Below are 57671 nucleotides of genomic sequence, written 5' to 3'. Positions count from 1 at the left end.
GCCCCTGCTGGCACATGTCATTGAGCAGCAGGTCGATAAACTGGCGGGCCTGCGTTCCCCCCATATCAAAGCCAAATACCGACACGGAAATCAGCCGCAGCGGCACTTCGCCATTTTGCATCGCCTCTTCAAAAGTACGCTCAAAGCGAACCCGGGTACTGTTCAGGCGCGTATCGGCCCCGCTGACCATGCTGTAGGCCATAAACTCGCTATCGCGCAGCCAGGGGGTGGCCTCGATACCCGCATGGATCACGCCCTTCAGGGTAGCTTCCCTTAACAGCTTAAGCTGGCCTTTGGGGGTCAGCAGCTTTTGCCTTAGTTCGTTGCCGGCCTGCTGGTTGCTGGCGCCGCCGATTTTCGCTTTAATAATATCCTTCAGCCGTTCCGCAGGCTGATTTTTCAGGCTCTCCTGCACCGAACGGCTGGTACCGTCCATAAACTGCTGAAGCTTTTCTCCCTCCACTTCCAGGAAGGGGGTGCCCAAACCCGAGATATAGTATTTTCTATATGCAGCAACATCTGTTGTATTTTCTTTATCAGGGTAAGCCCTATATAGACGTGCAATATTGCTGAGGCGGTTTTCCGGCGCATCCTGCTCGATATTGCGCCCCACGCCGTCAAAAAAGAAGCCGATATGCAGTATCCGCGAGCAATTTCCCAGCCGGTACTCACAGGCCTGCGACGCCCGGTTCGCCGCCGCAATACAGGAATCCAGATCGAATGCCATAGTTATTTTCCTTCCAGAAGCGGAGACGGCGTATAGTGCGGGCTGCGCGGGTCATAGGGGGAAAAAGCGTTATCGCTCCAGCCCAGCAGCACTTTGTCGCCTGGCAAAAAGTAAACGTGCAGATCGTTCTCGCCCCGCTTGCGCTCCGGCAACGGCACCACTACCCGGCGCCGCTCCAGGCGCATTCCTGCATCATACTGTGGCCCGGTGACATCCAGCGTCCAGATCACCTCCGCCGTTTTTCCTTTAATCGCACCGCAGCAGGTTGCTGCCCCTCCGCTTTCACTTACATATTTGTGATTGGGGTCATGCGCACTGGCATTACCTCCCGCCACACCATTCACACTAAAACCCAGAATAGGGCGATCCAGCTTGCTGTGAATGATCAGGGTTACCCCCCCCATCGGCGGCGCCCAGAACATTACCCAGAGTACCCAGCCCAGTACAAATAACACCGGTAACGCCACCGCGCTCCACAGCCAGACCTTTTTTCTGGCGTAAAAATGGCTGACCGCGCCATCTACTTTTTCCAGTTTGGTAAAAAATCCCATCAGATATCGCCACCTTTTAAAATAAAATCCCTGTAGACCAATAACCCTGAGCATTTATCGCCGCCACAATACTCAGGGTTATTTATCTTCAAGCAGCGGAGACGGCGTATAGTGCGGACTGCGGGGATCGTAGGGGGAAAAGGCGTTATCGCTCCAGCCCCCCTGCGGCATACCCTTTACTTATGGCTTCATCTATTTACCCAAAGCATTAAAAAAGTCATTTTCGGACTCATTCATCTCAATAAAAAATATTAACGCGTAAATATTTTCTTAACTCTTTTTGATTTCTCCAGATAAGGAATACATACGCATATCAGAAAAACAGGATGAACGAAAGCCACCATGACTTTTTTGAGCAAGATATCCCCCCCATAGCATCCGTAGCTGGAATAATAACCCAGGGCGTTAAGCCACAACAAACTTGCACAATCCACAACCGAGATCAATACAATAGAATAGATAAACAACCTGTAACGATTCACAAAAACAGATTCTTTCTTAAATAATGCAGCAAGAGCTAAAATTATTGTCACAACTGAAATCACCCCAACGACACAGGACAGTATAAAAAACAATTTTTCTGATGTGTTCTGGAACCGAAAATATATCTCAGGGTGGAAAAAGAGAGCCAATAGTGGAATACCATAAACTATAGCCATGACAACCAAATGAAATGCTATAAGCACCAGCCACCCACTTAGCCCCGCAGGTATACTCTCGTTATTGATTTCAATTTCCTTGTCAGACATTGTTTGCTTCTGTTCGTTATCCATGCTTTCCATTCCTTATTTTACATTTCCTGAACAGATCTTTATCGCTAAGCCCGAGAGTGATTGCTTTCCCTGGACAATATCAGGTAACTGTTCACGTAACTCCCACCAATTGTTACCTTTGAAAAGTTCAATGCCATCATCCTTCGCCATTTCTTTTGGTTGATCCTTGAGATCAGCCAGTACAGAACTCTGTGCACCATCCATAATAGTATAAATTTTATCTACCAAACCCTCATTAAATGGCGTCCCGAGACCTGATAAATAAAATTTATTATGAGTATTTTGCTTCTGCTCTGGAAATGCTCTAAACAAACGCGCCACATTACTAAGGCGTTGCTCCGGTGCATCCTGATCAATATTACGATGAATACCGTCAAAAAAGAAACCGACATGCCAAATACGTGAACAGTTTCCCAGTCCGGCCTCTTCTGCCTGCTGCGCGCGACTGGCGGCAGTGATGATATTTTCGATATCCATCAGTGTTTCTCCTGCTTTGCAGACTTACCTGGAGTATCCGGATGTTTTTCATAAGGCGACCAGGCATTATCACTCCAGCCTAATAGCACTTTATCTCCAGGTAAAAAGTGGACATGTAGATCATTTTCTCCCCACTTTCTTTCTGGCAGCGGCATCACAACACGGCGAGTTTCTTTGCGAAGTCCTGCATCGTACTGAGCACGTGTGGTGCTCAATGTCCATATTACTTCCGCCGTTTTCCCGCTGATGCTGCCGCAGCAAGTAGCTGCCCCACCACCACTTGAATAAGGATTTTCTTTATATGCAGACGCATTTGGTCCCGCCACACCATTAACGCTAAATCCCAAAATAGGTCTGTCAATTTCACTGTGGATTATTAATGTTACCCCTCCGGTCGGCGGCCCCCAGATGGATGCCCAGATTAACCATCCGCCGTATGCAAGTACGAGCGCCAGTAAACTCCCCCAAATCCATTTTCCCCAGCGGGCATAACCACGATTCACGGTATTATCAACTTTGTCGTAAGTCTTAAAAAATCCCATTATTCATTTCCTGATTGAACCAAAAACCATGGACTGTTCAGATTTTCGGTACTGTGTATCCACAAGGTTAACCAAGACGTCTGCCAGCGACAGTGTTCCATTTACCACGTTCGGTAATGCAACCCTCAGTGAATCCGACTCCAACTGTCGCCTCCCGCCAGTGAGGTAATAGAGCGCGAAGACTTTCTGATCCGCAGCGGATAACAACCCCACCTCTTTACTTTTATTCAATGCTTTTATCACCATCAGTCGCTGTGCACAGGGTGGAAACGCTCTGCTGGCCGGCATCTTCTGCCATTCATTTAAAGTGCTGGTCACTTCCGGCTTATCCGCAATCTGCTGCCAGGTGGCGTTATCCAGTCGAATTATGTGATTTGTGGGGTTTTCAACTTCTGAGGGTGTAATGCTGAGTGGCTGCCACTGCCTTTCTCCCGGGAACCACCACTGCGTGATGCCGTTGAACAGAAAAGCGTGCCAGTCACAGTCAGCAGACTGCGCCAGCACGTTGATGACATGGCTGGCATAGAAGCGCGCCAACTCGGTGGAGCCATCCGGCTGCACAATGGTGCAACCACGGGATAACTGCACTGCCAGTAACGATGGATAGCGCGTGGAAACAATGGCTGCGGCACATCCCGGCACTGACGCCAGATAGTCAGGTAGCTGTCCGGCATTATCCACTTCCAGCAGCCAGGGGCCGTAGTTCTGAAATTCCGTCAGCTGTGGGTGGATATACAGCGAATGCAGCTGATGTTCATGCTGCTCTTTAAATGCCAGAAAATCGGTTTCCGGCTGTGCACCGCCCTCAAACAGCAGACAGATATTTTCGTCTGAACGGCAGGATAACGCTGTAATCAGTTCTGTGCTGTCCATTGCTATGCTCCCTGCACTATCGCATCGTTCGCCTGAATCGCTTTCAGCAGGCATGGAATGCAAATTTTATTTTCAATCGGCGGGAACAGAGCAGGCATTTCAACGGGCTGACTGACGGGTCTCAGCTTCTGTGTGCGTTTGATATTACGGATGTACGTATGCGGCGTGCCGTACTCAATCCCCCCCGCCTCTATCTTCACATAGCTGCCACCGCCTATCAGCGTCACTTTCTTCTTACCGGCAAACAGCATGTCGCTCATACTGCTGATGCTCAGTTTCTGCGCCGCACTCATATTCAGGGCGCCGTTCTGCGCCTGCACCTGTACCGGCCCCTGGTCGGAAATCAGGCTCAGTTTGCCACTCTGTGCAAACAGCCCGAGGCTCAGCCCTGCCAGCAGGGCCGTATTCCCCAGCGAGCCGGTACTGATGTCTCCGCCGGCATTGATGGCGATATTGTCCGTCGCCGCCATCTGCAGGTGTTCATCGCTGGTAAACGCCATGCCTTCAGGCGCGGTGAAGTGAACCACCTCGTTCAGCGGCTTCAGGCGCTCACTGAACATCGCTGTCTGACTGGCCACATCCGCTTCCAGCGCCAGCGCCTGGCGCTCTGCATCCGCCAGCAGGGCCAGCCGCTGATGCCCCGCCTCAATTTCTCTCAGGGCTTCATCCATGCTCAGCACGTCGCCTTCAGCCTTCGCCTGACCATCTGCTGTAATGAGCAGCCCTTTTGCCACGCGGATAACCCCGAACTCGTCGGTGCGCAGCTCAAACCCGGTGCCGCGCGCTTCATTTTGTGCATCCACGATATGCCCCTGATTCAGGGCCGTGGCGCCGAACGGCGTACTCAGCGCAATATGCTCTGCCTGACGCCGGTCTTCCATCCGCAGTTCATTGCGCCCTGCCGTGCGCAGAACGTTCTGGCTGCGGTTGTCCCGGGTCACCACGTCCTGATGCTCTGAATCGTGAAAGGCACGGGCGATATACGGCCGGTCCGGGTCGCCACCGTCAAAAGCAATACCCACTTCGGTGCCGTCGATGAGCGGCGTGTGCCAGCCGTACGTTTCACCGGCATACGGCTTCGCCTGACGTATCCACAGATAGCTGTAGCCCGGCTCCGCATCCTCGCGGCTGAAGTCCAGCTTCACCCGGTAGCGACCGGTGTCGTCCAGATGCGCATAAGGGTCATTCTTCTCTTCGCTTTCCACCCGCGCCATCAGCGTCCCGGCAATGGCCGGGCGCGGCGTCGTTTTCGGCCGGAAGCAGAATTGTTCGCTGTAGGGCATCCCCCACACCGACACATGCAGGCGGGTATCGCGAGCCGCGCGGAAGGTGGCAAGGGTGATGACCATCCCCTCTTTCAGCTCCGGCACCTCACGGCCACCGGTCTCCAGCACCATGCCCGGCGTCAGGTGACTGGCGTTACTGAACAGATGCAGACGGATGGCATTGTTCAGCTCGCGCTCGTGATGGATACGGGCATAAAACGCCCCGCTTTCCGTTTCCGGTTCGGAGGGGGTGTCGTCGCCCGCTTCACGGTAAGGCGTCAGGTAGCGGTAGTGCTCGCCGGTGGTCGCCGTCTCGTTTCTGACGCGACCGCGCGCATCCATCGGTGTGCTGGCGGTGCGGTAATTGTAATCCCGGGTGGTCACGCTGCCGGTGACGGTGTTATGCCAGACCCGCGCATCCCACGCGGCCTCGACCGCGCCGTCATACAGTGCGGAAGGCTCCCGGTACGGAAGCCGTACGTCAAACTGATACTGCAACTGACTGTCGGCGAAAGTCACCGTATCCAGCCCGGTAGTGGTGTTCACCCCGGTCCGGAACCAGATGCCCACTTCAGAAAGAATGCGCTGAATAAACTGCAGGTCGGTTTCGGACTGTTCATTCAGCGCTTACAACCGTGGAAAAGAAGACGAATTTTGCAACATCGTTACCTCTCTTCATCCGGAGCCATTGCAAACACACTATTGCCATCATCACGTTTGAGTAATGACCAGCGGGCGCGGTGCTGTTTGCCATCTTTATCCTCAAATGCAGGCATTTTCTGCCCCTGCTGCGTCTGAATATATTGCGTTGTGCCGTTAACGATGCTTGCCCACTCACCCGCATGAGGGGCAATTTCATCCGTCCAGCGGGTGATTCGAACCGGTTCACAGGATTTCCCGGCGTCTTCTTCATCCAGAAGAGCACTCGCCTCGTCAAAGCGCCTGTACCACTGTAAGCTGGACTCATCATCGAACTGAAAATTTTCGTGTTCGGAGTAGAAATGCAACGAACGTGTCCCATTAAACCTAATGGGTTTAATGATCTGGTTTACTTTCACCAGTAATGGCGGCAGTTCTTCGGTTTTCGTCTCACCCAGCGCTGGCGGTAGTGCTCCAGCCTTCAGGATAAGGCCACCGTTATAAGGTAGCAGTTCAATCTCTGGTGTATTATTCAAACGATGAGCAAGCTTCTCAGCACCGCCGAGTGTTTCAAGCCAGGAATTGCCCAAGACTGTATACCAGCAAACGCTTTTCAGGTTGTTCACCACAAATCTTCCATCTAGCGTTCCGATAGAATCCACCATTACGCCCGGAAAGCGTTGCGCCAGTTTGTATTCGTAAGGGAACATGCGTTCGCGATCATAGGGAAGTATAAAAGACAGCCCCGCGTAGCCGCTCTCCACGTGAAAAGTTTCACACAGCCACATCAACCAGGACTGATAACAATCCTTCCCATTCGACTCTTTCAACAGAGACAGCGGAAAGGTGAGTTTAATAACCGAGCGATCATTGTCATTATGGTATATCCGTTTACCCATAATCAGAATGTTGTAATCAGGAGCCAAGTAAGTTTCGGTTCCTGAACTCAGTACCCAACTAAATATTTCTTCCGGGGAAGAGCCCAGTATCTCCTGTCGCATTTTTGCGTAGTTTTTTTCCGTTATAGCTGTCCATTTCTTTACGGGCAGTGTTTTTTTCAGATACGGTTTAAATTCATTATAGTAACGATCAACACACTCCACCATTTTACGGCGCACTTCGGGTGTATGACCATCTTTAAAAAATACGGTAATAATCAGCCCGAGATTCACTGCCGGGCTACCGTCCTTGTACTTAACCGACACCTCAGGCAACCACTTCTCAATATAATTCAGGTCTAAATCATTCAGTTCCATTATCATTCCTTATTGGGTTGCCAGCACACCTGCGGTTCCGGCACCCAGGACGGCTGCCAGCGCTTCCCACGCGGTGATTGCCAGACGAATTATCAGTAAAAACGCCGCAAGCAGCGCTTCCGGTATACCCAGCGTCACCACCAGAGCCCCCACACCGACCACAACAAGCACCACGCCGACGGTAACCGCCACATCCGTCAGTACCTGCACCCAGTCAACCTGCTTCAGCATCTCCAGCGTCATATCGGTTGCTTTCTGGATGGCAGACCAGGCTGACCTTAGCTGCTCATTTGTCCACGACGCTGCGCTGCGCCCCGTGTTGCTGACCCATTGCCACGCCTGATGCCCCTGAGAGTAGACCCATTCACCGCTGTCATTCAGCCAGCCCGCAACCCGGTCAAGCTCCTGCTGCATCGCTTCTGACAGCGCATGCCAGCCAGCCGCCACATTGTTAATTACCCCTTCACTGAGGTCAGCCACGGCCTTCCCGGCATACGTCCAGGGTTCAACTTTCGCAGGCTCCGGGGTTGCCGGTGGACCTGGGGTGAAAATGGGCGGATAAAGGAACAATGGCCAGTATTTCGCCCCGCTGGTTTTCCAGGCTTTCATCGTCACGTTCACCACCTGATCAACCCACTGCTGCTCTTCAGGGCGGCAGTCATGGACCTCCAGAATGGTCATACGATTAGGACGTTCCCCGACAATAAACATATATTCATCGTATTGATCTTCTTTCAGTGTATCTCCCGGAAACTTCACCTCCACAAGGCGCTCCAGATTATCAGCGTGCATCTGACCTTCTGCATCCGGCCCCGCCAGGCCCGGCCAGCGATCCTCTTTGTTCCTGACGATGATGATATCCGGGCGGCGGTAAATCCCCTTTCCTGGTACCGGGAAGGGATTAGTGGTATGTCGTCTGCCAGCGCCTTCACCCAGCAACGAGCTACTGAGAAACGGACGCGGTGGTGTGGTTCGCATATCAAACGGGACTTCAGCTTTGTACCACCACCGGTAATCACGGGCAATTTCATCCACCCGGATAAGCCCGCTCAGCATCAGTTGCTTGAGGCTCATCTGATAGCTTTTCCCGCCACGACGTATCTCTGCCGACAGCCGGGGAAATCGCATCGCGTATTCCACCTTGATATGCAGGTATTGTCGGTTATCGCTCGTTGGCAGACGCGACTGTTTTTCCACCATTTCAACACCGGTTGTTGTGCAGTCCCACAGCTGATTGTTGGTCCCGGTGGGAATATCCGCGCCCGGCGTATCGGGTAAATCTGGCAGCGCCATTACACGCTCTCCCTGAATTCAGTTATCAGTTGCTGTTGATCTTCACTACCAATGAACCACAGTGTTTCTTCTGGCTGAGGTTTATCCTGTACAATGTGCAGATCCACGGCTTCCTGCTCACGGGTATAAACCGCAACGGTCCGGCCTTTGGTATCACTGAATCCGGTAACCTCCTGACCGGACGGCGTTGTCAGGCGATAAGGCATTCCGGCAAGCAGTCTTCCCTGTTCATCCTGGAGTTGATAAACAGCAGAATAGATATGTGATGTCCCCATGAGGGGAAATGCCATCGCCTGATCGGCCGCACGAAGCTTGAGCGTACGCTTGACATTACGGATGTACGTATGCGGCGTGCCGTACTCAATCCCCCCCGCCTCTATCTTCACATAGCTGCCACCGCCTATCAGCGTCACTTTCTTCTTACCGGCAAACAGCATGTCGCTCATACTGCTGATGCTCAGTTTCTGCGCCGCACTCATATTCAGGGCGCCGTTCTGCGCCTGCACCTGTACCGGCCCCTGGTCGGAAATCAGGCTCAGTTTGCCACTCTGTGCAAACAGCCCGAGGCTCAGCCCTGCCAGCAGGGCCGTATTCCCCAGCGAGCCGGTACTGATGTCTCCGCCGGCATTGATGGCGATATTGTCCGTCGCCGCCATCTGCAGGTGTTCATCGCTGGTAAACGCCATGCCTTCAGGCGCGGTGAAGTGAACCACCTCGTTCAGCGGCTTCAGGCGCTCACTGAACATCGCTGTCTGACTGGCCACATCCGCTTCCAGCGCCAGCGCCTGGCGCTCTGCATCCGCCAGCAGGGCCAGCCGCTGATGCCCCGCCTCAATTTCTCTCAGGGCTTCATCCATGCTCAGCACGTCGCCTTCAGCCTTCGCCTGACCATCTGCTGTAATGAGCAGCCCTTTTGCCACGCGGATAACCCCGAACTCGTCGGTGCGCAGCTCAAACCCGGTGCCGCGCGCTTCATTTTGTGCATCCACGATATGCCCCTGATTCAGGGCCGTGGCGCCGAACGGCGTACTCAGCGCAATATGCTCTGCCTGACGCCGGTCTTCCATCCGCAGTTCATTGCGCCCTGCCGTGCGCAGAACGTTCTGGCTGCGGTTGTCCCGGGTCACCACGTCCTGATGCTCTGAATCGTGAAAGGCACGGGCGATATACGGCCGGTCCGGGTCGCCACCGTCAAAAGCAATACCCACTTCGGTGCCGTCGATGAGCGGCGTGTGCCAGCCGTACGTTTCACCGGCATACGGCTTCGCCTGACGTATCCACAGATAGCTGTAGCCCGGCTCCGCATCCTCGCGGCTGAAGTCCAGCTTCACCCGGTAGCGACCGGTGTCGTCCAGATGCGCATAAGGGTCATTCTTCTCTTCGCTTTCCACCCGCGCCATCAGCGTCCCGGCAATGGCCGGGCGCGGCGTCGTTTTCGGCCGGAAGCAGAATTGTTCGCTGTAGGGCATCCCCCACACCGACACATGCAGGCGGGTATCGCGAGCCGCGCGGAAGGTGGCAAGGGTGATGACCATCCCCTCTTTCAGCTCCGGCACCTCACGGCCACCGGTCTCCAGCACCATGCCCGGCGTCAGGTGACTGGCGTTACTGAACAGATGCAGACGGATGGCATTGTTCAGCTCGCGCTCGTGATGGATACGGGCATAAAACGCCCCGCTTTCCGTTTCCGGTTCGGAGGGGGTGTCGTCGCCCGCTTCACGGTAAGGCGTCAGGTAGCGGTAGTGCTCGCCGGTGGTCGCCGTCTCGTTTCTGACGCGACCGCGCGCATCCATCGGTGTGCTGGCGGTGCGGTAATTGTAATCCCGGGTGGTCACGCTGCCGGTGACGGTGTTATGCCAGACCCGCGCATCCCACGCGGCCTCGACCGCGCCGTCATACAGTGCGGAAGGCTCCCGGTACGGAAGCCGTACGTCAAACTGATACTGCAACTGACTGTCGGCGAAAGTCACCGTATCCAGCCCGGTAGTGGTGTTCACCCCGGTCCGGAACCAGATGCCCACTTCAGAAAGAATGCGCTGAATAAACTGCAGGTCGGTTTCCCGCCACTGGGTAATCAGTTCACGCTGCGGATAGTGCCTCTCCAGCCGGAACTCAAAATCCGCCCCCTCCAGCCCATGACTGCGCAGAACCCGCTCCACCAGCTCCGGTACGGAAACATTCTGCCAGACCGCACAGCGGCGGGTGTGGGCGAGCAGCGCCAGACGCGAGGAGAGCGTCACCGCGTAGTGGGTCTGGTCCGCCGTCTCCTTCAGCCAGGTAAAACCGGTGATGACGCCCTGCACCACACGTCCGGAGCGCATCGACAGGGTGGCATACCTGAGCATCGCATCCTGGCGGGTGATACCCTGCTGCGCCGTGGTGAACGCAATGTTCCATTCGAACGGTTCATTCAGCGCTTCCCGTCCGTGAAAATTGAGCACATCCGGCTTCAGCGGGCTGTCATTAATTTCAAGCGTGTAGCGGGTCTGTCCGTCAAACAGGGCCAGCCAGTTGTCCTGCAGGCTATCCATAGCGTTACTCCTTCACAGGGACCAGGGTTAGTCCGGTGCTGTTCAGCTGGATGGTGCGCGGCTTATCCGGATCGAGATCATCCCGGCTCAGCACCAGGCGCCAGGTGTTGTCACGGATGTCCGGGCGATTGAACAGCCCCACCACCGCAACATATTTTGCGTCCTCGTCCATTGGCATATTGAGGGTTACGCTGCCTTTGGGCATCACCAGCAGCGACTTGCTGGCCACCATGTCTTCTTTCAGGGTCGTGTCCGCATCGCGCAGCAGTTTCTGGTAGTCGGCGGCGTCCACCTTCTGGCGGTCTTTAAGCTGGTACACCTGCACCATGGTGGCAAGCGGAACCTGGCCCTCATCGGCATTAGCGGCGGCACGTGGTTCAAAGTCCAGATGTAGCACCTTTATTTTTTTGTAGAAAATGGCTCTGGTCATGCTGACCGCGCCGTCTGACACGGACTGGGTCAGGCCACAGCCGGTCAGCAGAGCAGTAAACAGCATCAGGGATGTGCAACGTTGCAGGAAAGCGAATGTCATTCGGAGATCCTTTTCAGACTTCACAACAAAATGGTTTGGGGTCAGTAGGGGAGCATCAGTCAAAGCGGTAGCCACCGGGCTGTGCCGGAGGTTTTGCGCTACAGGAGAGCCCTTCATACGCGCCCAGGCTGACCGTCAGGTGGGTGCGTTTCGCGGGCTTATCGCGTTTCAGGCCGAGCACCCCGGTGCGTCCGAGCTGAACCCGACGGGCCTTACCCAGACGCGGCTCTGGCAGGCAGGTCACGGGTACCGTGAGACGCACCCTGATATCGGAGCGGTAACCCATATACACCCGCAGCAGCACCATCAGGTCGGTATGTATCTGGCCGCCCGGCAGCCAGCCTTCGGCTTCCGCAGGGCTGTCCGTTGCGAGCATCAGCAGGATACGGCTGCAGGCCTCTTTTCCGGTTCTGCCGAGCGTGGCCCGCTGTGACAGCGATACACGATTACCCTTGCCGAGCCCGCTGCGACTGGTTACCGGCACCGTGACCGGGTCCGGACTGATGATGGTGGCCCGGGTCTCCGGCGCCAGCAGGCTGACCAGTTGACGGAGCCCTTCTGCATTACGGGTCGGCATCCTCAGGGTGCCGAGCAGCGCCAGAAAACGGGAGGACGGCGTGGCCACCTGCTCTGCCGTGCCCGGAATACCGAGCCCCACCAGGCCCAGCAGGCACTGTGAGATATCATCCGTACCACCGGCTTCAAAGGTCACCGGATAAGCGTACTTGCGCCAGATACGATAATACTGGGTCAGAATGCGGTGGCTGAAGATGTCGAGGAATGCGGAGGTCGCCTCATACCCCTCCCGCTGCTGGGCAATATCATCCAACAGCGCCGTCGGCAGCGGGGAATCCACACCGTACATCCCGAGGAACGTGGTGCGCACTGTCGGCGCCAGGTCCGGATAATCCTCATCGGTTTCAACAACCTTCAGTTCGCTGGCCGGGAATCCCATCCCCGGCCACGGACGAAAGCGTACCGGATCATTGCTGAGTTTATCGGTACTGCCAAGCGGTGGCGCATCCGGGGTTTCCTGTTCAAGTAACTGGCAGAAGCGATAGAAATTCACCCGCCAGATATCATCACGAAGCGCCTCGGTCAGCCCGGAATGTGCTGGCTGTGATTCTCTTTCCATCGCAGTCGTTTCCCTGTCGGTTGCAGTACCAGCGTCAGCTGGTTGAAAAGGTGCACATCGGCATAGAGTGCAAAGAAGCGGTGCAGCATTTCACCGAACAGGGTGACATCCCCTTCCCCGGCAAAGTTGTCGGCGTTCAGCGTGACTTCGATATCCACCCCACGCAGCATAAAGCCTCGTTCAAAGCGGCGGATAAGCGTATGTTTCACCGCCACAATCGCCTCCAGACGACGACGGTTCATCTCGTCATCGGTCCAGTCATACAGCGCCAGCGTCCCGCGCAGCACCTCCGGATTGTCCATCATGCTGAGGAAATTAGACCCCAGATGGCTCATCACCCGCCAGTGGAAGCGGTCACTGGCTGGCGGATAGAGTGGCAGCGTCGGCGCCTTCAGGTTCATCACCTTCACCGGTACCTTGCCCGCCTTTACCACCCGATCCAGCAGCGTGCTTTCCAGCGACCGACGCGGCAGTTGACCGTTAGTGCCGGTGATACGGATAGAGAGCGACTCCGGGGTTTGTGACAACTGTTCCTGTTCGAAGGATTTACCGCCGAGGATTAGCCAGGTGTCATACAGCCCGGAGGGACCACGCTTCACCCGGGTATGGAAGTAACGCTCCGGCGCATCATGGCGCATCATGCCGCCGCGATGGCGGAAACTGGTAAAGGGCACGTACGGATGTTTGCCGTTTTTTACTGCCCCGTGGATATCGTCCACGCTGTAGATTTCGGTATGACCATCCTGAACGCGCATCGGACGCAACAGGTATTCGTTTTGCAGCGGGTCCGGCGTCAGCGGGTCGGCTTCCAGCGGGAACAGATTTATCACCGGGGCGCAGTGCAAACGGAAGTTTTCCGTCTCAAACGGCAGGTCCGACGGCCAGCCACCGTCCAGTACGATATCGGTTTCAAACCAGGTGTTTCTGACACTGAGACCGGTCAGCTCCAGGCCCCGGAGCTCCACAAACATGAACTTCTGGCGGAAGCTGAAATATTCCAGCAGCAGCTGATAGCCACTGAACGCGGAATCCCCTTTTGGCCACAGACGGTCAGTATCGTCAAAGCCCATCGGCTTACACCAGCCGTCAAAGCGTACCCGTTCGGTGCGGGTTTCGCTATGGCGGGCGTACATGGCGTGAACCCGTCGGGTCAGCGCCAGATGCAGGGCCGAAGCCACCGGGCTGTCAGCGTCGAGGTAGATGGCCACCTTATCAATACCGGCTTTAGACCAGTCCACTTTATCCGGGCATTCAAAACGCAGGCGGATCGCAGCACGACCATCCGGCTCGGTCTGCAGACGAGCGTCCGCCAGATTCAGGGGCTGCAGCGGAACCTCGCGAGTGGTACGGTACTGACACACGGTATTCTCCGGCCCAACCGGGCGGGACAGCACAGAGAAGCCCTCTTCCAGCACCTCCATTTTACGCAACTGACGCCAGTCAGGTGTGAAAGCCACCACGGAGAGCGACGGAATGGTACGCATATAGTGCGGCCACAGCAGGCTGACCAGCCCTTCGGTCAGTTCCGGCAGGTCGTCGTCGAGCTTTTCACGCAGACGCCCCATCAGGAAGGCAAAGCCCTCAAACAGGCGCTCGACGTACGGATCGCGGGCACCGGATTTATCCAGATTAAGCATGGCAGCGCGGTCGGGATGAGCGCGGGCGAATTCTTTACCTGCTTCGCGCAGGTAGCGCATCTCTGCTTCATAATAGCGCAGGGTTAAATCATCCATGCACGGGTTTCCTGAATGTCGTGGTAGTCAAAAAAGAAAAAATCATATGCGGCATTTTCAGCCACATAACACCATCGCCCGGGCGGGATCGATGGCAATCAGGCCAGCCAGCAGCTCATCCATTTCAGGGGCGAGGCGATTTTTATCGCTTTCGCTGCGGCCAGCTTTAAGGCGTAACAGCTTCAGTCTCCGGGCCTGCGCTTCAAACAACAGCGCGGGTTCCCAGTCATTGAGCGTCAACCGTGGCGCGCTGTTTGTGAGTTCCCCCAGCAGGTGGAGCGCCATTTCATTACGCCCAAACTGTTCAGCGACTCTGGCCATCAACAGACGCTGCAGCCAGCGACTACGGGGAGAATCCATACCCGGGCGAGTCTGAAGCCAGGCCAGCGCGGCTTCCGGACCGTCGTTGTCCCCCTTTTCCATCGCTTCGGCTTCCAGCGCAAGAATGTCATCCGTTTGTCCTCCTGCGGCAACCACGGCGGGTTCATTGCCAAATTCCGATATATCGTCGTTCACCTTTTCGGCAATCCAGTTCTGCGTCACCTCATCGGCAAATGGCGTGCCGTCGCTCCAGGAGAGCTGCTCAAGACCATGCAGACGGGCCAGCAGCAGCTTCAGATCGCTGAGGATGTAGTCAGCCCAGCCATCCCAGGGTTGTCCGGCGCGGCTCAGTCCCTGCCAGAGATACCACTGCAGGTCGAGCCAGAAGCGGTTGCCGCCTTCGCAGAACATGGCGCTGGCCTGCTCCACCAGCTCCGTCCAGTTCTGCTGCAGATACAAGCGTTTAAGCTGAGCGCGATAATCCGGTTTGGGAGGGGAAAGGCGGGTGCGGCCGCTGGCATCCAGCGCCGGAATTTGCCCCACCGTATCCCAGCGAACGGCTTTCATCAGCCGGTGCGACGCCAGCCAGCCATCGGGCTGATCGGCCAGCCAGCGGGAGAGCACTTTCGACTGACTTAAAAATTCACTCTCGGACTTAACAACGATGTCCGGGACGGACTGCCTGACCGTTGAAACAGGCGTACTTTCGGCGGTACTCACGCTTTGCGGCGTTAAGCCATCCAACCCACCGGAGCCTGCCAGACGGATTTCCAGCGCGCGGGATAGACCGTCAAGAGAAGGCCGTTCCCCTTCCGGCCAGCTTTCCAGTTGGGTATCCAGCAAACTCAGCATGGCTGCCGTCTGTGAGGTCTGATCGCGGCTGGCATCCGGCCACAGTGAAAGCGCGTCCTGCATCTTTGTGCTGTTCAGCCACTCAAGCGCGGACTTGCGTGCATTCGGACGGCGCGGATGACATTGCTCACCGTAGCGGCTTAGCATGGCGGCCAGCAGTTGCAGGCCCTCATACAGCCCGGTTTCTCCCTGCAGTTGCAGACGGGCAAAAATATACCAGGTAGCCACCCTTAAATCCCGGGCGGTATGACAGAAGATATTTTCAGCCAGCTGGCAAAGCTTTTCTGGGTCAGTGCCAGAAAGTTTATTGATTTCCTCGCGCATCAACTGGAAGTCATCGTCATAAGCCGGATCTTCTCCCGCCCCGTCACCATCCGCTAAAGGTTTGAGCCAGTTATCCCATTGTGACAGGCTGTTCTGCTGACGAGCGAGCAGCGCTGACTGCTGCTCATCATCAGGTACACACAGTTCCAGCAGCGCTTGTGCAGTCGCCATCTTATTGCCCCTCCGTGGCTGTCAGCGTGTTATTCACGGCATCAGCACTTACCTGGAAGATGGATTCCGGTAAGCGGAAACCCTGCAGTTTCAGCAGCGCCAGCGGGCCATCACCCAGCTCGCTGCGTAGGATAAATTTCAGCGGATTGCCGTCCGGGGTGATCCACACTAACTGAGTGCGGCTGCTGTCGAGCGGCGTGAGCAGTGCTTTATCGAGCAGACGAATGAACCCCCAGTTCCCCTGATTGTGCGCATAGAGGCGCATTTCCGCCGTGTTGCTACGCCAGCTCAGGTCCACACCCGGATAGTAAGTATTCCCCGGCCAGGTAAAGCTCTGCCAGCTTTCCATCTGGTTAAAGTAATCGAGTTTCTGACCATCCATCGTCAGTTGCATGCGCGCCACATCACGCGACGGGCGCGCCATCAGTTCAAAGTGCACGCCGGCATCGCCCTGGGCAAAGATGATATCCGATATATCAGCCAGCTTATTGATAGCGGCAAGAAACGCAGGACTGATGCTCATTCCCTGGCTGGCCGCAGGATCCACCACCCAGCGACTGCCTTCCTGATGCAGCATCCCACCGAGGTTGGTTTTAATAAACGCGGCAATGCGACCGGAGTCGTTGCGCAGGAACTGCGCCAGTAGCGGCAGTGAGGCATCGCTGCCGGTCGCCTTAAACGGATACCGTCCGGCAAAGGCGGTATTCCACTGCGAGACGATGGTACTCTGCCAGCGGGCGTTGAGGCTACCCGCCGCCGGGGCCAGCACCTGTCGCCAGGCCAGGTCAAGCGGCTGCACAAACAGCGCCTGACCAAAACCGTTCCACTCCTGCCCAAGGCTTGCTGCCACCAGACTGCCGTAGTCACGGGTATCGGTCAGATCAATGGCTTTGCCCTGGAAGACGGTCTGGGCCAGCAGCTGCGCCATCGCCTGCGGATCCGGTGCGCTGGTCACCTGCTGGAGTTTGAGGCGCACCTGGGTCACACGGGCCAGCCAGGACTGAAAGCTGAGGTTACCGTTGCTACCAGTGCCGTCCTTACCGGCCATCAGACTGGTGAGCGGCCCGAACACGCCATCCAGCGGCCCTTTTGGTCCCTGTGCCTGCTCGATGAACTGTTTCGCGTTCTTCTTGCGCCCCACCAGTTTTTTGGCTGAATCCACCAGAGAATCGGCAAGCGCCTCCCCTTTGGCACCGGTCTGCCCCTGCCAGGCCAGCGTGTTCATCAGCGCCACCAGCGGCGACTGGCGCACATCCGCCAGCAGGTTCAACTGGGCAATCGCTTCCGAAAGCGAAGCTGCTTCGTGCCACTGAATACTGTTAGCCATGTTCAGCCAGGCGTTACCAAAATCGGTGAAGTAACGCTCTGTCAGACGCTGCTTCAGCGCTTCCGGTGAGATATCACTTGCCGGCTGATGGGTCTTGTCGGTCAGCACCCAGTCAATTTCATCACGGCGGGTCTTCACCACCTCATCAATGGCATCCTGCACCTGCTCTTCCCAGGCCTGACGGGTGAACATCCCCGGCACCACTTCTTCGGATGAAAACAGCGACGAAGCATCCGTATCGCCGGTCATGTCCGCCAGTGTCAGATCGGGCCAGTTGCGGGCAATACGTCCCAGCATCTCCTGATACAGCCCGGATTCAGCATTACGCTGACCAATCTGCTTGAGCAGGATCTGACGTACCGTACCGACCAGTTGCGCATCAGGTTTGATCTTCCATTCCGGGTGTGCAGGCAGGTTCTGAGCCCAGAAGCCCAGCAGTTTCGGCGCAGTGGTTTGCCATGCACTGGCCGCCACGCCTGCGCGTGCTGGCCAGGCTTTCAGCATGTTATCAGCAAACCATGGCGCATCCGCTTTATCCGGACGGGCCAGCATCAGGTAGCCCTTGAGCAGATTGTAAGTGCGTTGCGTGGCGCTCGCTCTGGCCGCACTGTCCGGCGGAAGCTGCACAAAGGCGTTCAACTGACGCTGAAGTTCATTGGTCAGCGGATCGCGCATCAGTTGCTGGTAATTGCGGGCATACAGGGGCCAGAGCATCCGCAGCGTATCGCCATCCTGGTTAAGACCAAAGCGGGTGTACCAGGGCGCGCCATGCGCTTCCCGCTCCTGTAGCCGGGCAATGGTCTGCTGCAGGGCCAGCTGGTTACGCAGGCGTTCAGGTAGCGGCTGCCGGGTATCAGCGGCAATGCGCGCCGTATCCCGGGCAAGCCAGATTTGAGTGTGGTTAACGCAGAGCGACAGCAGTGTGCCGGCGCCCCACAGTAGTGCGATACCCAGCAGCGCCAGGCGTAAGATCTTCTGCCAGTGGATGCCGATTCTACGGGCCTGCACCTGCAGGCTGTCCGTTTCCAGCGCCTGCCAGACCGGCGGTGACAGCCGTGCATGCGGGACCGTCGCCGCGCCCGACAACGCCGGGCTGAACATCACACCACGCAGGCGATAAGGCGCCGGACCCGACATCAGCGTATTGAGTAACGGGAGCAGAGACTGTCGAAGACGGCCACGCAGCGCATCTGAAAGGCTTAACAGCCAGTGGTGCTGCGAATCCTCAAGCAGTGCGGCCACACCGGCCTCCTGCAATTCTGACGACAGCGCCGCAAGCGTTGTGCGGGCCTCTTCGGATGTAACGCCCGGGCCAAACAGAGCCCCCGTTGGTGGAGCCCCTTTACCATCATGCGCCCATGCGCCTTCCCGAACGATCCACAGCCAGACCGGCAGTTGCCAGCCCAGCAGGGCATCGGTTTTCTGGCGAACACGGACCAGGGTGTCCTGTTTTGCTGGATCCGGGAGAACGCCTGCATTCATCACCTGGACCACCCCGTCCAGCGGACGCTGTGGGCGAACCGCTTTCAGCACCGACAGGAATTCGTCATCCGGTACGCTGTCTGGCAGACCTCCGTGGAACAGCACAATCCCATCACTTTCCTGCCAGTGGTCCCGCTTAAGGCCCGGCACCACCTTTTCGATGTCTTTATCGCTGCCCTGCACCAGCAGCAGCCGGACCTTTGCCTTCCAGCGACGGCGGTAGCGCAGATGCAGGTGATCGATCAGGGCTTCTGCACTGAAACTTTTCTCTGCACGCTCTTTTTCGTCAACGAAAGTATTCGCCGCATCATTCTCAGGGAGCGTGGCGGAAGCCCGTTTGTTGCGCCCCCAGGTGCGCCTCGCCCCTTTTCTTCCGGCGATGAAGAAGAGTTTCTCCAGCCCCCAGATAACCGTCAGCAGAAGCACGCTGACTACTGCGCAGATTGTCACAATCCGCTCAACCGGATACGGACCGAGACCAAAGGTCCTGGCAACAAAATCGCCACCGGTTGTCAGCGCAAAAACAATCATCACGGAAACCAGAATCAGCGCCAGAACAGCGAGCCCCAGCAAGGATTTGGATTTGTTTTTAGTCTTTTCTTTTTTATCGCTGCTCATTCCCTGATAACGTCCTTTTGTGGTTCTTCTGCCGTCACTGCCGTCAGCCAGATATCGTCACGCCCGGGGGCCGGTTGTACGGCAACCAGTTGCGCCCCCAGCTCCGGCACCACACCCGCCGCCAGCGCCACCGCTATCCACGGCGATGCCTGGCCGGCATACCCGAGCGTGGCATCGATACTTTTTATACCGTCCGTCAGGCTGAGTGTTAATTTATTGTCTTCACAGGATTGATTCAGACCGGGTCGCCCGGTGACCGCTTCGCCGGTTATCCAGATGCCTTTAATCGCGTCAGGGGATAACTCAGCCCAGCGAAGCGCATGTGCCATATTGTGTGTCAGCGTTTCCGGGCTGCTCTGTTGCGGACGGTGCAGCCTGACCGCATCCGGATACTGATGGCTCTTCCGGTTACACAGCACCATCAGGGCTATCGCTTCCGCATCATTTTCCTGCGGTGAGGGCCGCAGAGAGAGGGTCAGGATAACCAGCGCGGACGGTTTGGCCCAGCGGTGATCCAGCCAGTAATCCAGCGCACTCATGCCCTGCCCCGGTATCTGACGGAGCTCCCTTTCGGATTGATTCATGACCCGTCGCAACAGTTCGTCTTCTTCTTCCGCCGAAAGTGCGGCATCACAGTCAAACATCAGCCAGCACGGCAATGTTTCAGGCAGGCACGCCAGTGTTTTGTTTATACGGAATACGGCTTTTTCGATGGCTTTTACCAGGGCATTCGGGTCGGAATCAAAATCCGTTATCCGGGCGTGCCTGACGGGCTGGCCACCGGCACGTGGTATAGCGGTTTTCAGGAGCGGAAAGCCCTGTGCCATTGCCGCGCCAAGACTTCCCGTTCCCCGCCCGGCCGGGGTCTGTAACCAGGTGTCCAGAATCCAGGCAAAACGCTTTCCACGTGAGATTTCGGTCTCTTCCAGGTCATCACATTCATCGTTCCAGCCCGCTTCCCCATTGAGTTCGAGCCGGTACCCGATATGACGAAAGACAGCCAGTATGCCCCACAGGCAAAAGGGCAGACCCAGCGCTGTAAACCAGAATGAAACCCCGCGCCGCTCTCCGGTCCATTGCCACAGGGTCAGCACCACACCGGCCAGCATGATGACAACCAGAAAAATCACCCAACGTAACGTCACCGGGCGTGAAAGGCGGTCGACGCTATCAGGGACTTCATCCAGATAAATCGGCATTGTCAGCCAACCTTTGCCGCAGAAAACGAACTGATGAGCGTACAGCCACAGCCACATTTATGGCCTTCGAAAGCCACAGGAAGGCCGTCTTCGTCAAGATAATTGGGATTCCCCTCAACAATGGTGGTATTCCCATGCGCAGGGCAGGAGACTTTATCCCCCTTACGGGCAACGCCAATACCGCCAAATTTCATGGTGGCCGAGGCCGTTAAGACCGAACCACCGTGGGTCGTTCTATCCCCTTTACGAATAATCTTTAGCATTTCCGCTCCAATTTTTACTCAACGATTAATTTTCACAACCTCACGCAGATAATACCCACTGCGTCTTAACCCATGGTCATTTAAGATCGAAATCATCAGATTTGACCCAATACACCTTACTCTTCCCGCTGGCTGGTTTGTAATTAATCTTATAAAAGGAGCCCTCCTCAGACATATCAACAAGTGAGAAGGCATCCCCTTTAATTAGATACGCTTTCGTTTTTTTTGATTCATCAGGAGCGGAATATAAATATGCTTTATCAACAGAGATGCCACCATTTAATGGCTTTCTATTTTTAGAATCGTCACCTCCAGTCATTAACTCCTCATAATCTTTAGCGCCATTTTTATAGTGTATTCTTTTTACTTGCTGGCAATCGGCACAAGAATCTGTAAAAAGCAATGACCACTCATCATCAGAGGAAACACGATAAACATCATTGAACCAAACGCCTTGAACCCTTCTGGAGCTAATTACGCGCCCATCATTTTTCGTTATATTACAGAGTTTCCCATCCGCGCCCGCAGACGGCGTATTTTCTATACGGTTATTATTCACCTTAAAAACCACTGAGCATTTATTGACATCGCTCTCGCTACTCAGATATAGATATTTAGTATTATTCAAAAGGTTCACGGAAACATTTGAGTAACCTTTAGATACAAAATCCTTCGCAGCCTCAGGCAAGGCCAGTCCATCGTATGTTGTAGGTACTCTTCCTGCTGAGTTAGCAAGCACACTGAAAGTTGAAAGGCTCAGCAAGGCTATCAAACTAAATTTATTTAGTTTCATTATTTTAAGCCCCATTCATTTTTAATTGACTCGAAATATGACTTTCTTTCATCTAAGCCATTTTGCCCGCCGTTGACGGCAAGAGTAACTAACTCTACATTATTCTTCTCATTATCGATTAGTATGTTAATATCGCCCTTGGCATTATATTTTTTATGAACACCACCATTGTTCCGCCAAAACCAACAAGATGCTTTAATCGCATTAACCATTACTGATGCAACTAAATCAGAATTGCTAACACAATCGATTCCAGCATATTGAGAAAAGTGTTGGTAATTCTTCTTCCAAGTTTTACCCTGTAATCACCACCCAAATTATCATCATCTATTTTAAACAGACGCAAACGATAACCAAGAAAATCATTCATATTTATTTATAATATACTGTTTTATAGAAGCAGCATCTTTATATTTAAAGCGCATGTCATTACCATTAAACTCACCATCCATACCATTTAACGCCGGATCTTTTGTGATTATATAATTTGGAAACAATGAATTATCACTGTATTTATAAGCATAGACTTGATAGGTATTCCCATTGATGGATTCAGCTTGGTGCAACTGGTGCCAGGATATTAAAACGATAACGTTCTTAACATTATGAATCTTCATAAAAAACACTGTATCAATATTTGGAACATCCCCATCAACTTCATATTTATCGACTTGAGTTTTTTTTGTTCCGGATTCATAGTACAACCCAAGGGGGAAATCAGGATTTGGTTCCCTCTGAAAGTAAATTACTTTTTCATCATCAATTTTAAACGGCCCCTGAACTACCTCGTTCTGTCCATATGAAGGAAAGGAACAGAATACAAACAAGAAACTGCATAGTATCTTAGAAAACATACATTAGTCCTTACTAATATTCAGCAATTCTGCAACCTTGTTAAACCTAACTCGGCGATCATCATATCCATTATATCCACCATTTACTTTGTATGTGACATCATAAACACTTAGGCTTTTAGCCGATACATTTAATCCTTTACTTACCCAAAAAGAGAAAGCCGACTCGACACCGTACTCTACACTCGATATGACCAAGTCCGGGGAGGCTACAAAATCCTGCCTATCCGACGGATTTCTTTTGTTGTGCATATTTGTGAAATATCGATATCCATCTTTACCAGTCAACTGAATCATACCGCGACCACGATACTTATACCCATCCCCAGATGATTCATCATCATTACCCATACGTCCCGCATAAACATAATTGGCCAAATTCTCAGGGTGATGAGCATATGACGACTCATGTGTCCATAATTTTCCTCTTAAACGTCCTAAATCACAGTCATCATTTACTTTGTTATAGTGTTTGGGACCTTTTTTACAACCAAAGATCCTCCTCATACCTTTTCCGCTATAGTTAAGATTTTCTTCCGTTATGGCAAAACCACTTTCATGACCTATTTGAGATAAAAAGTGAGCAATTTCTCTTTTATCTTGCATGCCATAAGCATTTGCATATTTATTCAAATAAGGAAGTACTTTCTTACATTGTGCTTCATTTGCCCCTAAGTTTGCTGCCACTACCATTTCTAATGTTATGCATCCATGATCGGCAGCTTTAATTGCCCCCAAAAACATCACCGGATGCATATGCCACAGCATCGGCCCCAGCTTTAACTTACCGGCATCCTGCATCCACACCATCTTCTCAAGATAGGCTTCACAATACTCTTTCCACTCCGGCGCATCATTCGTCAGTATGTTCAAAAACGACTGCCAAATCGACGTATCCTTTTTGTGATACCACTCACTGGGATGCTTCACGATCATCCTGTTCTTAACATCACGGTAAGACGGGTTATGAATCGCGCTCAGATACTCCTGGTTCGAATAAGGGCTTATGCCGCTGTCAATCCGGTTTAGCAGCCGTTGATAATTGTGCGGAACAGCACGATGCGTAACGCGCGTATCTTTACTGGATGAGTGATAAAGCCAGTCAAGAACCTTGCGAACCAGACCTTTCGGCGGCGTTTTTCCATCCAGATGGTCAAAGCTCGGTGCCTCGTCCACGATGGTGGTGAACCCCAGCTTTTCCAGATCGTACTGCGACAGCGTTTCCACTGCGGCGTTACTTTTCGGCACGTAGCCGTTGGCATAGGGCAAAAACCAGAATTGGCCCATTCAATATTGATTGTGTAGCCGCCCTAATGATTATCGATAAAAAGGTAAAAATGATATACATCATAAAAAAACCATAAATTTTAACTATTAAGGGAATTTAAACCCATTACCCCTCACTGAACTATCCTGTACATCTTCAATACTATTTATTTTAACACCTTCCTCGCCAAATGAATTGGAATCGCATTGTTTTGAACTGATGATTTTATTGTTTTTTTTCACATCTAATTGTGCAACAGCTCCCAGCCTCTCCTCTGGAACACTTAGAACATAGGAATACTCACCTCGGCTGAAACCTAAATATGTTGTATACGTTCCCAAATCAACCCATCTTTTTAATTTATTGTGAGAATTAAAATCAACAGTTAGTTCTGATGCACCTCCCTTTTTGAAGGTGTATTTGATGGTATCGCTTTGAGGATCTGCGCAAAATTTCGCCACGCGCGTCACTTTCCCTGAAAGCGTGCAGGATGCAATTAAAATTTCATTATTGGCACATTCATCAGCATAAACATGTAATGTCATTAACGCCGCTAAAAGGAATATCGATTTCTTCATAAAAACACATCCTCGCATACTTTATACGCACTTTCGCGATCTTTAAGCCCCATCTGGCCACCATTTACTACACGAGTAACGTCGGCCACGTCAGAAAGACCACGACCTTTATCAGCATTATATGGCTTATATTTCATCCAAAACCAGAGAGCACTTCGAATAGCGTATGGCATTTCGTTGATTCTCTCCGGATGATTTACAGTATCTGGAACCTCTCCCTTCCAGTAATTCGAGTAATCAACCATAAATCCATGATATTTTTCATAGCCTGTTACTTGAATCAATCCTCTCCCTCTGAAATTATAACCATCATCAGGATTACTTTGTCTATTTCCATTTAGCCTTAAGTAGTGCTTACGACCTATTGCCTGTTCATTGGCTCGGCGAATAATCTTCCTCGCTGAATTTTTTTCATACCCATCAATTGCAGCCTCGTCTGGATGCTGCCTGTAATATTTACTAAAGGACCTCAAGGCTTCAGGAGAGAATTGAAAATTTTCTGTCACGCCTTTCATATCCCCTCCAACTTCGCCTTTTATTTGAGAGAAGAAGTGCCTCAATCTTGTTGGTGTATCAAGCTTGAATAGTTTAAGTTTACCCTGCAATTCCTGAACAACCGTGTTTATATCTGAGTCAGAGGCTGTTGGAAAAACTTTCTTTAGCTGTTCGTATGTAACACCATCGTTAATGGTCAGCGCCCCCAAAAACATCACCGGATGCATATGCCACAGCATCGGCCCCAGCTTTAACTTACCGGCATCCTGCATCCACACCATCTTCTCTATATAGGCTTCACTGTACTCTTTCCATTCCGGCGCATCTTTTGTCAGATTGTTCAGGAACGGCAGCCAGATGGGAGCATCTTTTTTGTGGTACCACTCGCTGGGGTGTTTCACGATCATCTTATTCTTAACATCTCGGTAAGACGGGTTATGAATCGCGCTCAGATATTCCTGGCATGAATAAGGACTGATGCTGCCGTCAATCCGGTTTAACAACCTTTTTTCGCAACTTTATTTTACGCCCCTTAACCAAGGCCGTAAATGATGCATTAATTAACACTCACTTGACTTTATTGATGTGTTCTTCTTTTAATACCCATTTCTCAGATGGAATTTTTTTATCTGTACCGTCAATATTAATTGCAGGTATTTTTATAGTGAATGTTTTTGGGCCACTAATTATCTCAGGATAATTACCACCACAGAAATCTATGGTTCTTAATGGCTTGTAGTTGCCATCTTCTTTCTTGCGGATGATATGCAATGGTCCGCCGTCACATGCATTACCCATAGGCTGGTCAATGAAAACCAAAAGCTTTTCATCCAACTCATACAAATATGAATATGATAGTAAAGACGGGGGCTTGGTGTATTCACACTTGTATGTATCGATTATTTCACCATCAACTTTTATAGTGCACATTCCGTTTTCTACAGACATGTTAACTTTTGGTAATCCATCGGCAAATGCGGGGATACTTAAACAAGAAAGTGAAAAAAAGAATGCGGTTACACTGTACTTCAATAACTTTATTGATAAAAAATCAACCTGCATATTTAAATCCATCCTCATAGAATTTATCAATGTTTTTAACAATTTCAGCCTTGGTTATCTTTCCATCTTTATTTCTGTCATGAAATAGATTAACAGAATAGGCCTTTTGTCCTTTTGCATACACAGTATCGGTATCTTTAATTAACATGGCTGATGGCGTAAATATTGACAAATAAACATCACCAAGTGACCACTCGTTTGTTGGATGTTTGAAGTTGGCAGCCTGCATCTCAAAGTATTTTTTAACGTAATCCATTTGTTCCACATGAGTCATCCTTGATAGCTTGGTTGTTGTTGTTCCTAAATCTTTAGCAGTATTTGACATGAATTGAATCAAGCCTGTAGCTGATGATTTTGGATTTTTCGTTGACGTGTTAAATTCCGTTCCCGTTTCTAATGCAATGCAAGCCATTATATAATCAGGATCAATAGACAGTTCATTAGCAACGCTAATAACTTTCTGTTTAAAAGACTCAGCTATATCACGCCCAAATTTTTGTTCAACTACTTTTATCCAAATCAGTTTACGATTTTCATGAAACGCCCCCAAAAACATCACCGGATGCATATGCCACAGCATCGTCCCCAGCTTTAACTTACCGGCATCCTGCATCCACACCATCTTCTCTATATAGGCTTCACTGTACTCTTTCCATTCCGGCGCATCTTTTGTCAGATTGTTCAGGAACGGCAGCCAGATGGGAGCATCTTTTTTGTGGTACCACTCGCTGGGGTGTTTCACGATCATCTTATTCTTAACATCGCGGTAAGACGGGTTATGAATCGCGCTCAGATATTCCTGGCATGAATAAGGACTGATGCTGCCGTCAATCCGGTTTAACAGCCGCTGATAGTTATGCGGCACGATACGATGCGTAACGCGCGTATCTTTACTGGATGAGTGATAAAGCCAGTCAAGAACCTTGCGAACCAGACCTTTCGGCGGCGTTTTTCCATCCAGATGGTCAAAGCTCGGCGCCTCGTCCACGGTGGTGGTGAACCCCAGTTTTTCCAGATCGTACTGCGACAGCGTTTCCACTGCGGCGTTACTTTTCGACACGTAACCGTTGGCATACGGCAAAAACCAGTATTCCTGCTTCCTGGCGCCCTTTTCTGATTTCACCTGACTCAGTTTAAGGATAACTTCGCCCTGCGAGACTCTCCCGCTGCTAATCATGGTTTTTGTCTTCGGATCTTTCGAGAACAATGGCAGGCCGGACGGACATTTCAGATACAGCGGCGCACTTTTGCCCACCTTCTCCGGATTTTTCAGGAAGGTTTCCAGGTTGTCATCCATGCTCAGGCACTCAATATGTACCTGATAGCGGGCATCGTAACCGCCCTCTTTCGGCACCTGAAAATAGCCCAGATGCCCGATGCTGTCGCCGGCGCTGATTGGGTACGGCGTGGGACATATAACCTTATCAAACTGCATCGGCTCCGCATAAGGTGGCAGCAGGTGCGCCCACCACGACGGACGCGCAGCAGCACCTGATGACGGGACAAGATTATCCCTGTCCGTCAGGATCCAGTACTGCTGCCCTTCCTCAAGATTTGTTTTTGTCCCTTTGGTTTTTGCTTTATCTGATAAGCCTTTAAACGTTACAAGACCGTAACGACGGCCATTGCTGCCAGTCGTGTGCAGATTGCTGTCATTAGCGTCCCATTCAACATGCGAGCCTTTTGGGATGGTGGCTGCGCGGTACGAGTCACTGACGCTTTTATTATCGGTACTGGCACTCAGGAGCCATTCAGGACGATAAGCCGACAGATTATCATTCACAATCCACTGCGTTTCATTTTCGCTTTTTTCATAAGCAGAATACGGCGCCAGGTGCATATACAGCGTATAAAAATGCAGGCCGCTTTCTGGTTTCTCGCCTGGCTGGATGTAGTGACGCACCAGGACAAAGGAGCCGGAAACATTCAGCGGCCCCGTCTCCCAGGGAACGTTCAGATAGTCTCGACAAATCCGGTACGCCACCACTTCCCCGTCCGCCATACAGCGAATGCTCTGCTCCCCCCTGTAGCTCACAGGGAAATCCAGCAGTTCTGAGGCAGCCTTGCCGCTCAGCGCACACCAGGGTGTCGTGGCATTCGTGATATGAATCCCCCCGTGCCACATGCCATTGCTTCCCAGCATATACCAGCCGGAAGCCTCACCTTCCAGGTGAGACATTACGTCTTCCTGGCGGGTAAAGTCACTGCCGCGATTGTTGGATGGCACAGGCCAGCTGAATTTTGGTAATACCGACATGTCTGCTCCCTCAGTCGCTCAGCGGTTTGCTGATGATATTTTTAATTTCGGCTATCTCAGTGGTGTTAAAATCCGGTGCAGAGAATGGCATATCGGCACCGCTGCCTGGCACCAGGTATTCTCCCACCTTCATGGTCAAATCACCTTTTGAGCCATGTTCAATCCCGCTGTCACTGAGCTTCAGGTAAGAGCCACCGCCATTCACTGTCAGCGTTTTTGGCGTACTGATAACGATTTCATCGTCAGTACTGGTGATGGTCAGCGCTTTTTGCGCGCTCATGTCCAGCGTGTTATGTCGGGCATGCATCTCCACATCACCCAGATTGGCGATCGTCCGGATACCCGCTTTGTGTGCGAACAGACCCAGTTCATTTTCCGCGCTCATGGAAAGATTCTTCATCGCCCCCATGTCCAGATGCTGTCCGGCCGTCAGCATCGTATTCTGTTTGCTGGTTAGCTGGATATGCTCCCCGGAGGTGAACGCAATGCCCTGTGGGGCGGAGGCCAGAATGACCGCTGCCTGTAAATCGGCAATGCTCTGCGTCACCAGGCTGGTCTGTGCCCGGATATCACAGACCAGCGCCTTCGCGGCCTCTGCCGCATTGTTCAGGGCCTCCATTTCGCTGTTGGCCTGTTTGATACGGTTGACCGCCGGCGTCATTTCCAGCATCGGCCCCTGGCCTTTTGCCTGCGCATCTGCCGTCAGGAACATGCCTCTTGCGGCACGGACAGCACCGTATTCATCGGTGCGCAGCTCAAAACCGGTACCGCGTGGCTCACGCTGAGCATCCACGACATGACCGCCGTTGAGCTGCGTTTTACCGTAAGGCGTCGCCAGCTTGAAGTGCTCTTCCTGACGCTTGTCCTCCAGGCGAAACTTGTTGTCTCCCGCCGTACGCCAGACGTTTCGCGTATGATTATCACGGGCAACGTGATCGGGGTGCTCCGAATCATGCTGGGCGTGGGCGATATAGGGCCTGTCCGGATCGCCGCCGTCAAACATGACAGAAACTTCAGTACCGTCGAGCAACGGGGAGTGGAACCCGTAAGTATCCCCGGCATACGGTTTTGCCATTCTCAACCACAGGTACGCGTACCCCTGCTCGCTCTCACTGCGGTCAAAATCGAGACGAACCCGGTAACGCCCCTGTTCATCCAGATAGGCATAGGTGTCGTGTTTCTCATTACTTTCCACCCGTGCCGGCAACGTACCGGCAACCACCGGACGCTTCAGCAATGCCGGGCGATAACAGACCGTCTCGCTGTAGGGGATCCCCGTAAAGCGCAGCTGAAAACCCTTATCACGCGCACCGGAGGTGTGAACGCCGGTGATGACAATGCCGTCTCTCAGTGATTCGGGGATACTTCCCTGCGGCTCCAGCACCTCACCGGGAGCCAGCATCGGGCTGCTGGCGCGCCCCGTCACTGTCTGCTGGCCGTTAAGGTAGCGTTCATGGCGCAGACGGGCATACCATGCGCCGCCTTCCGGCGTTTCGGTATCACCTTCACTCAGGAACGGCTCGGCGTAGTGATACACTTCACCGATGGTGGCCCCGCCCTCCTGGTGAACGGTGACTGAGCTGTCCTGCGGCGTCAGCGCGTCACGGTAGTTGTAATCGCGCGTGGCAACGCTGCCGGTCACCACCCGGTCTTCCGGGCTGATAGCCCAGACGCTTTCCTGGCCGTTATCACTGGTACGCGACGGCGGTATCACAGGGAGCTTTACGCCAAACTGGTACTGCACCTGGCTGTCCTGAAAAATCACCACATCCTGTTCAATGCGACTGTCCATCTCAAAGCGCCAGAAGATGCCGACTTCAGCCAGCAGACGCTGGATAAATTCAAGGTCAGTCTCACGCCACTGGGTAATCAGTTCACGAACCGGGTAATGCTGCGAAAGACGAAACTCAAAATCGGCCCCTTCCAGCCCGTGGGAGCGGAGTATCTGCTCCACCACTTCCGGTACCGACTGATTCAGATACACTTCACTGCGCTGGGTATGCTGCATCAGGGCAATGCGCGGCACGATGCGCAGGGCACAGGTGATTTCATCCCCTGACACGGAGATCCGACGGAAGTTATCCACCACACCGTACACCGTGCGCACCGGCACGGCAGGCGTCCCGTCAAAGAGCGGCGTCTGAAAGGTAAAAGAAGCCGGTTTCAGCATCACGTCACTGCTGGCAATGCCCGCTGCACAGGTGACAGTAACATCATAGTGCCAGGGCTGGCTCAGCGCTTCGCTGGCACGAAAGCGCAGTACGTCCAGAAAATGCGGGCACTCATGCACATCCACGCGATAGCGGGACAGGCCCAGGACTGCGTCAATCGCCTTCTTCGCCAGACTGCTTAAGCTTTCACTCATCGTTCCTCTCCTGCTGTGCTTTGTGCATGACATCAAACGCCAGCACTATCCCCTCTTCCTCATTCCAGTCGAGGGTCAGGGTCTGCGGCTTCTGCTGCGCGGCCATATGGCTTAACAGCTGCTGGCTCAGCACCGGCAGGATCTGCTGATTCAGCAGGCTGTCGATATTGCGGGCGCCGGTGTCCGGCAGCAGGCAGGCGTCGGTTAAAGCGTCGAACAGCGTATCGCTGCTCCGGGTGGTGATGCCGTAGTGGCGCGCCAGGCGCTGGCGCACCTGGTCCAGCTTCATGCCGACGATGGCGCGCATCGCCTCCCTGCCCAGCGGGCGGTAAATCACGGTCTGGAAGCGCGCCAGCAGCGCCGGCTGGAAGTGGTCGCGCAGTATCGGGCGCAGCAGCTCCTGTAAATCCCCTTCGCTGGCGTCCGGCTGTTCATCCAGCAACTGCATCAGCGCGTCGCTGCCCAGGTTGGAGGTCATCAGGATGACGGTGTTGCGGAAGTCGATTTCCCGCCCTTCGCCGTCGCGCATAAAGCCGCGGTCGAACACCTGGTAGAACAGGTTCATCACGTCGCGGTGCGCCTTTTCCACTTCGTCGAGCAGCACCACGCTGTAGGGGCGCTTGCGCACCGCCTCGGTCAGAATACCGCCCTGGCCGTAGCCGACGTAGCCCGGCGGCGAGCCTTTCAGCTGGGAGACGGTGTGCGGCTCCTGGTATTCCGAGAGGTTAATGGTGATGAGCGACTTCTCACCGCCGTACAGCACATCCGCCAGAGTCAGCGCGGTCTCGGTTTTGCCGGTGCCGCTGGGGCCGACCAGCAGGAACACGCCCTGGGGACCGTTTTCGGAAGTCAGCCCGGTTTTGGCGGCGCGCAGCCGCTGCGCGATGGCACTGAGGGAGCCATCCTGCCCGACCACCCGCTTACCGATTTCCTGCTCCAGGGTCAGCAGCTCGGTCTGCTCGTCTTTCATCAGTGAGGAGAGCGGCACGCCGGTCCAGTCGGCAATCACGTTGGCCACGGTACGGGCGTCAACGTCCGGCATCAGCAGTGGCTGCGCCTGTTGCAGGTCCGCCAGCCGCTGTTGCAGTTCGGCGATTTCCGCCTGGCGGGAGATATCGGCGCGGCAGTCCAGCAGCCGGGCGGTGAGTGCCTTTTCCTGGCGGAACTGCGCCTCCAGCGTCTGCTGCTGCTCGCGCAGGGTCGCCGTCCGGGCATCAATGGCCGTCAGCCGGTCGCCGTCGCTGTGGTTGCCGACCGCGATATCTTCCAGCAGCGCCTGTTTTTCCATCTCCAGGGCCGTGATGGCGGCCCCCTGGCGTACCATCTCTTCCGGCACCGTATCCAGGCTCATGCGCACCCGGGCCGCCGCCGTATCCAGCAGGTCCACCGCCTTATCCGGCAGCTGACGCCCGGTCAGGTAGCGGCGCGACAGCGTCACCGCGGCTCTGACCGCTTCATCGGTAATATGTACCCCGTGGTGCTGCGCATAGCGCGGCTTCAGGCCCCGCAGCATCAGGCAGGCGGTGTCGTCGTCCGGCTCGTCCACCTTAACCATCTGGAACCGGCGCTCCAGCGCGGCGTCGCGCTCAAAGTACTGTTTGTATTCGCTCCAGGTGGTGGCGGCAATGGTGCGCAGCTCGCCGCGGGCCAGCGCCGGCTTCAGCAGGTTGGCCGCATCCGCGCCCCCGGCCTGGTTACCGGCCCCGATAATGGTGTGGGCTTCGTCGATAAACAGCAGCACCGGCGTGGGCGACTGCTGCACCGCCTCAATAATATTTTTCAGCCGCTGCTCGAATTCGCCCTTCACGCCCGCGCCCGCCTGCAGCAGGCCGAGATCCAGGGTACGCAGGGTCACGGGCTTCAGGCTTTCCGGCACGTTACCTTCGGCAATGCGCAGCGCCAGTCCTTCCACCAGCGCGGTTTTACCCACGCCCGGCTCGCCCACCAGAATCGGGTTGTTCTTGCGGCGCCTGGAGAGGATGTCCACCATCTGGCGGATCTCGTTATCACGGCCAAACACCGGGTCGATCTTCCCCTCTTTCGCTTTGGCCGTCACATCCAGGGTGAACTTATCCAGCGCGCCCTGCAGCGCGGGGGAAAGCTCCCCCTCTTTTATCTCCGCGTCTGCCGGGCGGCCGACCATTTCGACATCGCCGCCGCTCTGCGCCAGTTCCGCCTCCTGCTGCACTTCCGGGCGCTCGTCTGACTGAGCGTCCAGCAGACCGCGCAGTCGTTCCAGCTGGCTCTGCCCCAGGGTCAGCAGAGGCCACAGACCGTCGCACTGCACCAGCTTCGGGTTTTCCGTCAGCGCCATCAGCAGATGGAGGCTGCGGATTTGCGCTTCCCCCGCCAGCGAGGCCCGCAGCCAGGCCTGCTGCATCAGGGTCTGGATATTGTCCGAAAGCTGCGGGCGACCGCGAACCGAACGCGGTCGCTGATCCAGCCAGCCCAGCAGATCCTGCCACAGGTTGTCCATATCCCATTCGTAACGGCGCGCCAGTACCGTCAGATCGCCTTCGCCCTGCTCCAGCAGCTTCAGCAGCCAGTGCTCCGGCAGAATCTCCGCATGGGCGCGGGTCTGGCACAGCGTGGCAGCGCCTTCCATCGCACGGGCGCAGTAAGGGTTAAGACGGCGTAACAGGATGGCGGGGTTTTCCATGAGTTCCTCTCTTTATCGGTTGCAGGCAGGCATGCTACCGCCCGTCGCCGTTGCCCCAGGCGCATCAGGTACGGAAAGCAGTCATGTGGTGGTGTTCTTTGCTGAAAGCCCGCTACCCGCAGGCGCTCAGCAAATTTCCCCCTCACCCTGACCCTCTCCCCGGAGGGGAGAGGGGAACAGGGGCTTACGCGGTGGCGCGTTCGTTCCAGGAATCGGAATGAATGATGTTGCCGTCCTTGTAGGTCCAGGTGATTTTTTCGTAGCGCAGTTCGATCTGCTCCAGGTGGTTATGCTTCTCGAAGCTCGGATCCTTGATGTCGTGCATCACCGGGTTCACCTTCACCACCTTCACGTTTTCCAGTTTGGTGTTGAAGTACTCCACTTCCTGACCGGCGTCGTTGATTTTGTACCACTTGAATTCCGCGGATTTCAGGGTCTGACCGGTGGTCACCGCCTTGTACAGGTACGGGCTGGAGGAGTCGATTTCCTTGGTGAACAGGAACGGCGTGTGGATACGGGTGCCGGTCAGCTTGCCGGTGTTGTTGTCGGTCGGGATGTACAGGTTATGCTCCTGAGCAACGACCTCGATGCTGCCTTCACGATCCTGAACGTCCACAGACCCTTTAATGTCCGCGCCGCCGTCGTCTTTCAGCCACAGATAAACTGGGATTGCCATCGTAATTACTCCATTTCATGTTGTGATGCGTCATCATCCTGCGATGACGTTGTGGTAACGCCCGGTACCTGACAGGCATTCGCCTGCGGTACCAGGCTGATCTCGACACGGCGGTTCTGCGCGCGGCCTTCCGGCGTGTCATTAGTGGCAACAGGGCGGCTTTCGCCATAGCCCTGCACCGCGAAACAGCTTTCCGGCACGTCGCCGGTATCGCGCATCCAGTCACGCACCGCTTCGGCGCGTTTCAGGGAGAGCGTCTGATTCAGTTGCGGATTGCCGGTGTTATCGGTATGGCCGGACACAACAATCAGCCAGCCGGGCTTCGCTTTGATGCCGACCAGCGAGTTAACCAGCATTTTGGTGGAACCGGTTTTCAGATCAGATTTGCCGGAGTCGAACAGCGACATGCTGTCGAGGCGCACGATTTTCGGCACCGGTTTCGGCTTGGGTTTCGGCGGAGGCGGCGGTGGTACATAGGTATCAATGGCCTGCTGCACAGCCAGCCACAGACGCTGTCCGGGATAAAAGCCGAGACCATAACGCTGCGGCTCGCCCTGACGCTGCCAGCGCTCCAGCAACAACGCATCCTGTTGCAGCGCATGAAGTGCCTGCGCTTTCGGGGCATAGTGCGCCATTGGGATCGCCGCCCAGCGCTGAAGATCGGCGCTGATCTTGCGAATAAGCGCCTGATTATGTTGCACCGAAAGCGCAATGGCGCCAAGCGCACACAACAGCAGAACCATCACCACCCGACGCCCGGTCTTCCCCCCCTGTACCGGGGTGGTCCAGGGAGCCAGCAACGGGAGTATGGGATCGGCGAAGTGCCAGCGACGCTCATACGCACTGACGCGACCAGAAGGGGCAATACGGGTCTGGCGAAACAGCCACTGTGGCCACAGCGCCGTTGCAGAGGTCGGGACCTGACCAAAGCGCAGGGTGACAGCGAAAGGACGGACCGGCGGACACAGACGGTCGGGTTTTTCCAGTTCATCCAGCATCACCTGGTGCAGCATTGAAGTGGCTTCTGCGAGGAACGGCTGTACCGTGGCCGTTTGCGCTGAGCATTGCCATTCACTGAGAGTAATAGCTGGCTCATCGTCCCGGCACACAAGGGCAGAATTGCCCCGCACCACAATCCAGGGGGTCTGTGGGCCACTGAACTCTGCATTCAGCACCATCGGTACGGTATATCCCGTCAGGCTACGCAGTTGTTTCATCTGCAGACGCACTGCTTTCAGGGAGGCGCGCATCATCGCCTCATCATCATGGCGGTCCGGCAGGCAGCGGAACATCACCGAAAGTTGCCCGGCCATAGTAGGGGTACGGACCAGCAACTCGCCCGCCAGCGTGCTCAGTTCAGCCGGGCTGGATACCTGAAGGAACCAGCCTTCTGCCGTTCCCCGCCCCGGGCCAGGTGCAAACATGCCGTCATCCACATCCCCGCAGACCATCACCACCGGGCCGGTGTGACCTTCAGGCGGGAAGCCCTCTTTATCCCCGGTCAGTTGTGCAGGCTGCCTGCGCAGATAGCGTCGGCGGGTTATCTCACTGGCAACCAGCACAGAAAGCAGCGTCAGGAACGCTTTTCCCGACGCAGGCCATGCCAGAAATCCCCAGACCAGCCAGAGAATGGCCACCAGGCACAGCAGTACCGGAAACAGCGCCCGGGCAAATGTACGCCCACGCATCAGTGCTGCTCCGGGAGTTGTTGGTGCAGCAACTCCTGCAGCCACAGATGACCACCAGACCACACGACAGCCGTCAGCACCACCGCCAGCACAATCCAGAACCAGACGGAACGCAGCAGGTTGTAACGACGACGCCCGGTATTCTGCACCACCAGTGACGTCCCCGTCTCAAGCGGCGGCACGCGTTCATTCAGTTCAGCGATAACCTCATCACGGCGGGCCTGACCCACACCGGACAACCGGTACTGGCCCTGAAAACCGAGCGCCAGCACCCGCTGGTAACAGGTGAGCACTGCAGGCTCCGGGGCGGGATGTCGCAGTATCTCCGCGATGCGGTCATACAACGCCCCTCCGGCACGCAGTGAGCCAAAATACACCGCCTGCAACGGTGCTGAACGCCAGGCTTTCTGCCCCTCGTCCAGCGTTGTCCTGTTCAGTACGTCACGGGCGTTTTCAGCGGAGAAAGGGCTGTCCGTGGCGTCTGTTTCAGCGACCTTGCCTTCTGCCGCTCCCGGCTCCGGCCCGCGGTTCAAAACGGTTTCATCCAGCAGGGCGCACTGGGCATAGGTGATATGTCCGATACTTTCTGCATCAAATCCGGCCCGCTCCAGAGCCTCACGCACACTCTCCACCTGCGCTTTACACGCGGCATAGAGCGCAGGACCGTCTGTAACCTTACCGCCGTGGCGCAGTTGCGCCACGGTCAGCCAGGTTTCCGCCATCAGGGCGTCAATATCAAAGTCTTTTATCATGAGCGCAGCACCGCAAATAATTCCAGCTCAAGCTCGCCGAGTACCGACGGAACATAGAAGACGCAGACCCCCTGATCCAGCATTTCACGGGCGGCATCGCTCTCCATATCCAGCACAAAGTACTGGTTCTCCAGACGCACCGGCAGCGCCGCAGGTACGCGGCTCAGGGCAATGAGGCCGATACCTTCGACGGCCACGCCGGACACTTCTCCGACACTGGCCGGTGCACCGGCAATACAGACTTCGGCGAAGCGTTCAGCAATCTGCCAGGCAGGCTGGCTGGTACGAACAGAGAGATAGAAATCAGCTTCATCGCGCAGACGAATATCGTGCAGCACGGCTTTCCAGGTTTCCGGATCCATTCGCTCCATGCGGACGGCCACCACGCGTGACGGCAGGCTGGCTTCCAGCAGTTCGCTGATAAGGTCGAAGAGTGGCGGGAAGGTTTTCTCCGGCGCGCTGTGGTCATAGCCCGGAATAGCATCCAGATCATGCTCCAGCGAGAAGGTCAACATACTGCCGGCAAGGCGCGCCAGCTCGGCCCAGACCAGCTCAGGATGCCTGTCAGGGAAACGCTCAAACTCAGAAAGCACCCGGGCATGCGAGTTCAGGGCATTAAGCAGCCAGAAGAGAGAGACATCGGCGACCGCAAAGTCGGCCATCCGTTCGTTACTTTCACGCCGCATCGCCATCAGACGCTGACGGCGGGAGCGCAACTGGCGGTTCAACAATGCAAGACGCTCACACAGACCGCGACTTGCCGAGAACAGGGCCATCGGCGGGATAAAGTCAGGATCCTGACGCCAGCCCCCCTGCCCGTCCTGCAGCAGGCGGGCAATGGCACAGGTGTCCCAGGCACTGTTGTCTTCATGTTCGAAACGGAATGCCAGATTAAACCGGGCCACCGCCATCGACTCTTCTTCCTGCCCGAAACGATCCGCAATCGTCTCCCAGGCTTCCCGATAGCGCAGCGGACGCTCTGCCGGTACCGTGTCGGTCTGCACATTAACGATCCCGGCCTGCATCACCGGCAGCGCCACATACACCGTCACCGCCGCATTGCCGGAAGAAGCCGGCGCCTCGATTTCACGAGGTTCGGGTGGCAGGTCACTGAACCGGGTATCAACCAGCGTGTCATCCGGAAGCCAGAGACGCAGTGACTGTGCCTGGATACGGCCGGAGGCCAGCATCGCCTCATCCAGCTCTACCCGACCGACGCCCCAGGGAAAGGCACTGCCACGGGCAGCAATACCTGCCCGTGAAAGCGCGTCCCATTCAGCCTGCTGCTGAAACTGTTGAGGGGCCAGAAGCGCCCCCTCATTCCACAAAGGACGATAAATTTTCATCCCTGACACCGCCTTATGCTTTCGCCTTCGGCATCTGGCTGACCAGAGACAGGTTGACGTCCATCCCTTCCACCTGGAAGTGCGGCACGGCGTAGAGCTTCACGCGGAAGAAGCCCGGGTTGTCCTCGATGTCTTCCACCACCACTTTTGCGTCGCGCAGCGGGTGCGAAGCCTGCAGCTCGTCGCCCGGATCGGTCATTTCAGTCACCAGTCCACGAACCCAGGTGTTCAGCTCCAGCTCCAGCAGGCGGCGGTCCTTGGTGGTGCCGATATTTTCGCGCTGAATCAGTTTCAGGTAGTGGGCGATACGCGACAGCAGGAAGATGTACGGCAGGCGCGCGTTGATACGGCTGTTGGCGGTGGCGTCCGCCGTGTCGTACAGCGCCGGTTTCTGGGTCGAGTTGGCCGAGAAGAAGCAGGCGTAGTCGCGGTTTTTGTAATAGCTCAGTGGGATAAAGCCCAGGTTCGCGAATTCAAATTCGCGGGTTTCCGGGATCATCACCTCACTCGGGATTTTCACCTGATTACCGGTCCCCAGATCGTACAGGTGGATCGGCAGATCCTGAACGGCACCACCCGCCTGAGGCCCACGGATCTGCACGCACCAGCCATTGTTGATAAAGCTCTTCACCATATTGGCGGCGAAAGCAAATGAGGCATTGGTCCACAGGTATTTTTCGTGATCCGGCCCTTTTACCTCTTCCACGTAGTTAAAGCTGCGCACCGGCACCGTGTCCGGACCATACGGCAGACGACCCAATACCCTCGGCATCACCAGACCGATATAGCGGGAATCGTCGGTGTCACGAAACGACTTCCATTTGATATACTCAGCGCGGTCAAAGTAGTTACCGATATCCTTGATAGCAGCGACGTCTTCCATACTCTCTTTCAGGAAGAACTTCGGTCCCACCGAGCCGATAAACGGCATATGGGCGGCAGCAGACACTTTCGAAATATTGCGCAGCAGCGCCACATCCTGCGCAGAAGCGTCGAACTCATAAGACGAAATCAGCGCGGCAATCGGCTCTCCGCCCGGGGTGTCGTACTCATCAATATATGTATGTTTATACAGTCCGCTCTGGATAATTTCCGGCGAATCCTCAAAATCCTGACGCAGGTCATCTTTGGACATGTCCAGGAGTTCAACTTTCACGTTCTGGCGGAAATCGGTTTTGTCGACAAGAGACTTCACACCACGCCACAGACTTTCTACCGCCTGAAAGGCCTCATGATGCATGACAGCATCCAGCTGGCGGCTGATCTGGTTATCCAGCTCAGCGATGTGGTGATCCAGCAGGGTCTTGTCGAGCTTCTCTACCTTCGAGCCGGACTGTTTCAGGCGCTCCAGGAAGATCTGCATGGCTGCGGTTACGCGTTCGTCTGCCGTGGCGTCCGACATGGTCTGATTATCCTGCCACGACTCCAGGGCACTCAGCTTATCCACCGGGTTCAGATGAATTTTTTCAAACAGGGAGGCATACACGCCACCGGCTTCAGAACGTTCCACTACCACGCTTTCGCCGCCAGCAACCGATTCATTTTTTACAGACATCAGCATTTTCTCTTGTTAATCCGTTAAACACAGGGCCTTTGTTACGCCTGTTGCGGCGCCAGGGCGGACAGTTCATTACGCAGCTCATCGCTGAGCGTCGGATCGCGTAGGATTTTTTCCAGCTCCTGACGGAAGGTGACGTTATCCAGCAGATTGGATTTCAGGTCGCGCAATAAATTACGCATCGCCAGCATGGCTTTCAGTTGGGGGATCTGCCGGGCCACCTGCTCCGGCGTGAAATCTTTCATATTGCGAAAGGTCAGATTGATATTTTCTTCGCTGCCGTCACCGGCCAGGGTGTTTTCAACGGTGAGGTTTACTGAGGGGGAAAATTCTGACAAAACGCTGTCGAAGTTGTTTTTATCTATATTAACCTTCTCTCTTTCTGACAGAGGCGCCGTTTCCCTGCCGTTACTGAAATCACCGGTCACCAGTAGTTTGAGCGGCAGCTCAGTTTTTTTACTCGCCCCTCCGGTATGCAGGTCCAGTTTCAGGTTAATGCGGGCTTTGGGTATCTCTTTCTGGAAGCTGTCGCTCATAAATCCCTCTTTGATCGCTGTGTGAGTGGTTTCTGAAACCACGTTTCTTTACACGCCATATTAGAGCATTCATCTGCAACCAATCAATATCGCAGATCATAGATCTTCAATCAGAAGATTCTTAAGAATTTTCCACCACAACAAATCAAAAGAAAACTTCACCAAAAGAGAGAAAACCAGACCACTAAACCAGATTAAAAATAAAACACAGAACAACTGGCAGGGAAAAGAAGAAAAATGAGACATATAACGCAATTAGAGTGCTGACATGATTTAAATCAATGAAAACTGAATAACACAGGAATAAAGCCGGTGCGGGAAGTATCAAACCAGCCCCCCCGATTAATGAAAGCCTCCACGCAAACCGGCGTTTATTACTATAGACAAAGGACGGCTACGGGTAATGACTTTCCATGATACGGGAAACAAATAAGACTTTTCGGTGATTGGCGTGAAAATTCTGAATGCTGAAGTTGTGTCTGGTGATGCTGAGAAATAGCTAAAAATCCACAAACAGATATCATGATACCCTGACCTGTATCTGGCTTACCGGGAGTTCCCTCTGTTATGCGTTCCCTTAAATGCTTTGGGCTGCGGATTATGTCCGTCGCGCTATTTCTGGTGATATTGGTACTTTGTCTTGCGGTTTACACCTGGCTGATGGCGCGTTTTGGATACGGTACACCACCACAGGTCAGGTCACCTGCAGAACAGGCCGATCGGATTGTTGTTCATAAGGCATCCCGAACGCTGGAGCTCCGGAGAAATCACCAGCCTATTGCCCGTTACCGGATTTCACTGGGTAGTGCAGCCGACCAGGGACCCAAAATGCGTGAGGGGGATCAGAAAACGCCCGAAGGGCGCTACGCCATCGACTGGCGCAATGCCCGCTCGAAATATCATCTCAGCCTGCACATCTCGTATCCGGATGCCCGCGACAGTCAGAGAGCAAAGGCCGGTGGGTATAATCCGGGAAGCAATATCATGATCCACGGTCTGCCCAACGGCTGGGGATGGCTGGCGCCGGTATTTCAGCGTATGGACTGGACCGATGGGTGTATTGCTGTCAGCAATGAGGAGATGCGAGATATTTGGAGTAGGGTGCCAGCAGGTACACCGATAGAGATCAAATCATGAATATGGGGAGCTCCTGTTCCCTGCACTGACATTTGTATGACTTAAATGACAGGTTATGTCCGTTGCTCATGAAGTTATCGTAAAAATGGGTTTTCTGACACGATAAATTCTATTTTCCAGTGACATAGCCTGTCAGACACTATTGTTAAGATAGAACGCGAGACTGGTAGATTTAAGAGGGCGTTATGTCTGTTCAGATAGAGTCATTTAATGCGGATGAACTGACAAAGGAAAAGCTGGATGAGCTTATCTTTTACAGGAGGAGTTTTGCGGTTTTTAACGTAATGGATATTTCTGAAACGGTAAAGTTGATAGAGCATGCCATAGAGCATCAGGAGAAAAAACTGACCTGTCGCGTTTATACGGAGTTCAGAAGTACCGCTGTGGCAAGTTCACTATGGTCTCCCACAGTAATATTCGGTGCTGCAAGTGCTGTAGCTATCGGTGTTCACAATCTGGCGACCTGGAATCCGGATTACGAGATCGGAAAGAATTATATAAAAAAGACACTGTCTGTAAAATATAAGAAAGAATAACTATCGGTAAAATGGGCCATTGATATCATAAACGGAGGCCCGTTTATGATATCTTGCTCAATAGTTATTGTGTAAAAATACCAGAAATTTTATCAGGCGTAATTAATTCTCCTTCATTTATGGATATATCACAAATCTCATTATAAATAACGTCAGTGTAATTCCATTTTAAAGTACAGGGTAACTCTTCTATCTGTTGATGGTATTTTTTTATCTTTTCATATTCATCGAGGAAAATAGTTCTGTATTTCATGTAGATAGTGCGTTCCATTACTGTAATACCATGTTTATTTAGCTCTTTTTTTACCTTCTCACAAATGATATTGGTATCTCGTTCCTTGCCTGTGTTATTTTTATGTTGTTTATAGCTTTCTGGTTTTTTATGTTTTCGTTTTTCATGGTATATAGGCAATTCAGGTCTTTTATCGTGGATGGATTTAGTCAAAAATGCCCCCCAGATACCGGGCCATGCAGCCATTGTACCATTGAAAATTCTTTTATGCGGAAAATATAATCCAACGTTGTGTAAAAAAACATTTGAATATGATGGTTCCGTTTTTTTAGCCATAAAGCAAGTGAAAATAGTGCCGTCCATAAACAATGAATCAATAATCTTTTTATAATAATTGGCGGCAATGCGACGTTGACCTGATGTCGCTTCTTTTTGTGGGGGGGATATTATTAGTTTTTTTGTGTTTTTAGGTGAATAAATAAACTCCGCGCTATTTCTGAGCATTTCAAATTCCATCATAAGCCCCACTCTTATGAAGCTTAAGTGCAATTCTTTATTATTTTCTGGCTTTTCTTTTGAGTTGTATTTTTTGGATTTCAGTACTCCATGATTATTCATGTGGCAATAAAAACGAATGGATTCATAAGGATGATTAAAACTATTTAGCATTGAGGCCAATTTAAATTTAATTGCAGGATTTAAATTTGATATGAAATTATCCGATAATAGTTCCATTAGATCTGATATAAAATAATCCTCGTTTACTCCATTGTTTTTTGCAAGTGTACACAAGAGGGCTAGTGAGCATTCTATTTCATATTTCCCTACTTTTAAACTATCACAATCTTCCTGAGAATCATTAATGTAAGTAAAGAAATTTTCACTTAATGCTATTTCAAGGGCGCAAAAAAGATAATGGTTATAAATCAGAATATCTATTTCATTAATATAACGGCTTAGGGATGTCTTATTTACCAGGGATGATATTGTATCGTAAGTTTTTTTGTCATCCCCACTAATGAAAAATGAGGTAAGCACTTCATTTACATGCAGGAAGTTTAGTACGTCCATCACAGCTTTTTTTTCAAGAGAGAGTTGTGGCATCTTTTTATCTTAATTGTTTCAAAAAATGGTAGGCTAATCAAAGCCGTTTAAGAAAACAAGCCCTGGGGTTAATATATGGTCCGTAGCAAAAACTCGCTCACTGACCACATAGTTACTAAGGTTTTGAATATGAAAGATAAAAAAGATGGTTCTGTTGAAATTTCAATCAGCCATACAAAGCAATTACTGACTCGCCGACGCCCCCATATCCATCAGGGGAACAGGGCATACAATCCCTGGGCAGCAACACAGCGAGCGGAAGTGAGGGAGCATGCCTCAGCTGTAACTCCATCATCAGAGCAACAGGCTCTTCCGAATGCAGAAAAACCACCCCGATTCTCCCCGGGAGATGATGTTTTGCTGAGTATGAAAGACATATCTGCTCATAGTGGATTAAGTGACAAATATTTTTATTCTCTCATTAAGAGGGGTATGTTCCCCCGCCCAATGAAGCTGGGCAGGGCCAGTCGATGGCGTAAAAGTGATTACGAGCAATGGCTCAATGAGAGAGAAGAACGACGGAATGAAAGTTAAAGCACTTTGCGGCGGCACAACAATTTTTTAGTTGTGTCCGGCAGAGATATTTAACTAATCAGTTTTTTTAAAATCTACAACACTTTTTATCACGTAAATAGCGTGAAGGGATGATTATGTCTACTGTTTCCAGTAGACATAATCCCCGGCTCTTTAACAATATGGAGTAAATTAGCATGAACAGTCTTCTACCGATACTGTCGAAGGAGGCGTCTGATATATATAAGGCGTCATCCTTTCCCGTAAAATGTCTTCCTCCTTTATTTCATGATGCAGTTGTTGCAACCTGTATTAGTAAAGAAGCTCCGGCTGAGATGGCTGCCAGTATCTTCATCGCTGCAGCTTCTCTGGCTTGTCTGTCGTTGGTTGAGGTCATTCCAACCCACACTGATATACCGGAGCCAGCTTCACTATATATGATGGTAATTGCTGACTCTGGCATGGGAAAATCAACGGTATTAGAGTCTGTCGCACGGGTTTTTTATGATACTTCTTCTGATATCAATAAGGAGTATCAGAAGTTAGTCAAAGAGTTCAATATAGCGCAGGCATCCTAGGAGGAGATAAGAAAAGGTCTGGCCAGAAATTTACGTCAGGCAAAAAATCATAACCTGAGTGGTGAGGAGGAACAACAGGAACTGGAAGAACATTACAGAAACAAGCCGCAAAAGCCCGTTCCTTTTAAGTTCATTTATCAGGATATATCACGCGGTGAGTTTCTGAAAAGGCTTAATGATAATCCTGAAGCTGGTATTATTTTAGAGGAGGGCATTACTTTCTTAAAATCCCGGTTAAAAAACGACCCTGGAATTTTCAATGTCGGTTGGGATGGGGGGAATTATAATTTCCATCGTGATGGTGTTGATTGTGAAATGTCGGTTCGGCTGATGTTTTGTATGATGGTTCAACCTGGTGTTTTTGAAGAGTATTTAAAGAAACATAATACGAGCGGGAGAAATAGTGGATTTCTTGCCCGTTTTCTTATGGCCAGGGTTGATCACACTGCCACAATAGCATTCAACAATAAAGATCCTGACTGGCTAAAATCGTCACTGGATAAGTTTAATAACCGGGTCAGGACGCTGCTGGAAGAAGCAAAAAGGCGCTTTCATTATGGTATTTCTGACAGGAAACAGTTAAAGCTTAGTTTACAGGCTGCCTCATTCATGGGCGAAAAACGCTATAAAATGAAGCAGCTGATTTCTGAAGGGGGTGAATGGGAACACATCAGGGATATAGCATTGAAATCTGGTGCTAACGCATTGCGACTTGCCACAATATTTCATCATTTCAATGGAGAGGACAGTGAAGAAATATCACTGGCGGAAATTGAATCCGCCTACACTATTATTGAGTGGTATATGCAACAAGCCAGTGCTATATTTTTTCATGATTCAAAGCTTTATCAATTCAGGGAGGATGTCCTTGAAGTCTATTATTGGATTTATAACAAAATGGCTCAGAATGGGATGCCAGTTATAGAGAAATCAGAACTTCTGAAACGAGGGCCAAATCGTCTCAGGAGCGCAAATATGGTAAACAGGATTTTGGGACAACTGTACTGGCAAAGAAAAATCTGTTTGTATCAAAACATAGCAGGAGGTACTGTTTATATTAATCTGCCGAATCGGTTGGGGGTCTTTGAGGGCCTCAGTAACTTTACAAACCAGTTTTATTCAGGATATGTAGAGATTATGCCTGAAATGAAAACATCAGAATTTATTGAGTTGGATTTACCCAACTTAGTATTTATTCCTTGACAGAATAATTTTTCCAGGAATGTAACCATGCATGTTTATGCGTTTGATGTGTCCTGTTTATAAATCCTGGGTGTGTATTTTTTGAGCGAAAAATATTTTTTCATCCGTGCCAGAACGTGATTTTCGCTAATGAGTAGCGGAAATCACGGAGTGTATGAGTGTTTCTTTTTTTTTGATTGAAGAACACTCAGGTTTTATGTGTTTAAGGAGAATCATGAAGAGAGTTGCATAACGTCAAAACGTGAATAAACATGCCATTGTTTTGGATTTTTATTCACCCCGTTTTAACGACAACCTCCGGGTGGATATTTATCATATTGTCTTTAATTTGTTCGTCAGGAGGTTGTTACTGCCCTAGGTGTTCTTTATTCATTAAGGTAATTATACGTAATATATATCAGCTGAATAATAATTTCATATCATCTATTCATTCTGGAGTATGTCTAACAGTAAGAGATTGAATCATGGCAAAGTGTAGAAGAGATGGGTGTAATAACCCTGTATTCAGGAACAGAGCAGCATTGAAAGAACGGTTATGTGAAAGGCATTATGCTGTCTTTTTGTTTAACCAGTCAAACCGGAATAGACGACTCAATACCAAATGTGCGTATGAGTCCTGCCAGAATAACCTGGGTGGAACAAGGAATGAAAAATACTGTAGTGCACGGTGTCGACAGAAGGCTTCACGTAAGCTTGATAGCAATCAACTTGACAGTATTCTGGCCTCATCGTACTGGAGAAATATTGGGAACAGCATCAAACGTAATCCCCTTATGTTAGGATCAATTAATGAAATGAAAGATCTGACTATACTCTACAGTCTGTATGTGCATAAAGCAGGTTACCAGCGGAGCTATGCAATACCTGCATATGACGGTTATGAAGGACCTCTTAAGCCTGTTCCGTTGATACCCCTTGAACTCTGTCATTTATATCCCAATGGGAAAGGAGGGGAAAATACCGGAAGAAACATTATTATTGGCCCCAGATTTATTAACCGGAAGAATAATGATCAGATCCCTTTTCAGAGTAACGGATTTTCAGGTATAAGAGCCAAAAATGGAAAGATCTTGATTGAAAGAAGCCTTTTCGATACTCTTGTCGCCCTGCATGGGCAACAGGTGGTTATGGATGCCCTGCAAGAAATCATTCCCGCAAAACGCTTTTATGGAAATGTACCAAGGCCGATTACGTTTCGTGGAATACAGGAAGAAATGCCATTCTTTACGTTGTTACATTGCGAACTATGGCGGCTTGGGTATTGTGATATGGCTATATGTCTGGGAGACATTAAATCCCTCTTCTCGCACCATTACCCTCTGTATCTGGAGTTACTGGCGATCGCAGGGTTTGACGCCATACTTTCCGGTGATCCGGATGGTATTATGATGCGGATTCACCAACTGTTTTATTGTTTTTTTGAAGAGCACCCGCGCCGTTATTTTAAATCACGAACTCACAACCGATATCTGAAAATCATGTATCTCCTGTTGCGCAGATATTTAAAGGAGAATTTTGAGATTGAATTAACGGATCGGAAGAGCGTTGTCAAATTCTATAACGTTTTTTATTCAAAATCAGTCATTGATGTTGGAAAGGAGCCTGATGTGCTCAATTGCATCAGCTTCGACTCAGGAAGAGAGAGAATATCCACAATACCTTTCTATAACCCCGTAAAGAAAGCTATGAGCTCAGATGACTTGTCTCTCCTTTCGGGCACTCCGCTGGATATCTGTTTGCCTGAAGGCTCCTCCCCGGAGCTTCTGTGATAGTCTCACGACTCTGGCGCTGTACGCCCCAGTAAATTCCAAAAAATCTCACACCTATATTACTCATGTGAAATGCCGGGAATCCAGTTCCCGGAGTCTGTTTTTCACAAGGAGTCATCATGTCTGATACCCCCGATGATATCCGGCAGGCTGCTGCCGGAGTGCTGCGGCCCTGCCTCCGCCTGTTTCCTCCCGCTATGGCAGAACAAATCCAGACCTACCTTCAGCAGAGCATTCACTATGAGCCCGTTATTGGCATTATGGGCAAAAGTGGTGCTGGTAAAAGTTCGCTCTGCAACGCGATTTTTCAGGATCAGGTATGCCTGACCAGCGATCTGCTGGCCTGCACCCGAACGCCACAGCGACTGGCTCTGTCCGTGGGCGAACGGACGGTGACACTGGTTGATCTACCCGGCGTGGGAGAGACGCCGGAATATGATGTCGAATACCGTTCCCTGTACCACAGCCTGCTGAACGAGCTGGATCTGATTATCTGGGTACTGAGAGCAGACGATCGCGCCCGAGCCCAGGATATCAGTACCCACCGGGAATTAATGGCCTGTGGGGCCGATCCAGGCCGTTTCCTGTTTGTGCTGAGCCAGGTTGATCGCTTCTCGTCTGACAGCTGCGACAGCGATTCACCGAATGGTATTCCGGCAGCGAAAGTCGCCACTCTGATAACCCAGGCCGCATCCCGGTTTCCGTCCTCTTTTCCCGTGATGGCGGTATCTGCCCATACCGGCCACAACCTGCCTGCTTTTGTTGAGCTGATGATTCACGCGCTTCCTGCACAGGCAAGCAGCCAGGTTTACCGACAAATTAAGACAGAAAACCGCACCGATGACAGCCGGACCAAAGCACGAAAGGACTTTATGTCCATTGCCGGTCATGCCTTTGATGCCGTTACAGAGCCGCTTTTCCTGCCTTCAGGTCTGGCCCGGATTCTGAAGCGACTGCGCAGAAAGCTTATCAGGCTCGCCGGTTCTCTGTGGGACCGCCTTTTTGGCTGAGCCGCGAATGGAAGCGTCAGGATATGTCAGCAGAATTCCGGAAAGGCTTTCAACCGACAGATAAACATTATCTTAATCAAGGCATTAGTTTATTTTCCAGAGCCTCCACTTTTTATCACCTCCCGCACTTTCCCGCGACATAACGTGTCATCCCTTTACGTCATAATAACCTTATGAAATATCGACATATTCAACACACATGGAGGTGCCACCACCATGAAAGAGCAGGATTCCCGCTATGACCGGCTGGCCGTCCGGCTGTCAGTCATTATCAGTCGGTTACTGGCGGGAGAATCATTACAGCTCAGGACGCTGGCCGAGGAATTTGGTGTCTCGGAACGCACCCTGCAGCGGGATTTACACCAGAGACTGGTTCATCTGGACATTGAAAACAATCATGGCCGTTACCGACTGGCTGAAAACATGCTCCGGGATCACTCTCCGGGTGCATTTTCTTTTATACGCAACACCGGCATTGCCCGGATCATCCCCGGGCAGGATAAAGAGCTGATGGCGCTGCTGATGGATGAGTCAGAGTCTTCTCCCTGTCTTATCTGGCATGCCCCGCTGAAATCGTCCCTGCCGGAGTTCTTCACCCGGCTGGTATGCGCTTAGCCACGCGGAATGCCGTGCCATTATGCACATCATCGACTGAGGAGCTTCGCCATGAATACGGAAACTGTTTCACCGGTCAGTACCGGAATGACGCCTGCCGCACAGCGCACCATCCGCCGGGCGCTGACCCTGCTGGAGCAACAATTGCGGGAGCCCGGTGTCGCCTTCACCTCCACCAGTGCGGTACGTGACTGGCTGCGTCTGCAGATGTGCCTGCTGGAGCGTGAGGAGTTTACGCTGCTGTGGCTCGATAACCAGCACCGCCTGATTGCCCGTGAAACTCTGTTTAAGGGCACCATCAACAGCACCGAAGTGCATGCCCGTGAAGTGGTGAAGTCCGGCCTCCGGCACAATGCCGCTGCCGCCATACTGGCACATAACCATCCCTCCGGAAGCGCTGAGCCGAGTAAGACAGACCGGCTGATAACGCTGCGGCTGAAGGAGGCACTGATGCTGGTCGATATCCGTCTGCTGGACCATCTGGTGGTGGGTGGAATGGACATCGTCTCGTTCGCTGAACGGGGCTGGCTGTCAGGAGGAACCGGTGAAAATCATCAGTAAACGCCAGGCCATGGTGATATACCGCCAGCATCCTGCATCCCGGCTGTTTCGCTTCTGCACCGGCAGGTATCGCTGGTCCGGCAGCGTCTGCCACTGGTACGGTCAGGAGGTACAGGATATTCCCGGCGTGCTGGCGGTCTTTGCCGAACGTTATCAGGACCGCAATGGCCCGTATGTCGTTATTCGTAGCGTCACCCTGAACTAATCACATCCACCGTACCGTTCCGGTACCACACATAACAGGTATTTCCCGTGAACTCTCAATCCATATCCGGTACCTCACCGGAGAATAACTCCTGCCCGGAATGGGGGCTGCACAGCGATATCACGCCGCGTTTTGGTGCCCGTCTGGTCCAGGAAGGCCACCGACTGCATTTCCTGGCTGACCGGGCCGGATTCACCGGCACCTTCAGGGATGACGATGCCCCGCGTCTGGAGCAGGCTTTCCCACTGCTGATGAAACAGCTGGAGCAGAAGCTGCTGTGCGGTGAGCTGAATCCCCGCGGTCAGGGACAGGTCACGCTGCACCTGAATGGCCTGGTCTGCGACGCCGATACCCGGGGCAGTTGCGGTTATCTGTATATCACCCTGTACCCGGCAGCCGCTGTTGCCGGTTAAGTCTCTCACTCCTGCCGGAATCTCTCCGGTTTTTATCCATTCACTGAAATAAAGGACATTCCCATGCACATGCAACCTGCAAACACCGGGCAGGCGCCCCTGCCGTGCCCAACGCCGGTCACCGTCTGGCAGACCCTGCTGGAATATCTGCTGGCCCGCCATTACGGGCTGACACTCGGTGACACCCCCTTCAGCGATGACGCCGTTATCCGGGCGCATATCGACGGTGGCATCACACTGGCGGATGCCGTGAACTTTATGGTGGAAAAGTATGAGCTGGTCCGTACCGACCGCCATGGCTTTGACCAGCAGACCCAGTCACCGTTTCTGACGGTGCTGGATATCCTGCGGGCCAGACAGGCCACCGGGCTGATGGCCTCCCCGACAGCGGGTCTGCTCTCCCGGGAGGCCCGGTGAACATGACCGTCAGTGTGGAAGCCAGGGCCGTCAGCGTACTGACGCTCAATAACGGGCAACTCGCCGTGGATATGGAGGGTGTGGCGCTGACTGACCTGGTGAATGCCGTTAATCAGAGTGGTGGCACGTTACAGATTGCAGACAAACCAGGACATATCGTCACCGGGGCTCCACTACCGCCCGGAGCCTCACTGTCAGGGATTTGCTGCAGCACGGCACATATCACGACTGACGACAATCGCCTGCTGTATCAGGCTTCACATCAGTACCAGGACTACGGCGACGCAGAGTGGCTCCACTTCACCGGCACCGGCTACCTGATACGGCTGAATGCCTGGCAGTATCCGCTGCTGCGCCTCAAAACTCTGGGCGTATCGAAAGCCTGCCGTCGTTTGATTGCCTCACTGATTCGCCGCCATGGCATCAGTCTGCTCCACCTTGATGCCGCCGGTGATGTCCTGCCGGGGGTTGACACCTTTGACTGGTAGCGGCTTCTGAACGAGGCGACAACATCATCATCCCGACTATTCAGACCTTCACTCACATAAACGCCAGCCCTTATCCGGCTGGCGTTTTGCTTTTTATAAGGAACCCCGATGACCGACTTACAAACGAACATCAATGCCGAAATCCTGACCGGCCATACCGAACTTATCAGCTCTACCAGTATTGAGCGCACCGTCACCGGGCGTAACTCTGCGCTGGCGCAAATTAACGACCTGATTCACCACCTGGATGACATCTCAGCGCTGACCAGCACCATTGGCGGTGGTACTGCGCAGGAGTGGGGGATGCGTGAGGGACACCGTTATGATTGCTGGTTCACTGAGAAAGTGGAAACCGCAATGAAGGCCATCACCCGCAATATTGATCGCAGTATCTGGCGGGATCTGATGCTGAAATCCGGGATGATTGCGCTGATGGATGCTGAAGCCCGCGACCAGTGGTACAAAAGTCTGGATGAGGATGATATTCCTGCCATTAGTGAAGAAAACATCCTCAGTACCTTTGAGCAACTGCACCAGAGCAAATCAACCGTCTTCGAGCGGGGGATTATCAATGTGTTTAAAAGCCTGAGCTGGAACTATAAAAGTAACAGTCCCTGCCGGTTCGGAAAGAAAATCATCGTGAATGGCCTGGTCAGACATGACCGGTGGGGTTTTCATCTCAACTGGGGACACCGACGCGATCAGCTTGCCGATCTGGAACGAATGCTCAGTCTGCTCGACGGAAAGCCCGTTCCGGAGAGCCGCAGCGATCTCCCGTGCCGGTTCGCGAAGCACATCGATGACGCCCGCTGTTCGTCGGCAGTGTTTGAGGATGAGTATGTGGAGATACGCTACTTTCAGAAGGGGACCGGGCACATCATCTTTAAGCGTCCGGATCTGGTGGAAAAGATGAACGATATCGTCGCCAGGCACTATCCGGGAATGCTACCATCACAGCGGAAAGACTAAAAAGCCGAATACCCGATAATTATATCGTCACCACAGTAAACAATGAATCTTTAAAGAGCGCTATCTTCCCCGGTTCGAGCCCCCAAAGTTGCATAAAAACGGACCGAGGGTATAAATGAGGGTATAAAAACCACCACACCAAAAACAAGGCAATAAAATCAATACATTAACCACATACATCGATTCCGGGTCCGGCACCACGAATTAAAGAACCCAGCCAGTCAGGCTGGGTTTTTGCGTTTTTGGGCTCCCGATTCGATGATCCGCCATCCACCGCGTCACCCGGCCTAAGGCTAGCCTGGCCCTTTCAGTTCCTGCTTCCGCCCACCAACTGGCATCTCTTTACCAGATATGTTTTCTTTAAACCTGTCTGCATATCGACAGACAGGTTTAAAGAAAACGGGAAAATGACAATGAGCTTACTGAACTGCGCCCTGGATTTTCGCCAATTCGTCAAAGAGTTACGTCGCCGTAAAGACTTAGTCGATGTATATCCGGAAGTCTCTGCCGACCTGGAAGTCGCGGCCATCAGCCGCAGGGTCTACGAGAAACGGCTGCCTGCTCCGCTATTTCATCATATTGCCGGGGCCATGCCCGGAGCGCGCGTTCTTGGCGCGCCGGCCGGTATGCTCGCAGCACCAGAAAAAGCCTACTCCCGCCTTGCCCTTCATTTCGGATTGCCGGAAGAGAGCTCTCCACAAGAGATTGTCGCCACCATTCGCCGGGCGACGAAAGCAGCCCCCGTAACGCCGGAATACTGCACCACTGGCCCGATAAAAGAGAATATCTGGCGGGGTGAAGAGGTCGATCTGACGCGTTTTCCGGTACCGTTACTCCATCAGGAAGATGGCGGACGCTATTTCAGCACCTACGGTTTTCATGTCGTGCAATCGCCTGACGGACAATGGCGCAGTTGGGGGATCGGCAGGTTGATGCTGGTTGACCATAACCACCTCACCGGCCCGGCGATACCTACCCAGCATATTGGTATGATAAGAGAAATGTGGCGCCGCGAGGGGAAAGCCACGCCATGGGCCATGGTTCTGGGGGCCCCCCCAGCGGCGTTAGCCGTGGCCGGTATGCCGCTGCCAACCGGGGTCAGCGAACCGGACTACGTCGGCGCGCTATTGGGCAAAGGAATCGCACTCACCAGGACAGAAACCAACGATCTCTGGGTGCCAGCCAATGCAGAAATTGTCCTGGAGGGCGAAATCAGCCTGACGGACACGGCGCCTGAGGGGCCAATGGGGGAATATCACGGCTATCAGCATAAAGCAGGCCGCGAGCAGCCGGTATTTCACGTACATGCAGTCACGTTCCGTAATAACCCCATTTTACCCATTTGCGTTGCAGGTATGCCACCGGAAGAAAACCACACTATATGGGGAACCATGATCTCGGCCCAGTTGCTTGAAATCATGCAGCAGGCGGGATTGCCTGTCGACTTCGTCTGGTGTTCATACGAGGCGGCAACCTGTTGGGCCGTCGTCTCCGTCGATAGTGAAAAACTGGCTGAAATGCACACAACTCCCACAGATTTCGTCAATAAAATTTCAGAGGTCGTTTTCGGTTCACATTCAGGCTATCTGATCCCCAAACTGATTCTGGTTAGTAATGACATCGATATTGTCGATATCAATCAGGTGGTCTGGGCGCTGGCTACGCGCTCGCATCCGCTACACGATCATTTCACTTTTCCGGACATCCGGGAATTTCCGATGGTGCCGTATCTGACGGAAGAAGACAGACAACGCGGTAGCGGTGGAAAAGTCATTATTAACTGCCTGTTCCCTGAGCAGTTTAGCGGGCGAGTACGCGCAGGCACGGCTTCGTTCAGACATTCTTATCCGGAACATATCAAAACGAAGGTCGAGTCTGGCTGGAAAAAATATGGATACTGAACCAGCACACCACTACCGGTAAACCAGCCAGGGGTTTACCGGACAACGCACTTTACAGAATGATGAAATGTCACTCATCGTGAAATACGGGCCTCTTCTTTTCTTGTTTTATCAGGCTTCAGTCAGACTCGCCGCCACTAAAAACAGCTCGTATATTTCTCTCTGAATACCCCCATCCATAACCTGAGATTTCCTTCTACACTGATAGAGGTTCCATCTGAAACGAGGCAACATGCCCCTTCAGATACGGAACAGGGGGCTTCGACGCTCTGCCATCGCAAGCGGCAGGCCTGTTGGCTGTCAAAAACATTTCGTCTCATTACATGCAGGAGACCAGTCCATGCCATTCGTAACTACAAAAGACGGTGTTAACATTTTCTTTAAAGACTGGGGTTCAAAAGACGCACAACCGATTGTTTTTCATCATGGTTGGCCGCTGAGCGCCGATGACTGGGATGCTCAGATGCTGTTTTTCCTGGCTAAGGGGTACCGCGTTATCGCCCTCGATCGCCGTGGGCATGGTCGTTCCGATCAGGTCAGCGAAGGGCATGATATGGATCACTACGCAGCCGATGCTTCAGCCGTTGCGGAACATCTCGATCTGAAGAATGCTATCCACGTAGGTCACTCCACCGGCGGCGGTGAGGTGGCGCGCTATGTGGCAAAATACGGCCAGCCCCAGAACCGGGTGGCGAAAGCCGTGCTGGTTAGCTCAGTGCCGCCGTTGATGGTGAAAACCCCCGACAACCCGGGCGGTACACCCATTGAGGTGTTCGATGGTTTCCGCTCGGCGCTTGCCGCCAACCGCACCCAGTTTTATCTGGATGTCGCTTCCGGGCCTTTCTACGGCTACAACCGTTCGGGGGCTGAAGTCTCCCAGGGCATCATTCAAAACTGGTGGCGCCAGGGCATGATGGGCAGCGCCAAAGCCCATTACGAGGGCATTAAAGCATTCTCGGAAACCGATCAGACCGAAGATCTGAAAGCGATTACCGTCCCGACCCTGGTGATTCAGGGGGATGACGACCAGGTGGTTCCATATCAGAACGCCGCGCTGCTTCAGGACAAACTGCTGGCTAACAGCACGCTGAAGGTATACCCGGGCTACCCGCACGGTATGCACACCAGCCAGGCCGACGTTATTAATGCCGATATTCTCGATTTTATTAGCAAATAACGGGCTGCATTCACATAATTAATGGAGGGGTGGCCCCTCCATTTTTACGCCAGCAACCTCAATATTCCACTACCACATCCCCGGTCGGTACGCTACAGCAGGAAAGGATATAGCCCTCTTCGACATCCTCGTCGGTAATGCCACCGTTATGCGCCATTTCGACCTCTCCTTCCAGCCGCTTCACCTTACAGGTACCGCAAATGCCCATCCCACAGGCTTTGGGAATATGCAGGCCCAGCTTGGCGGCAGCGGCATGCACGGTTTCGCCGGGAGCTATCTGAACGCTCTTGCCGGTGCTGGCGAAGAAGACCTGGATCAGGTCGGAGCGTGGTATTGCTTCGGCCACTTCGGCCGCCTGTTCGGCATCCTGCTGCGCCTGCTCTTTCACCGGCGCCGGCGTCGCCCCGAACGACTCTTCGTGATAGTGTTCCATGTCGAATCCGGCTTCCTGCAACATGTTACGCACGGCGTTCATATAAGGCGTGGGGCCGCAGCAGTAGACTTCACGATCCATAAAGTCGGGGGCCATCATCTCCAGCATCGGGCGGTTAAAGAATCCGCGATAACCGGCCCAGTTCTGGCCGGACTCATGACGTTCGCAGACCAGGTTCAGCTTAAAGTTGGCGATGCGCGCCGCCATATTTTCCAGATCGCGCTGGAAAATAATATCGCGCGGCGTGCGGGAGCTGTGAATAAACACCATATCGACATCGGCATTGGTGTCGAAATACCAGCGAGCCATCGACATCACCGGCGTAATCCCTACACCTCCGGAAAGAAACAGCACCCGGTCGCTGGGGTAGTCGATACAGTTGAACTGACCGACCGGGCCATGCACTGCCAGTTCCATACCTTCGCTCATATTGTCATGCAGCCAGTTGGATACCCTGCCCCCCGGCACCCGTTTCACCGTAATCGAAAAGCTGTATGGTACCGACGGCGAGCTTGAAATGGTGTAAGAACGAAACACCTGTTCGCCGTCGATCTCCAGCTCCAGGGTCACAAACTGGCCGGGCTTAAAGAAGAACATCACCGGCTGTTCGGCCATAAAGCACCAGGTTTTCACATCCCAGGTTTCCTGAATCACCTTGACGCAACGCACGGCATGACGACCGTTGCTCCAGGTCTGGGTGGTTACGGGCTCAAAAGCGCCGGTATTTACTACCGAAATAGTCTGGTTGGTCATACGGAATGCTTCCTGTGGGCCAGGGGTCGATGGATAGCGCGCAACGGTTCGGCGCTACCGGGTACAGCTGAATTTTCAGTTCAACCTCTCTTCGCCATTTATTTATTCACGACATCGGGATATCTGAAAAAACCACCGGGCAACAATACTTTCCTCCTTACGTCTCTAACGGTGGGGATCGATGTCGCTGCCAGAACATTCCACATTCACAACCGGGTGCAGCATCTGGTTTGACGGTGCCCCCTGTCTGCAATGGGAGCCAGCTATCGGGATGTGCCCGCGCGCGGGCGCGACACTTTGATCTGAACGAGAAGAGCACCACCATGAGTCATAACGATCTGCTGAATATCACCTGCGCCAGCATTACCGATGCTCGCGACCAGATGACCGACTTGCTCAAACGGCGCAGGGCTAACTACTCGCTACCACAGCCGCTGTATAACGATCCAACCCTGTTTCGCGTTGATATGGAGGAGGTGTTTCAGAAAGAGTGGCTGTTCGCTGGCATGACCAGCGAAATCCCCAAAAAGGGCGACTATTTCACCCTTGAGATCGGCCAGAATCCGGTGCTGGTGGTGCGCGACGCCAACGGCGCTGTCAACGCATTCCACAACACCTGTCGCCACCGCGGTTCACGCATCTGCCAACAGCAGCGCGGCAAGGTAGCGAATCTGGTCTGCCCCTATCACCAGTGGACCTACGATCTGAAAGGCAATCTGCTGTTCGCGGGCACCAATATGAGCGTGGATTTCGACAAAAGCCTGCATGGCCTGAAGCCCGCCCACTGCCGCACCGCTGGCGGTTTTATCTTCGTCTGCATCGCCGAACAGCCGCCGGAATCGGACTTCGACGACTTCCTGGCGACGCTTGAAGAGTACATGGAGCCGTATGATGTGGAAAATACCAAGCTGGCGGCGGAATCCGAGATGTATGAAAAGGCCAACTGGAAGCTGGTACTGGAAAATAACCGCGAATGCTACCACTGTGCGGGCAGCCATCCGGAACTGCTCAATACCCTGCTGGAGTGGGACGATACCAACGATCCGCGCGCTACGCCGGAATTTATCGACTACTACAACCAGCAGGCGGAACAGTGGGACCAGGAAGGTATTCCACACCGCCACAGAAGCTTCGGGCAACGTAACCGCATCGTGCGTATGCCGCTCAAGCCGGGCGCCAGCGTGATGACTATCGACGGCAGCGAAGGCTGCTCTAAGCTACTGGGCCGCATTAAGAACCACCAGTTGGGCTCGATGCGTATTCTGCATCTGCCCAACTCCTGGAACCATATGCAGAGCGATCACTTTATCGTGTTCCGGGTACTGCCCATCTCGGCTCAGGAGTCGCTGGTCACCACAAAATGGTTTGTGCACAAGGATGCGGTACCGGGCGTTGATTACGATCCGGAGCGTCTGCGCCAGGTATGGGACGCCACCAACGATCAGGACAGGATTCTGGGGGAAGAGAACCAGCGCGGCATTAACTCCATTGGCTATCAACCCGGCCCCTATTCAGAAACCTATGAGTTTGGGGTAATTAACTTCCTGGAGTGGTACAGCGATACCGTACTGAAGAATCTGGGCGCTGGTGATAATAGCGAACTTTATCCGGTCGGCGTTCCCGATATTGAACGGCAGTATGGGTAATTTCGCCTCTGTTTAACCCTCATCCCGGCCCTTTCCCCTCACCCTAACCCTCTCCCCATAGGGGAGAGGGGACCAGGCTGGCGCTAATTTTACCCTTCTGCCCATAGGGGAGAAGGGACCAGGCTGGCGCTAATTTTACCATTCTGTCCATAGGGGAGAGGGGGCCAGGCTGGCGCTAATTTTACCCTTCTGCCCATAGGGGAGAGGGGACCAGGCTGGCGCTAATTTTACCCTTCTGCCC

At 53.0% G+C, this 57671-nt stretch carries 50 protein-coding genes and 3 pseudogenes (1 of these 53 running past the window's edge); 18 read left to right on the top strand and 35 right to left on the bottom strand.

Features of this window, described 5'->3' with window-relative positions:
* From V3W49_RS10680 to tssH, 27 genes and pseudogenes are all read right to left on the bottom strand, one after another.
* Positions 1-727, bottom strand: partial view of a T6SS phospholipase effector Tle1-like catalytic domain-containing protein gene (locus V3W49_RS10680; protein WP_500145350.1) — the beginning only. The gene continues 1085 nt to the left of window position 1, outside the view; the window shows 727 of its 1812 coding nt (coding positions 1-727); the start codon lies at positions 725-727; the stop codon falls past the left edge of the window.
* Positions 728-729: 2 nt separating this feature from the next.
* The gene (locus V3W49_RS10675) at positions 730-1278 is read right to left on the bottom strand and encodes a DUF3304 domain-containing protein (protein ID WP_500145348.1); all 549 of its coding nucleotides are present in this window, start codon (positions 1276-1278) and stop codon (positions 730-732) included.
* Between the two features lie 251 nt (positions 1279-1529).
* On the bottom strand, positions 1530-2051 hold the full coding sequence (locus V3W49_RS10670; protein ID WP_500145347.1) for a DUF2569 family protein: 522 nt from the start codon (positions 2049-2051) through the stop codon (positions 1530-1532).
* A gap of 12 nt (positions 2052-2063) precedes the next feature.
* Positions 2064-2528: a hypothetical protein gene (locus V3W49_RS10665; RefSeq protein ID WP_500145345.1), complete on the bottom strand. Its 465-nt coding sequence runs from the start codon at positions 2526-2528 to the stop codon at positions 2064-2066.
* Positions 2528-3070: a DUF3304 domain-containing protein gene (locus V3W49_RS10660; RefSeq protein ID WP_500145344.1), complete on the bottom strand. Its 543-nt coding sequence runs from the start codon at positions 3068-3070 to the stop codon at positions 2528-2530. Before V3W49_RS10660 ends, V3W49_RS10665 begins: the two co-directional genes overlap by 1 nt.
* Positions 3071-3073: 3 nt before the next feature.
* Complete coding sequence (locus tag V3W49_RS10655) at positions 3074-3997, bottom strand: DUF4123 domain-containing protein (protein WP_500145342.1); 924 nt, start codon at positions 3995-3997, stop codon at positions 3074-3076.
* A pseudogene (locus tag V3W49_RS10650) lies at positions 3946-5820 on the bottom strand (type VI secretion system Vgr family protein); the annotation flags it as partial. The pseudogene V3W49_RS10650 and the gene V3W49_RS10655, both read right to left, overlap by 52 nt.
* Before the next feature lie 53 nt (positions 5821-5873).
* Entirely contained in the window at positions 5874-7103 is a 1230-nt protein-coding gene (locus tag V3W49_RS10645; protein ID WP_500145340.1) for a DUF3396 domain-containing protein, read from the bottom strand.
* A gap of 9 nt (positions 7104-7112) precedes the next feature.
* Positions 7113-8396: a VRR-NUC domain-containing protein gene (locus V3W49_RS10640; RefSeq protein WP_500145338.1), complete on the bottom strand. Its 1284-nt coding sequence runs from the start codon at positions 8394-8396 to the stop codon at positions 7113-7115.
* The gene (locus V3W49_RS10635; RefSeq protein ID WP_500145336.1) at positions 8396-10927 is read right to left on the bottom strand and encodes a type VI secretion system Vgr family protein; all 2532 of its coding nucleotides are present in this window, start codon (positions 10925-10927) and stop codon (positions 8396-8398) included. The genes V3W49_RS10640 and V3W49_RS10635 overlap by 1 nt, the downstream gene beginning before the upstream one ends.
* Before the next feature lie 4 nt (positions 10928-10931).
* Complete coding sequence (gene tssJ, locus V3W49_RS10630) at positions 10932-11459, bottom strand: type VI secretion system lipoprotein TssJ (RefSeq protein ID WP_500145334.1); 528 nt, start codon at positions 11457-11459, stop codon at positions 10932-10934.
* A gap of 55 nt (positions 11460-11514) precedes the next feature.
* Positions 11515-12594: a type VI secretion system baseplate subunit TssG gene (gene tssG / locus V3W49_RS10625; protein WP_500145332.1), complete on the bottom strand. Its 1080-nt coding sequence runs from the start codon at positions 12592-12594 to the stop codon at positions 11515-11517.
* Positions 12558-14327 (bottom strand): type VI secretion system baseplate subunit TssF, encoded by a 1770-nt coding sequence (tssF, locus tag V3W49_RS10620; protein WP_500145330.1) that lies wholly within the window; start codon positions 14325-14327, stop codon positions 12558-12560. The genes tssG and tssF overlap by 37 nt, the downstream gene beginning before the upstream one ends.
* Before the next feature lie 57 nt (positions 14328-14384).
* Complete coding sequence (gene tssA, locus V3W49_RS10615; RefSeq protein WP_500145328.1) at positions 14385-15995, bottom strand: type VI secretion system protein TssA; 1611 nt, start codon at positions 15993-15995, stop codon at positions 14385-14387.
* Between the two features lies 1 nt (position 15996).
* Entirely contained in the window at positions 15997-19422 is a 3426-nt protein-coding gene (locus tag V3W49_RS10610) for an ImcF-related family protein (RefSeq protein ID WP_500145327.1), read from the bottom strand.
* The gene (locus V3W49_RS10605) at positions 19419-20621 is read right to left on the bottom strand and encodes a KPHS_23130 family T6SS system protein (RefSeq protein WP_500145325.1); all 1203 of its coding nucleotides are present in this window, start codon (positions 20619-20621) and stop codon (positions 19419-19421) included. Before V3W49_RS10605 ends, V3W49_RS10610 begins: the two co-directional genes overlap by 4 nt.
* Positions 20622-20623: 2 nt before the next feature.
* Positions 20624-20884: a PAAR domain-containing protein gene (locus tag V3W49_RS10600; protein WP_500145324.1), complete on the bottom strand. Its 261-nt coding sequence runs from the start codon at positions 20882-20884 to the stop codon at positions 20624-20626.
* A 76-nt stretch (positions 20885-20960) separates the two neighbouring features.
* Positions 20961-21677, bottom strand: a complete 717-nt coding sequence (locus V3W49_RS10595; RefSeq protein WP_500145322.1) for a hypothetical protein — start codon at positions 21675-21677, stop codon at positions 20961-20963.
* A complete protein-coding gene (locus tag V3W49_RS10590; protein ID WP_500145321.1) occupies positions 21677-21889 on the bottom strand; it encodes a hypothetical protein in 213 nt (70 codons plus the stop codon). Before V3W49_RS10590 ends, V3W49_RS10595 begins: the two co-directional genes overlap by 1 nt.
* Before the next feature lie 150 nt (positions 21890-22039).
* On the bottom strand, positions 22040-22531 hold the full coding sequence (locus V3W49_RS10585; protein WP_500145320.1) for a hypothetical protein: 492 nt from the start codon (positions 22529-22531) through the stop codon (positions 22040-22042).
* A gap of 3 nt (positions 22532-22534) precedes the next feature.
* Complete coding sequence (locus V3W49_RS10580; protein WP_500145319.1) at positions 22535-23818, bottom strand: glycoside hydrolase family 19 protein; 1284 nt, start codon at positions 23816-23818, stop codon at positions 22535-22537.
* 87 nt (positions 23819-23905) lie between these two features.
* The gene (locus V3W49_RS10575; protein ID WP_500145317.1) at positions 23906-24376 is read right to left on the bottom strand and encodes a hypothetical protein; all 471 of its coding nucleotides are present in this window, start codon (positions 24374-24376) and stop codon (positions 23906-23908) included.
* Positions 24373-25278, bottom strand: coding sequence for a glycoside hydrolase family 19 protein (locus V3W49_RS10570; protein ID WP_500145316.1), 906 nt, complete (start codon positions 25276-25278; stop codon positions 24373-24375). Before V3W49_RS10570 ends, V3W49_RS10575 begins: the two co-directional genes overlap by 4 nt.
* A 160-nt stretch (positions 25279-25438) precedes the next feature.
* Positions 25439-25933, bottom strand: a complete 495-nt coding sequence (locus V3W49_RS10565; protein WP_500145315.1) for a hypothetical protein — start codon at positions 25931-25933, stop codon at positions 25439-25441.
* Positions 25923-28190 carry a lysozyme family protein gene (locus tag V3W49_RS10560; RefSeq protein ID WP_500145314.1) on the bottom strand — a complete coding sequence of 756 codons (2268 nt, stop codon included), beginning with the start codon at positions 28188-28190 and terminating at the stop codon, positions 25923-25925. Before V3W49_RS10560 ends, V3W49_RS10565 begins: the two co-directional genes overlap by 11 nt.
* Positions 28191-28200: 10 nt before the next feature.
* Entirely contained in the window at positions 28201-30555 is a 2355-nt protein-coding gene (locus V3W49_RS10555; protein ID WP_500145312.1) for a type VI secretion system Vgr family protein, read from the bottom strand.
* Complete coding sequence (tssH, locus tag V3W49_RS10550) at positions 30548-33214, bottom strand: type VI secretion system ATPase TssH (protein ID WP_500145311.1); 2667 nt, start codon at positions 33212-33214, stop codon at positions 30548-30550. The genes V3W49_RS10555 and tssH overlap by 8 nt, the downstream gene beginning before the upstream one ends.
* On the opposite strand from tssH, the gene V3W49_RS10545 reads away from it, so the two are divergent.
* Entirely contained in the window at positions 33213-33365 is a 153-nt protein-coding gene (locus tag V3W49_RS10545; RefSeq protein ID WP_500145310.1) for a hypothetical protein, read from the top strand. The genes tssH and V3W49_RS10545 overlap by 2 nt on opposite strands.
* A gap of 33 nt (positions 33366-33398) precedes the next feature.
* On the opposite strand, the gene hcp is transcribed toward V3W49_RS10545, so the two are convergent.
* The 6 genes from hcp to tssB are packed head-to-tail and all read right to left on the bottom strand — an operon-like array spanning position 33399 to position 39770.
* Positions 33399-33890, bottom strand: a complete 492-nt coding sequence (gene hcp / locus V3W49_RS10540) for a type VI secretion system effector Hcp (protein ID WP_001007319.1) — start codon at positions 33888-33890, stop codon at positions 33399-33401.
* A 5-nt stretch (positions 33891-33895) separates the two neighbouring features.
* Positions 33896-35578 (bottom strand): OmpA family protein, encoded by a 1683-nt coding sequence (locus V3W49_RS10535; protein WP_500145309.1) that lies wholly within the window; start codon positions 35576-35578, stop codon positions 33896-33898.
* Positions 35578-36330 (bottom strand): type VI secretion system protein TssL, short form, encoded by a 753-nt coding sequence (gene tssL, locus V3W49_RS10530; RefSeq protein ID WP_500145308.1) that lies wholly within the window; start codon positions 36328-36330, stop codon positions 35578-35580. The genes V3W49_RS10535 and tssL overlap by 1 nt, the downstream gene beginning before the upstream one ends.
* On the bottom strand, positions 36327-37676 hold the full coding sequence (tssK, locus tag V3W49_RS10525; protein WP_500145307.1) for a type VI secretion system baseplate subunit TssK: 1350 nt from the start codon (positions 37674-37676) through the stop codon (positions 36327-36329). Before tssK ends, tssL begins: the two co-directional genes overlap by 4 nt.
* A 13-nt stretch (positions 37677-37689) precedes the next feature.
* Entirely contained in the window at positions 37690-39237 is a 1548-nt protein-coding gene (gene tssC, locus V3W49_RS10520; RefSeq protein WP_500145305.1) for a type VI secretion system contractile sheath large subunit, read from the bottom strand.
* A gap of 35 nt (positions 39238-39272) precedes the next feature.
* Positions 39273-39770: a type VI secretion system contractile sheath small subunit gene (gene tssB, locus V3W49_RS10515; RefSeq protein WP_500145304.1), complete on the bottom strand. Its 498-nt coding sequence runs from the start codon at positions 39768-39770 to the stop codon at positions 39273-39275.
* A gap of 567 nt (positions 39771-40337) precedes the next feature.
* Between tssB and V3W49_RS10510 the strand changes: the two genes are divergently transcribed.
* Together V3W49_RS10510 and V3W49_RS10505 are read left to right on the top strand one after the other, a co-directional pair.
* Positions 40338-40907, top strand: coding sequence for a L,D-transpeptidase family protein (locus V3W49_RS10510; protein WP_500145302.1), 570 nt, complete (start codon positions 40338-40340; stop codon positions 40905-40907).
* 185 nt (positions 40908-41092) lie between these two features.
* Positions 41093-41443 (top strand): hypothetical protein, encoded by a 351-nt coding sequence (locus V3W49_RS10505; RefSeq protein ID WP_500145300.1) that lies wholly within the window; start codon positions 41093-41095, stop codon positions 41441-41443.
* A gap of 64 nt (positions 41444-41507) precedes the next feature.
* Here the strand turns inward: V3W49_RS10505 and V3W49_RS10500 are convergent, their stop codons facing one another.
* Complete coding sequence (locus V3W49_RS10500) at positions 41508-42779, bottom strand: hypothetical protein (RefSeq protein WP_500145299.1); 1272 nt, start codon at positions 42777-42779, stop codon at positions 41508-41510.
* A gap of 129 nt (positions 42780-42908) precedes the next feature.
* On the opposite strand from V3W49_RS10500, the gene V3W49_RS10495 reads away from it, so the two are divergent.
* The 14 genes and pseudogenes from V3W49_RS10495 to V3W49_RS10430 all read left to right on the top strand — a co-directional run bounded on the left by V3W49_RS10495 (position 42909) and on the right by V3W49_RS10430 (position 54598).
* On the top strand, positions 42909-43313 hold the full coding sequence (locus tag V3W49_RS10495; RefSeq protein ID WP_500145298.1) for a helix-turn-helix transcriptional regulator: 405 nt from the start codon (positions 42909-42911) through the stop codon (positions 43311-43313).
* 176 nt (positions 43314-43489) lie between these two features.
* Positions 43490-44686 (top strand): annotated as a pseudogene (locus V3W49_RS10490) (DUF3987 domain-containing protein); the annotation flags it as partial.
* Positions 44675-45073, top strand: a complete 399-nt coding sequence (locus V3W49_RS10485; protein WP_500145407.1) for a hypothetical protein — start codon at positions 44675-44677, stop codon at positions 45071-45073. The pseudogene V3W49_RS10490 and the gene V3W49_RS10485, both read left to right, overlap by 12 nt.
* 794 nt (positions 45074-45867) lie before the next feature.
* Positions 45868-46842 carry a hypothetical protein gene (locus tag V3W49_RS10480; RefSeq protein ID WP_500145297.1) on the top strand — a complete coding sequence of 325 codons (975 nt, stop codon included), beginning with the start codon at positions 45868-45870 and terminating at the stop codon, positions 46840-46842.
* A 119-nt stretch (positions 46843-46961) separates the two neighbouring features.
* Positions 46962-47852 carry a GTPase family protein gene (locus tag V3W49_RS10475; protein WP_500145295.1) on the top strand — a complete coding sequence of 297 codons (891 nt, stop codon included), beginning with the start codon at positions 46962-46964 and terminating at the stop codon, positions 47850-47852.
* 216 nt (positions 47853-48068) lie between these two features.
* A pseudogene (locus tag V3W49_RS10470) lies at positions 48069-48440 on the top strand (DeoR family transcriptional regulator); the annotation flags it as partial.
* Positions 48441-48518: 78 nt separating this feature from the next.
* Positions 48519-49028, top strand: coding sequence for a RadC family protein (radC, locus tag V3W49_RS10465; RefSeq protein ID WP_500145293.1), 510 nt, complete (start codon positions 48519-48521; stop codon positions 49026-49028).
* Positions 49012-49233 (top strand): DUF987 domain-containing protein, encoded by a 222-nt coding sequence (locus V3W49_RS10460; RefSeq protein WP_500145292.1) that lies wholly within the window; start codon positions 49012-49014, stop codon positions 49231-49233. Before radC ends, V3W49_RS10460 begins: the two co-directional genes overlap by 17 nt.
* Positions 49234-49280: 47 nt before the next feature.
* Entirely contained in the window at positions 49281-49646 is a 366-nt protein-coding gene (locus V3W49_RS10455) for a type IV toxin-antitoxin system YeeU family antitoxin (RefSeq protein WP_500145291.1), read from the top strand.
* A gap of 63 nt (positions 49647-49709) precedes the next feature.
* The gene (locus V3W49_RS10450) at positions 49710-50063 is read left to right on the top strand and encodes a TA system toxin CbtA family protein (protein ID WP_500145290.1); all 354 of its coding nucleotides are present in this window, start codon (positions 49710-49712) and stop codon (positions 50061-50063) included.
* Positions 50060-50551, top strand: coding sequence for a DUF5983 family protein (locus V3W49_RS10445; protein WP_500145289.1), 492 nt, complete (start codon positions 50060-50062; stop codon positions 50549-50551). The genes V3W49_RS10450 and V3W49_RS10445 overlap by 4 nt, the downstream gene beginning before the upstream one ends.
* A 108-nt stretch (positions 50552-50659) precedes the next feature.
* Entirely contained in the window at positions 50660-51520 is an 861-nt protein-coding gene (locus V3W49_RS10440; protein ID WP_500145287.1) for a DUF4942 domain-containing protein, read from the top strand.
* 413 nt (positions 51521-51933) lie between these two features.
* Positions 51934-53421, top strand: a complete 1488-nt coding sequence (locus tag V3W49_RS10435; RefSeq protein ID WP_500145285.1) for a UbiD family decarboxylase — start codon at positions 51934-51936, stop codon at positions 53419-53421.
* A 340-nt stretch (positions 53422-53761) separates the two neighbouring features.
* Positions 53762-54598, top strand: a complete 837-nt coding sequence (locus V3W49_RS10430) for an alpha/beta fold hydrolase (RefSeq protein WP_500145284.1) — start codon at positions 53762-53764, stop codon at positions 54596-54598.
* A gap of 58 nt (positions 54599-54656) precedes the next feature.
* On the opposite strand, the gene gbcB is transcribed toward V3W49_RS10430, so the two are convergent.
* A complete protein-coding gene (gene gbcB, locus V3W49_RS10425) occupies positions 54657-55784 on the bottom strand; it encodes a glycine betaine monooxygenase reductase subunit (RefSeq protein WP_500145283.1) in 1128 nt (375 codons plus the stop codon).
* 323 nt (positions 55785-56107) lie between these two features.
* Between gbcB and gbca the strand changes: the two genes are divergently transcribed.
* A complete protein-coding gene (gene gbca / locus V3W49_RS10420; RefSeq protein ID WP_500145282.1) occupies positions 56108-57430 on the top strand; it encodes a glycine betaine monooxygenase oxygenase subunit in 1323 nt (440 codons plus the stop codon).
* Positions 57431-57671: the final 241 nt, after the last annotated feature.

This window comes from Rosenbergiella sp. YN46 (genome assembly GCF_036620675.1).
Lineage (GTDB): Bacteria > Pseudomonadota > Gammaproteobacteria > Enterobacterales > Enterobacteriaceae > Jejubacter.
Note: the sequence above shows the minus strand (reverse complement) of the source record. Positions and strands in the feature narration are given on the sequence as shown.

Excerpts from the sequence above, each read along its gene's own strand:
- V3W49_RS10560 (WP_500145314.1), bottom strand. The coding sequence starts at position 28,190 with ATGTCGGTATTACCAAAATTCAGCTGGCCTGTGCCATCCAACAATCGC.
- V3W49_RS10580 (WP_500145319.1), bottom strand. The coding sequence starts at position 23,818 with ATGGGCCAATTCTGGTTTTTGCCCTATGCCAACGGCTACGTGCCGAAA.
- V3W49_RS10635 (WP_500145336.1), bottom strand. The coding sequence starts at position 10,927 with ATGGATAGCCTGCAGGACAACTGGCTGGCCCTGTTTGACGGACAGACC.
- V3W49_RS10675 (WP_500145348.1), bottom strand. The coding sequence starts at position 1,278 with ATGGGATTTTTTACCAAACTGGAAAAAGTAGATGGCGCGGTCAGCCAT.
- hcp (WP_001007319.1), bottom strand. The coding sequence starts at position 33,890 with ATGGCAATCCCAGTTTATCTGTGGCTGAAAGACGACGGCGGCGCGGAC.
- V3W49_RS10610 (WP_500145327.1), bottom strand. The coding sequence starts at position 19,422 with ATGAGCAGCGATAAAAAAGAAAAGACTAAAAACAAATCCAAATCCTTG.
- tssB (WP_500145304.1), bottom strand. The coding sequence starts at position 39,770 with ATGAGCGACAGCTTCCAGAAAGAGATACCCAAAGCCCGCATTAACCTG.
- V3W49_RS10535 (WP_500145309.1), bottom strand. The coding sequence starts at position 35,578 with ATGCGTGGGCGTACATTTGCCCGGGCGCTGTTTCCGGTACTGCTGTGC.
- V3W49_RS10545 (WP_500145310.1), top strand. The coding sequence starts at position 33,213 with ATGAGTTCCTCTCTTTATCGGTTGCAGGCAGGCATGCTACCGCCCGTC.
- V3W49_RS10585 (WP_500145320.1), bottom strand. The coding sequence starts at position 22,531 with ATGTTTTCTAAGATACTATGCAGTTTCTTGTTTGTATTCTGTTCCTTT.
- V3W49_RS10435 (WP_500145285.1), top strand. The coding sequence starts at position 51,934 with ATGAGCTTACTGAACTGCGCCCTGGATTTTCGCCAATTCGTCAAAGAG.
- V3W49_RS10485 (WP_500145407.1), top strand. The coding sequence starts at position 44,675 with ATGCAACAAGCCAGTGCTATATTTTTTCATGATTCAAAGCTTTATCAA.
- V3W49_RS10600 (WP_500145324.1), bottom strand. The coding sequence starts at position 20,884 with ATGCTAAAGATTATTCGTAAAGGGGATAGAACGACCCACGGTGGTTCG.
- tssC (WP_500145305.1), bottom strand. The coding sequence starts at position 39,237 with ATGCTGATGTCTGTAAAAAATGAATCGGTTGCTGGCGGCGAAAGCGTG.
- V3W49_RS10440 (WP_500145287.1), top strand. The coding sequence starts at position 50,660 with ATGACCGACTTACAAACGAACATCAATGCCGAAATCCTGACCGGCCAT.
- V3W49_RS10505 (WP_500145300.1), top strand. The coding sequence starts at position 41,093 with ATGTCTGTTCAGATAGAGTCATTTAATGCGGATGAACTGACAAAGGAA.
- V3W49_RS10565 (WP_500145315.1), bottom strand. The coding sequence starts at position 25,933 with ATGCAGGTTGATTTTTTATCAATAAAGTTATTGAAGTACAGTGTAACC.
- V3W49_RS10570 (WP_500145316.1), bottom strand. The coding sequence starts at position 25,278 with ATGATCGTGAAACACCCCAGCGAGTGGTACCACAAAAAAGATGCTCCC.
- tssH (WP_500145311.1), bottom strand. The coding sequence starts at position 33,214 with ATGGAAAACCCCGCCATCCTGTTACGCCGTCTTAACCCTTACTGCGCC.
- tssL (WP_500145308.1), bottom strand. The coding sequence starts at position 36,330 with ATGATAAAAGACTTTGATATTGACGCCCTGATGGCGGAAACCTGGCTG.
- V3W49_RS10480 (WP_500145297.1), top strand. The coding sequence starts at position 45,868 with ATGAAAGATCTGACTATACTCTACAGTCTGTATGTGCATAAAGCAGGT.
- V3W49_RS10645 (WP_500145340.1), bottom strand. The coding sequence starts at position 7,103 with ATGGAACTGAATGATTTAGACCTGAATTATATTGAGAAGTGGTTGCCT.
- V3W49_RS10500 (WP_500145299.1), bottom strand. The coding sequence starts at position 42,779 with ATGCCACAACTCTCTCTTGAAAAAAAAGCTGTGATGGACGTACTAAAC.
- tssK (WP_500145307.1), bottom strand. The coding sequence starts at position 37,676 with ATGAAAATTTATCGTCCTTTGTGGAATGAGGGGGCGCTTCTGGCCCCT.
- V3W49_RS10510 (WP_500145302.1), top strand. The coding sequence starts at position 40,338 with ATGCGTTCCCTTAAATGCTTTGGGCTGCGGATTATGTCCGTCGCGCTA.
- V3W49_RS10655 (WP_500145342.1), bottom strand. The coding sequence starts at position 3,997 with ATGCCTGCTGAAAGCGATTCAGGCGAACGATGCGATAGTGCAGGGAGC.
- tssG (WP_500145332.1), bottom strand. The coding sequence starts at position 12,594 with ATGGAAAGAGAATCACAGCCAGCACATTCCGGGCTGACCGAGGCGCTT.
- V3W49_RS10590 (WP_500145321.1), bottom strand. The coding sequence starts at position 21,889 with ATGGTTAATGCGATTAAAGCATCTTGTTGGTTTTGGCGGAACAATGGT.
- V3W49_RS10450 (WP_500145290.1), top strand. The coding sequence starts at position 49,710 with ATGCACATGCAACCTGCAAACACCGGGCAGGCGCCCCTGCCGTGCCCA.
- gbca (WP_500145282.1), top strand. The coding sequence starts at position 56,108 with ATGAGTCATAACGATCTGCTGAATATCACCTGCGCCAGCATTACCGAT.
- V3W49_RS10575 (WP_500145317.1), bottom strand. The coding sequence starts at position 24,376 with ATGAAGAAATCGATATTCCTTTTAGCGGCGTTAATGACATTACATGTT.
- V3W49_RS10665 (WP_500145345.1), bottom strand. The coding sequence starts at position 2,528 with ATGGATATCGAAAATATCATCACTGCCGCCAGTCGCGCGCAGCAGGCA.
- V3W49_RS10660 (WP_500145344.1), bottom strand. The coding sequence starts at position 3,070 with ATGGGATTTTTTAAGACTTACGACAAAGTTGATAATACCGTGAATCGT.
- tssA (WP_500145328.1), bottom strand. The coding sequence starts at position 15,995 with ATGGCGACTGCACAAGCGCTGCTGGAACTGTGTGTACCTGATGATGAG.
- V3W49_RS10605 (WP_500145325.1), bottom strand. The coding sequence starts at position 20,621 with ATGCCGATTTATCTGGATGAAGTCCCTGATAGCGTCGACCGCCTTTCA.
- V3W49_RS10595 (WP_500145322.1), bottom strand. The coding sequence starts at position 21,677 with ATGAAACTAAATAAATTTAGTTTGATAGCCTTGCTGAGCCTTTCAACT.
- V3W49_RS10495 (WP_500145298.1), top strand. The coding sequence starts at position 42,909 with ATGAAAGATAAAAAAGATGGTTCTGTTGAAATTTCAATCAGCCATACA.
- V3W49_RS10670 (WP_500145347.1), bottom strand. The coding sequence starts at position 2,051 with ATGGATAACGAACAGAAGCAAACAATGTCTGACAAGGAAATTGAAATC.
- V3W49_RS10555 (WP_500145312.1), bottom strand. The coding sequence starts at position 30,555 with ATGAGTGAAAGCTTAAGCAGTCTGGCGAAGAAGGCGATTGACGCAGTC.
- V3W49_RS10640 (WP_500145338.1), bottom strand. The coding sequence starts at position 8,396 with ATGGCGCTGCCAGATTTACCCGATACGCCGGGCGCGGATATTCCCACC.
- tssJ (WP_500145334.1), bottom strand. The coding sequence starts at position 11,459 with ATGACATTCGCTTTCCTGCAACGTTGCACATCCCTGATGCTGTTTACT.
- tssF (WP_500145330.1), bottom strand. The coding sequence starts at position 14,327 with ATGGATGATTTAACCCTGCGCTATTATGAAGCAGAGATGCGCTACCTG.
- gbcB (WP_500145283.1), bottom strand. The coding sequence starts at position 55,784 with ATGACCAACCAGACTATTTCGGTAGTAAATACCGGCGCTTTTGAGCCC.
- V3W49_RS10475 (WP_500145295.1), top strand. The coding sequence starts at position 46,962 with ATGTCTGATACCCCCGATGATATCCGGCAGGCTGCTGCCGGAGTGCTG.
- radC (WP_500145293.1), top strand. The coding sequence starts at position 48,519 with ATGAATACGGAAACTGTTTCACCGGTCAGTACCGGAATGACGCCTGCC.
- V3W49_RS10430 (WP_500145284.1), top strand. The coding sequence starts at position 53,762 with ATGCCATTCGTAACTACAAAAGACGGTGTTAACATTTTCTTTAAAGAC.